This window comes from Psychrobacillus sp. NEAU-3TGS (assembly GCF_029955155.1).
Lineage (GTDB): Bacteria > Bacillota > Bacilli > Bacillales_A > Planococcaceae > Psychrobacillus.
Genome location: NZ_JAPNOZ010000009.1, coordinates 72944 through 130614, shown reverse-complemented (window position 1 = coordinate 130614; position 57671 = coordinate 72944). Strand labels below are relative to the sequence as shown.

At 37.1% G+C, this 57671-nt stretch carries 56 protein-coding genes, 4 pseudogenes, 2 riboswitches and 1 other annotated feature (1 of these 63 cut by a window edge); of the genes and pseudogenes, 23 read left to right on the top strand and 37 right to left on the bottom strand.

The features are described from left to right. On the top strand, window positions 1-173 hold the end of the coding sequence (locus OR571_RS08465; protein WP_282242384.1) for a metal-dependent hydrolase. 808 nt of this gene lie to the left of the window's left edge; the window shows 173 of its 981 coding nt (coding positions 809-981); its start codon lies off the left edge, out of view; its stop codon occupies window positions 171-173. A gap of 40 nt (window positions 174-213) precedes the next feature. On the opposite strand, the gene OR571_RS08460 is transcribed toward OR571_RS08465, so the two are convergent. The 3 genes from OR571_RS08460 to recX are packed head-to-tail and all read right to left on the bottom strand — an operon-like array spanning window position 214 to window position 1616. Then, the gene (locus OR571_RS08460) at window positions 214-480 is read right to left on the bottom strand and encodes a YfhJ family protein (RefSeq protein ID WP_282242383.1); all 267 of its coding nucleotides are present in this window, start codon (window positions 478-480) and stop codon (window positions 214-216) included. Window position 481: 1 nt separating this feature from the next. Next, window positions 482-811, bottom strand: coding sequence for a YfhH family protein (locus OR571_RS08455; protein WP_282242382.1), 330 nt, complete (start codon window positions 809-811; stop codon window positions 482-484). Then, window positions 804-1616 carry a recombination regulator RecX gene (gene recX, locus OR571_RS08450; RefSeq protein WP_282242381.1) on the bottom strand — a complete coding sequence of 271 codons (813 nt, stop codon included), beginning with the start codon at window positions 1614-1616 and terminating at the stop codon, window positions 804-806. The genes OR571_RS08455 and recX overlap by 8 nt, the downstream gene beginning before the upstream one ends. 103 nt (window positions 1617-1719) lie before the next feature. Between recX and OR571_RS08445 the strand changes: the two genes are divergently transcribed. From OR571_RS08445 to rlmD, 3 genes are all read left to right on the top strand, one after another. After that, window positions 1720-2616, top strand: coding sequence for a TIGR01777 family oxidoreductase (locus OR571_RS08445; protein ID WP_282242380.1), 897 nt, complete (start codon window positions 1720-1722; stop codon window positions 2614-2616). Between the two features lie 51 nt (window positions 2617-2667). Beyond that, complete coding sequence (locus OR571_RS08440) at window positions 2668-3474, top strand: polysaccharide deacetylase family protein (RefSeq protein WP_282242379.1); 807 nt, start codon at window positions 2668-2670, stop codon at window positions 3472-3474. 109 nt (window positions 3475-3583) lie between these two features. After that, window positions 3584-4969, top strand: a complete 1386-nt coding sequence (gene rlmD / locus OR571_RS08435) for a 23S rRNA (uracil(1939)-C(5))-methyltransferase RlmD (RefSeq protein ID WP_282242378.1) — start codon at window positions 3584-3586, stop codon at window positions 4967-4969. 104 nt (window positions 4970-5073) lie between these two features. On the opposite strand, the gene OR571_RS08430 is transcribed toward rlmD, so the two are convergent. Next, window positions 5074-6771, bottom strand: a complete 1698-nt coding sequence (locus OR571_RS08430; RefSeq protein ID WP_282242377.1) for a M3 family oligoendopeptidase — start codon at window positions 6769-6771, stop codon at window positions 5074-5076. A gap of 198 nt (window positions 6772-6969) precedes the next feature. On the opposite strand from OR571_RS08430, the gene OR571_RS08425 reads away from it, so the two are divergent. From OR571_RS08425 to OR571_RS08410, 4 genes are all read left to right on the top strand, one after another. Continuing rightward, window positions 6970-7299, top strand: a complete 330-nt coding sequence (locus OR571_RS08425; protein WP_282242401.1) for a DUF3889 domain-containing protein — start codon at window positions 6970-6972, stop codon at window positions 7297-7299. A gap of 148 nt (window positions 7300-7447) precedes the next feature. After that, entirely contained in the window at window positions 7448-7705 is a 258-nt protein-coding gene (locus tag OR571_RS08420) for a hypothetical protein (protein WP_282242376.1), read from the top strand. Window positions 7706-8123: 418 nt separating this feature from the next. After that, on the top strand, window positions 8124-8549 hold the full coding sequence (locus tag OR571_RS08415) for an SRPBCC family protein (protein ID WP_282242375.1): 426 nt from the start codon (window positions 8124-8126) through the stop codon (window positions 8547-8549). 142 nt (window positions 8550-8691) lie between these two features. Then, window positions 8692-9831: a zinc-dependent alcohol dehydrogenase gene (locus OR571_RS08410; RefSeq protein ID WP_282242374.1), complete on the top strand. Its 1140-nt coding sequence runs from the start codon at window positions 8692-8694 to the stop codon at window positions 9829-9831. Between the two features lie 74 nt (window positions 9832-9905). Here OR571_RS08410 and OR571_RS08405 read toward each other — a convergent pair whose 3' ends face one another. After that, window positions 9906-10352: a hypothetical protein gene (locus OR571_RS08405; protein WP_282242373.1), complete on the bottom strand. Its 447-nt coding sequence runs from the start codon at window positions 10350-10352 to the stop codon at window positions 9906-9908. Between the two features lie 163 nt (window positions 10353-10515). Beyond that, window positions 10516-11706 carry an MFS transporter gene (locus OR571_RS08400; RefSeq protein ID WP_282242372.1) on the bottom strand — a complete coding sequence of 397 codons (1191 nt, stop codon included), beginning with the start codon at window positions 11704-11706 and terminating at the stop codon, window positions 10516-10518. 484 nt (window positions 11707-12190) lie between these two features. On the opposite strand from OR571_RS08400, the gene OR571_RS08395 reads away from it, so the two are divergent. From OR571_RS08395 to OR571_RS08385, 3 genes are all read left to right on the top strand, one after another. Further along, the gene (locus OR571_RS08395; protein WP_282242371.1) at window positions 12191-12379 is read left to right on the top strand and encodes an SE1561 family protein; all 189 of its coding nucleotides are present in this window, start codon (window positions 12191-12193) and stop codon (window positions 12377-12379) included. Window positions 12380-12595: 216 nt separating this feature from the next. Further along, a complete protein-coding gene (locus OR571_RS08390) occupies window positions 12596-14125 on the top strand; it encodes a fumarate hydratase (RefSeq protein WP_282242370.1) in 1530 nt (509 codons plus the stop codon). 145 nt (window positions 14126-14270) lie between these two features. Beyond that, complete coding sequence (locus OR571_RS08385; protein WP_282242369.1) at window positions 14271-16169, top strand: heavy metal translocating P-type ATPase; 1899 nt, start codon at window positions 14271-14273, stop codon at window positions 16167-16169. A 779-nt stretch (window positions 16170-16948) separates the two neighbouring features. Here the strand turns inward: OR571_RS08385 and OR571_RS08380 are convergent. Both OR571_RS08380 and OR571_RS08375 read right to left on the bottom strand, forming a co-directional pair. After that, complete coding sequence (locus OR571_RS08380) at window positions 16949-17917, bottom strand: YihY/virulence factor BrkB family protein (protein WP_282242368.1); 969 nt, start codon at window positions 17915-17917, stop codon at window positions 16949-16951. Between the two features lie 24 nt (window positions 17918-17941). Next, entirely contained in the window at window positions 17942-18316 is a 375-nt protein-coding gene (locus OR571_RS08375) for a YtxH domain-containing protein (protein ID WP_282242367.1), read from the bottom strand. 149 nt (window positions 18317-18465) lie between these two features. On the opposite strand from OR571_RS08375, the gene OR571_RS08370 reads away from it, so the two are divergent. After that, window positions 18466-18687: a DUF1128 domain-containing protein gene (locus OR571_RS08370; protein WP_282242366.1), complete on the top strand. Its 222-nt coding sequence runs from the start codon at window positions 18466-18468 to the stop codon at window positions 18685-18687. A 55-nt stretch (window positions 18688-18742) separates the two neighbouring features. Here OR571_RS08370 and OR571_RS08365 read toward each other — a convergent pair whose 3' ends face one another. From OR571_RS08365 to motA, 4 genes are all read right to left on the bottom strand, one after another. After that, entirely contained in the window at window positions 18743-19651 is a 909-nt protein-coding gene (locus tag OR571_RS08365; RefSeq protein ID WP_282242365.1) for a pseudouridine-5'-phosphate glycosidase, read from the bottom strand. Next, window positions 19648-20748, bottom strand: a complete 1101-nt coding sequence (locus OR571_RS08360; RefSeq protein WP_282242364.1) for a PfkB family carbohydrate kinase — start codon at window positions 20746-20748, stop codon at window positions 19648-19650. The genes OR571_RS08365 and OR571_RS08360 overlap by 4 nt, the downstream gene beginning before the upstream one ends. Window positions 20749-20857: 109 nt before the next feature. Then, window positions 20858-21625: a flagellar motor protein MotB gene (gene motB, locus OR571_RS08355; RefSeq protein WP_282242363.1), complete on the bottom strand. Its 768-nt coding sequence runs from the start codon at window positions 21623-21625 to the stop codon at window positions 20858-20860. Continuing rightward, entirely contained in the window at window positions 21609-22412 is an 804-nt protein-coding gene (gene motA, locus OR571_RS08350; protein ID WP_142540213.1) for a flagellar motor stator protein MotA, read from the bottom strand. Before motA ends, motB begins: the two co-directional genes overlap by 17 nt. A gap of 193 nt (window positions 22413-22605) precedes the next feature. Between motA and OR571_RS08345 the strand changes: the two genes are divergently transcribed. The 4 genes from OR571_RS08345 to OR571_RS08330 all read left to right on the top strand — a co-directional run bounded on the left by OR571_RS08345 (window position 22606) and on the right by OR571_RS08330 (window position 26123). Further along, on the top strand, window positions 22606-23838 hold the full coding sequence (locus OR571_RS08345) for an aminopeptidase (protein WP_282242362.1): 1233 nt from the start codon (window positions 22606-22608) through the stop codon (window positions 23836-23838). A gap of 90 nt (window positions 23839-23928) precedes the next feature. Then, window positions 23929-24063, top strand: coding sequence for a hypothetical protein (locus tag OR571_RS08340; RefSeq protein ID WP_268238284.1), 135 nt, complete (start codon window positions 23929-23931; stop codon window positions 24061-24063). A 406-nt stretch (window positions 24064-24469) separates the two neighbouring features. Beyond that, window positions 24470-25477 (top strand): rod-share determining protein MreBH, encoded by a 1008-nt coding sequence (gene mreBH, locus OR571_RS08335; RefSeq protein ID WP_282242361.1) that lies wholly within the window; start codon window positions 24470-24472, stop codon window positions 25475-25477. 76 nt (window positions 25478-25553) lie between these two features. Next, complete coding sequence (locus tag OR571_RS08330) at window positions 25554-26123, top strand: beta-class carbonic anhydrase (protein ID WP_282242360.1); 570 nt, start codon at window positions 25554-25556, stop codon at window positions 26121-26123. A 180-nt stretch (window positions 26124-26303) separates the two neighbouring features. On the opposite strand, the gene OR571_RS08325 is transcribed toward OR571_RS08330, so the two are convergent. Together OR571_RS08325 and OR571_RS08320 are read right to left on the bottom strand one after the other, a co-directional pair. Beyond that, window positions 26304-26849 carry a GNAT family N-acetyltransferase gene (locus OR571_RS08325; RefSeq protein ID WP_282242359.1) on the bottom strand — a complete coding sequence of 182 codons (546 nt, stop codon included), beginning with the start codon at window positions 26847-26849 and terminating at the stop codon, window positions 26304-26306. 7 nt (window positions 26850-26856) lie between these two features. Beyond that, the gene (locus OR571_RS08320) at window positions 26857-28659 is read right to left on the bottom strand and encodes a M3 family oligoendopeptidase (RefSeq protein ID WP_282242358.1); all 1803 of its coding nucleotides are present in this window, start codon (window positions 28657-28659) and stop codon (window positions 26857-26859) included. A 157-nt stretch (window positions 28660-28816) separates the two neighbouring features. On the opposite strand from OR571_RS08320, the gene OR571_RS08315 reads away from it, so the two are divergent. Next, window positions 28817-29545 carry a tryptophan-rich sensory protein gene (locus OR571_RS08315; protein ID WP_282242357.1) on the top strand — a complete coding sequence of 243 codons (729 nt, stop codon included), beginning with the start codon at window positions 28817-28819 and terminating at the stop codon, window positions 29543-29545. Window positions 29546-29568: 23 nt separating this feature from the next. Here OR571_RS08315 and map read toward each other — a convergent pair whose 3' ends face one another. Then, window positions 29569-30318 carry a type I methionyl aminopeptidase gene (map, locus tag OR571_RS08310; protein WP_282242356.1) on the bottom strand — a complete coding sequence of 250 codons (750 nt, stop codon included), beginning with the start codon at window positions 30316-30318 and terminating at the stop codon, window positions 29569-29571. A gap of 47 nt (window positions 30319-30365) precedes the next feature. Then, the gene (gene thiT, locus OR571_RS08305) at window positions 30366-30947 is read right to left on the bottom strand and encodes an energy-coupled thiamine transporter ThiT (protein ID WP_282242355.1); all 582 of its coding nucleotides are present in this window, start codon (window positions 30945-30947) and stop codon (window positions 30366-30368) included. A 62-nt stretch (window positions 30948-31009) separates the two neighbouring features. Further along, a riboswitch (TPP riboswitch) is annotated at window positions 31010-31101 on the bottom strand. Window positions 31102-31207: 106 nt separating this feature from the next. Here thiT and OR571_RS08300 point away from each other — a divergent pair. Together OR571_RS08300 and OR571_RS08295 are read left to right on the top strand one after the other, a co-directional pair. Next, window positions 31208-32275 carry a M20 family metallopeptidase gene (locus tag OR571_RS08300; protein WP_282242354.1) on the top strand — a complete coding sequence of 356 codons (1068 nt, stop codon included), beginning with the start codon at window positions 31208-31210 and terminating at the stop codon, window positions 32273-32275. A 50-nt stretch (window positions 32276-32325) separates the two neighbouring features. Next, window positions 32326-32652, top strand: a complete 327-nt coding sequence (locus OR571_RS08295; protein WP_481900373.1) for a magnetosome magnetite crystal formation protein family — start codon at window positions 32326-32328, stop codon at window positions 32650-32652. Window positions 32653-32849: 197 nt separating this feature from the next. On the opposite strand, the gene OR571_RS08290 is transcribed toward OR571_RS08295, so the two are convergent. The 6 genes and pseudogenes from OR571_RS08290 to OR571_RS08265 form a co-directional block, all read right to left on the bottom strand. Continuing rightward, complete coding sequence (locus OR571_RS08290) at window positions 32850-33719, bottom strand: SGNH/GDSL hydrolase family protein (RefSeq protein WP_282242352.1); 870 nt, start codon at window positions 33717-33719, stop codon at window positions 32850-32852. Between the two features lie 15 nt (window positions 33720-33734). Beyond that, complete coding sequence (locus tag OR571_RS08285) at window positions 33735-34964, bottom strand: aminopeptidase (protein ID WP_282242351.1); 1230 nt, start codon at window positions 34962-34964, stop codon at window positions 33735-33737. Window positions 34965-34966: 2 nt separating this feature from the next. Next, complete coding sequence (locus OR571_RS08280; RefSeq protein WP_282242350.1) at window positions 34967-36118, bottom strand: DEAD/DEAH box helicase; 1152 nt, start codon at window positions 36116-36118, stop codon at window positions 34967-34969. A gap of 444 nt (window positions 36119-36562) precedes the next feature. Then, on the bottom strand, window positions 36563-36733 hold the full coding sequence (locus OR571_RS08275; protein ID WP_282242349.1) for a Fur-regulated basic protein FbpA: 171 nt from the start codon (window positions 36731-36733) through the stop codon (window positions 36563-36565). Between the two features lie 58 nt (window positions 36734-36791). Beyond that, window positions 36792-37355, bottom strand: coding sequence for a VanZ family protein (locus OR571_RS08270; RefSeq protein ID WP_282242348.1), 564 nt, complete (start codon window positions 37353-37355; stop codon window positions 36792-36794). Further along, window positions 37356-38085: pseudogene (locus OR571_RS08265) on the bottom strand (AAA family ATPase). 114 nt (window positions 38086-38199) lie between these two features. Between OR571_RS08265 and OR571_RS08260 the strand changes: the two are divergent. Beyond that, window positions 38200-38748, top strand: coding sequence for a DUF3298 and DUF4163 domain-containing protein (locus OR571_RS08260; protein WP_282242347.1), 549 nt, complete (start codon window positions 38200-38202; stop codon window positions 38746-38748). A gap of 62 nt (window positions 38749-38810) precedes the next feature. Next, window positions 38811-39587: an HAD family hydrolase gene (locus OR571_RS08255; RefSeq protein WP_282242346.1), complete on the top strand. Its 777-nt coding sequence runs from the start codon at window positions 38811-38813 to the stop codon at window positions 39585-39587. Between the two features lie 112 nt (window positions 39588-39699). Here the strand turns inward: OR571_RS08255 and serA are convergent. Then, a pseudogene (gene serA / locus OR571_RS08250) lies at window positions 39700-41285 on the bottom strand (phosphoglycerate dehydrogenase). Then, complete coding sequence (locus OR571_RS08245; protein WP_282242345.1) at window positions 41285-42445, bottom strand: pyridoxal-phosphate-dependent aminotransferase family protein; 1161 nt, start codon at window positions 42443-42445, stop codon at window positions 41285-41287. Before OR571_RS08245 ends, serA begins: the two are co-directional and overlap by 1 nt. A 60-nt stretch (window positions 42446-42505) precedes the next feature. Continuing rightward, window positions 42506-42737, bottom strand: a binding site (T-box leader). A 382-nt stretch (window positions 42738-43119) separates the two neighbouring features. On the opposite strand from OR571_RS08245, the gene OR571_RS08240 reads away from it, so the two are divergent. Next, window positions 43120-44484: an aspartate kinase gene (locus OR571_RS08240; protein ID WP_282242344.1), complete on the top strand. Its 1365-nt coding sequence runs from the start codon at window positions 43120-43122 to the stop codon at window positions 44482-44484. Window positions 44485-44611: 127 nt separating this feature from the next. On the opposite strand, the gene OR571_RS08235 is transcribed toward OR571_RS08240, so the two are convergent. From OR571_RS08235 to OR571_RS08175, 13 genes and pseudogenes are all read right to left on the bottom strand, one after another. Beyond that, on the bottom strand, window positions 44612-45184 hold the full coding sequence (locus OR571_RS08235) for a class I SAM-dependent methyltransferase (protein WP_282242343.1): 573 nt from the start codon (window positions 45182-45184) through the stop codon (window positions 44612-44614). Between the two features lie 45 nt (window positions 45185-45229). Beyond that, window positions 45230-46132, bottom strand: a complete 903-nt coding sequence (locus tag OR571_RS08230) for an NAD(P)/FAD-dependent oxidoreductase (RefSeq protein WP_282242342.1) — start codon at window positions 46130-46132, stop codon at window positions 45230-45232. 23 nt (window positions 46133-46155) lie between these two features. Beyond that, window positions 46156-46569 carry an RrF2 family transcriptional regulator gene (locus OR571_RS08225; RefSeq protein ID WP_282242341.1) on the bottom strand — a complete coding sequence of 138 codons (414 nt, stop codon included), beginning with the start codon at window positions 46567-46569 and terminating at the stop codon, window positions 46156-46158. 347 nt (window positions 46570-46916) lie between these two features. Then, window positions 46917-47228 (bottom strand): DUF4830 domain-containing protein, encoded by a 312-nt coding sequence (locus OR571_RS08220; protein WP_282242340.1) that lies wholly within the window; start codon window positions 47226-47228, stop codon window positions 46917-46919. An 86-nt stretch (window positions 47229-47314) separates the two neighbouring features. Next, complete coding sequence (locus OR571_RS08215) at window positions 47315-48391, bottom strand: helix-turn-helix transcriptional regulator (RefSeq protein ID WP_282242339.1); 1077 nt, start codon at window positions 48389-48391, stop codon at window positions 47315-47317. 94 nt (window positions 48392-48485) lie between these two features. Next, window positions 48486-48983 (bottom strand): GNAT family N-acetyltransferase, encoded by a 498-nt coding sequence (locus OR571_RS08210; RefSeq protein ID WP_348775031.1) that lies wholly within the window; start codon window positions 48981-48983, stop codon window positions 48486-48488. Further along, window positions 48981-49462 (bottom strand): annotated as a pseudogene (locus OR571_RS08205) (NUDIX hydrolase); the annotation flags it as partial. The pseudogene OR571_RS08205 and the gene OR571_RS08210, both read right to left, overlap by 3 nt. 390 nt (window positions 49463-49852) lie before the next feature. Then, complete coding sequence (locus OR571_RS08200) at window positions 49853-51130, bottom strand: MDR family MFS transporter (RefSeq protein WP_282242336.1); 1278 nt, start codon at window positions 51128-51130, stop codon at window positions 49853-49855. A gap of 757 nt (window positions 51131-51887) precedes the next feature. Continuing rightward, on the bottom strand, window positions 51888-53156 hold the full coding sequence (locus OR571_RS08195) for a nucleobase:cation symporter-2 family protein (protein WP_282242335.1): 1269 nt from the start codon (window positions 53154-53156) through the stop codon (window positions 51888-51890). Further along, window positions 53153-53740, bottom strand: coding sequence for a xanthine phosphoribosyltransferase (locus OR571_RS08190; RefSeq protein WP_282242334.1), 588 nt, complete (start codon window positions 53738-53740; stop codon window positions 53153-53155). Before OR571_RS08190 ends, OR571_RS08195 begins: the two co-directional genes overlap by 4 nt. Before the next feature lie 148 nt (window positions 53741-53888). Continuing rightward, window positions 53889-53990, bottom strand: a riboswitch (purine riboswitch). 138 nt (window positions 53991-54128) lie between these two features. Continuing rightward, window positions 54129-54422, bottom strand: a complete 294-nt coding sequence (locus tag OR571_RS08185; protein WP_282242333.1) for a hypothetical protein — start codon at window positions 54420-54422, stop codon at window positions 54129-54131. A gap of 30 nt (window positions 54423-54452) precedes the next feature. Further along, window positions 54453-55540, bottom strand: a pseudogene (locus tag OR571_RS08180) (NAD(P)/FAD-dependent oxidoreductase). A 3-nt stretch (window positions 55541-55543) separates the two neighbouring features. Beyond that, window positions 55544-56575, bottom strand: a complete 1032-nt coding sequence (locus tag OR571_RS08175) for a S66 family peptidase (protein ID WP_282242400.1) — start codon at window positions 56573-56575, stop codon at window positions 55544-55546. A 211-nt stretch (window positions 56576-56786) separates the two neighbouring features. Between OR571_RS08175 and ypfJ the strand changes: the two genes are divergently transcribed. Then, on the top strand, window positions 56787-57635 hold the full coding sequence (ypfJ, locus tag OR571_RS08170) for a KPN_02809 family neutral zinc metallopeptidase (RefSeq protein ID WP_282242399.1): 849 nt from the start codon (window positions 56787-56789) through the stop codon (window positions 57633-57635). The last annotated feature ends 36 nt before the right edge of the window (window positions 57636-57671 follow it).

Here is a 57671-nt window from a genome sequence, read left to right as displayed (position 1 = left end):
TCGAGAAGTTATTTGAAGTTCGATTAATCGATCTACGATATAGAAGCAACGATTACTATCCTTTTGTTGCAGTAGCTCATTTAAACGAAGAGCTCGAGATTGTAAATTCCTACACAGGCTGGATTTTTAGCGAAGATAAACTTCGAAAAAAACTCGACTTTATGCCAAATTAAAACTGGAAACGCTAGGATTTTTTAAATCCTAGCGTTTTATTTAATGGAAAAAATCGTCTGTTTCTAGTAAGTGTTTATACTTTTCATTAGATCCAGCAAATTCATGAAGCTGTTGACCGTAACTTTCAATCCATTTTTTAATAACCATTTCCGTGACCGCAGCTCCTTTATATTCGTACCCTGCACGTGCATAAGACGACTCGAAGTCCGACCAAAGCAGTTCTATCCAAGCGCGTGCTTTTGCTGCAGATAGTTGATCATTTTTTTCAAGTAATTGATAGGTTAATGCTTCTATTTTTGTTTGCATATTATTTTCCTTCCTTTAATGGCTCTAACAATGAGATAGGTAATGCTTCCTCATACTTAACGCCACCTAATCGATATCCCCATGCAAATCTTCCTTTTAAATATTCCACCTGAAAGAACACACCTGGATCACTTGTAATTCGGTACAATTCGCCTGGTTTAATCGTTGAAGGATCGATTAAGAAGCTTTGGGCCATTGTTGCTTTTCTTTCATATACTGCATACTCATTTACAATGCCCAATTGTTCTGCTTTTCGGGCTTTCTCTTTTAAATTGGCAATTTCTGTTCTCAGTTCTTGTTCACTCATATCGCTATATTTTTTTTCACTCATCTTGTAGTTCTAGCTCCTTTTTTTCCAAATACTGATCGATTTGCTCAGCAGGGAATCCTTTTTGGTACAACGCTTGTTTAACACGTCTTCTCAAATCATAGCTACTATATTTAGAGGCATATTTTCTCCAAATTTTATCGCCTTGGCTTTCAATAATTTCTACCCACTCTTCATCGTTTTTTTCCAATTCAAAAGAGTCAATTGCTTGGGAGATTATCGTAAAATTGTATCCTTTTCTTTGTAATGCATCCTGTACTTTTTGTTTTATTTGTCTCGGTGTTTTCGAACTGTTTTGATTGATAATTTTCTCGGTTAGCGTTCGTGCGATTGTCAGCTGCTCTTCTTCCGAATAAGCCGATAACACTTCTTCTTGCAGATCTTTTTCAATTCCTTTTTTCTTTAACTCTTGCCGAATAGCAGCAGGACCTTTCTTGCTATTTTTCTTTTGCGTCGCAACTAATGCTTTCGTAAAACTTTCATCATTTAAAAAACTATGCTCATATAGCTTACGGATAGCCTCCAATATGACCGCTTCTCCAAATTCACTTTGGAGTAGTTTTTGTTTTACTTCATGCTCACTTCGCATACGATAGCTTAAAAAGTTAATCGCTTTGTTATAAGCCTTTCTAACTTCATCATCAAAAACCATTTCATCAATCGTAAAGTCTTCGAGAACTTTCCCTTTTGTGAGTTGATACTTGATCAGTACGGCTTCGTCCACACTAAAAGCATACTTTTCATCTAAGTATAAATTATACCGTTCATTATTGTTTTTTTGACGACCTATTTTGGTAATAATCGGCATAAGTATATCTCTCCATTCATCTTTCTACTATTATAACGTATATATTCATAGGTGATAAACGTTTCGCATGCTAAGATGTTGGAAAGAGGAGGTTGGATACAATATGAAAATTGCTATTACTGGTGGTACTGGTTTTGTCGGAAGAGTAGTGACACAGCTTTTAGTTGAAAAAGGACATGAAGTTTATATTTTATCTCGTAGTGTAAATAAACGATCAGATAATGTCACTTATATAAAATGGTTAACAAATGATGCTACTCCTGAAAATGACTTAACAGGAATCGATGCTTTTATCAATCTTGCAGGCGAATCTATTAATAATGGTAGATGGACCTCAGCGCAAAAAAAGAAAATATACAACAGTCGTATGCAAGCAACGGAGGAAGTTCTTCGTATTATTAAAACTTTGAAGCAAAAGCCAAAAGTTCTCATAAATGCAAGTGCAATTGGAATTTATCCAGCCTCTAACGAAAAAATATATACAGAGCAATCACCTGAAATCGGAACAGACTTTTTAGCAAAAACAGTTCATGATTGGGAACAAAAAGCGAAACTCGCAGAAAAATTAGGAGTCCGTGTAGCATATGGGAGATTTGGAATAATACTTGGAAAAGATAATGGTGCTCTTCCACTGATGGCACTCCCGTACAAAATGTTCGTCGGCGGTCCAATTGGCTCTGGGCAAAATTGGATGTCCTGGATTCACGTAAAAGACGTAGCTAATGCACTCCTTTTTACAATCGAGCATGATATTCATGGCCCTTTCAATGTAACAGCACCAGAGCCGAAAAAAATGAAGGAATTTGGAAGAGAATTAGCAGCCGTTTTAAAGCGTCCCCACTATTTCTTCGTTCCAGCATTTGTACTAAAAATGGCTCTTGGAGAGAAAAGTCAGCTTGTCTTAGAAGGTCAACATGTTATGCCGGAAGTATTATTGAAAAATGGATTTAATTTTGAATTTCCTCAATTACCAAATGCTCTAACCGATATTTATCTGTGAATAAATAAATTCCCCTAGCACAATCTACTTGTAAAGGAGGTTGTGTTTTATATGTGGAAATATCATTTATTTGGAATCGTTATTGCAGCTTTTGTACTTAGTATGGGATTTGTGTACCAGCCATTTTCTGCACAAGCACAAGAAATTCATTGGGGATTAAAAAAAGCGACAAAAGAAATACCTGCAGAAGCCGGTGCAGAGTTAGATGCAATGCTTGAAAAACATGGTGCTATTTATAAAGGTTCTCCAGACAAAAAAATCATTTACTTCACTTTCGATAATGGATACGAGAATGGCTATACAGAAAGCATTTTAGATACGCTTAAAAAAGAAAAAATCAAAGCAACTTTCTTTTTAACCGGGCATTATTTAGAGAGTGCCACTCCATTAGTTGAACGTATGATCAAGGAAGGACATCAAATAGGAAATCACTCCTATGGACACCCTAACCTAGCGCGACTCTCTAAAGAAGGAATTCAAAAAGAATTAATACAGTTTGACAAGAAGCTTAGTGAACTTACTTCTCTGGAAAGAACCACCGTTACTCGTCCCCCAGAAGGAATTTTTAACGAAAAAGTATTAGAAGCTGCAAACGAAATCGGCTATCAGCATATTTTTTGGTCCGTTGCGTTTATCGATTGGCATAAAGACCAGAAAAAAGGCGGCAAATATGCATATGATCAGTTAATGTCGCAAATTCATCCTGGTGCAATTATTTTGATGCATACTGTATCTCCAGATAATGCAGAAGGGCTTCCAATGTTTATCACAGAAGCAAGAAAAATGGGATATACATTCGGAACACTCGATGAATTGAACATGAATAATCAGGATATTCCGCTTTCTTTTAATCCTTGACCATCTCCCTTATAATAGAAGGAAGATCATAAGGCGAAGCTTCATTCAGTGACGTTTTTCCACTGAATGCAAGTTTTGCCAAGCGGGATAAAGGACGTGAAGTGAAGTAATGAAAGAACAAGCAGTTATACAAGTAGGACAAGAATTTCCTCTAACGATAAAAAGGCTCGGGATAAATGGAGAAGGTGTCGGATTCTTTAAACGGAATGTTGTTTTCGTAAAAGGTGCACTTCCAGGTGAGGTAATTACAGCACAAGTCACAGAAGCAAAAAACAAATATGCAGAAGCTAAGATCAAGAAAATTCGCCAAGCATCGAAAGACCGAATAACTCCACCTTGTCTCATCTATGACGCATGCGGGGGCTGCCAACTGCAACATATGACGTATGAAAGACAGTTGATAGAAAAAAGGGATTTAGTCATTCAAGCACTCGAACGTTATGTGAAGGATTTAGCACCGCAAATTGAAGTAAAGCAAACGATTGGAATGGAAGATCCATGGAACTACCGCAATAAAAGCCAGTTCCAAGTAAGAAAGCCTGGTAACAAAGTCATCGCTGGCCTGTACGCAGAAAGCTCCAACAAACTAATCGATATTAATAAATGCATTGTTCAGCATCCAGTAACAACACATATTACAAATGAAATTAAAGGTTTTTTACAAAAACTGAACATCCCTATTTACGATGAGAAAAATCCACAAGGAATTGTTCGTACAATTGTCGTTCGTACTGGTATGAAAACCGGACAAATACAAGTAACACTTGTTACAACGAAAAAGAAAATGCCACATAAAGAAGAACTTGTACAGCTTATACGAGCAATCGATTCTAATATTGTGTCCATTAGCCAAAATATTAATGCAGAAAAAACATCTCTTGTTTTCGGAGAAACAACATTTAATCTGTTCGGAAAAGAAACAATCCATGAAAAACTTGGAGAACTTGCATTTGATTTGTCTGCACGTGCCTTTTTCCAGCTGAACCCAGAGCAAACCGACCATTTATACAACGAAATTGAAAATGCTGCTGAATTAACTGGGAAAGAAACTGTCGTGGACGCTTACTGTGGTGTTGGAACAATCGGACTATGGCTTGCAAAAAACGCAAAAGAAGTTAGAGGAATGGATATTATTGAAGAATCTATTCAGGATGCTAAAAGAAATGCGAAAAGAAATGGTTTTAGCAATACAAAATATGTCCATGGTACAGCAAAACAATGGCTGGGGAAATGGAAAAACGAAGGCTTCGTTCCAGATGTACTGACAGTAGATCCACCACGAGCTGGTCTTGATGATGAATTACTAAAAACCATTTTAGACATTAAGCCAAATCGTTTTATTTACACATCTTGCAATCCATCTACATTTGCTAAGGATTTACAACAACTAACTAAAGTGTACGACATTAAATATATCCAACCTGTTGATATGTTTCCGCAAACTTCACACGTAGAGTGTGTCGCGAAGTTAGAACTAAAAAATAAAGTAATTTAGACAGATCTTTTGATCTGTAAAGCAAAAAGCACAACTAGTAATTCTCACTAGTTGTGCCTTTTTGTACGAATAACTTCCTATTGCCTTCCCCTGCACTTACTTCATTAATGAATGTCTTGAATGACTTTTTCTAGAAATTCACCCATTCGCTTAACGGCTGGCTCTGAAAAATCAAAACTGACTCCAGTTTCTCTATAAATAGCTGCGATGGATTGGTTATAGTCCGCACTTGCCCCTTTTTTAAAGGATTCGACAGCTAACTCTGGATCCTTCTGATAATTCTCAAGTAATTGAAGTGCTCCCAGCATTGAGATAGAGTATTCAATATTATAGAAAGGATATTCTATATAGTGAAGAGTACCTGCCCAGCTCATCCCAATTTCTTCCTCTAACCCAGAAGTATCTACAGGGCTCAAGCCATAACGTTTGGAGATTTCAAAGTATTTTTCATCTCGCTCTTTGGCCGTATGCCCTGGATTCGTATACATCCAATGTTGGAAGAGATCCCCTGCCAATGGACCGAATAACATGGTAAATGCCCGTCTCAACTCTTCACGCTGTGCGCTCTTAAATTCTTCTTCTTCCGGATAAAATTGATCCAGCTTATCTAATAAGAGCAATTCCATCCCATGAGAATACAGTTCAGCAATTTCCGCCCGTCCTTGGTATTCTTCAAGAGGACCGTGCTCTGAAAACTCCAGGTATGCATTCACCGCATGGCCCATCTCATGAATTAAAGCAATAAGAGAGAAGAAGGATGGACTAAAGTTGGCAAAAACAAAGGTATCCCCTGATACAGGTAAAGAAGTACAGAAACCACCTGGGCTTTTTCCTTTCCGATCTCCAAGGTCGAGTAACCCATGCTCTCGCATGTAATCAAAACGATCTGCAAAATATGGGTCCGTCTTCGCTAACATCTCAGAAACGCCGTCCATAAGAGTAGATACCTCAGAGTATGGTGGTTTTTTCAAGAGTTTAGCAGTGTTATCCCAAGGACGATAAGTATCCACACCTAGCTTGGACTTAAAAACCTCTGCCAGTCGATTCCAAGCTGGAATAATATGCTTTTCTACATTTTCATGAAAGTCATAACAATCCTGAATGCTATACTCACGGTTTTTGACCACAAACATATAATCACGATAATTTTCAAAACCTGCATTTAAAGCAATTTGATGGCGCAGTTGAACGAGTTCATCCATAATGGCATCCATATCGTGCTTAATTTGTCGATAGGCTAACCCTATTAAGTTATAAGCCTTTTCTCGCACGGCTCTGTCTAGATGATCGAGTTGGGATTGGATAAACGGAAAAGGCTTTTCCTCCCCCTCCCATTCAATTGTTAGTCCACCCATAATTTCACTATACTTGGTACAGAGTTCTTGTTCTTTTACAGCTAAAGGAATATTTTCTTGTCTGAACAGTTTAACTTTGGACTCGCGAACGCGACGCATTAAGCCATAACGGTTTTCATCTAATTGATTTACATAAGGAGACGCACAGAATTTCTCATTCAGTTGTGCTTCATATTTCATTAAAAGTGGTTGGATCACTTGCTGATCGTGTACATACGTTAACTTGACATCCGCATCCTCTGTATTTCTGTAGAAGTCGACTTGATGACCTGTCATCGCCTCCGTAATTTTAATCATTAAATCCTGTTCATCTTTTAACCAATTTTCTAGATCAGAAATGGATTGGATCGGAACCTCAAGTAAACTTTGAAGTTGAGCTTCGACCTCTTCTACATTTTGTAAATCAATTAATTCTTTATAATAATTAAGACCGATATCTTGTGTCATGGATAACTCTCCTTCCATTTTCAATTTTTAAAATCATCCTAATAATTATAATATAGTTTTCTAGTTACCAAATCTAGCTTATTCAAAAGGAACGAAAATTATTTCTATAGGAAAGTTGACAAAATCTGCTTTTAGCATATATATTGAATGATTTTCAGCAAATTACTCATCCTATTAAAAAAGGAGATGAGATTAATGATGCTAAAAACATTGATGGCTGTTGGAATTTTTATTGCAGGCAATACAGCACTAATATATATTCCAACTGTTGTTCCTGCACTTCAAACAACTCCTTCCTATGCTAAATGGGGACAGCTTGCTATAAAAGAGGCACAATCCAAATATCCCGGTGCGAATATTATTGACTACCTGCATGAAGGTAGCGAATCTAAACACGATTCAACAGTTGAAAAGTTCAAGCTTTGGTTAAAAGAGGGTGACCACGAATTCGGTGTTTTTGTGAGAATCGAGTATAGTACTATAACTGAGAAGGTGGTAAATATTGAACTGCAAGAAACTTCGAGATAACCATCTAAATAGATCCATTATATAAAAGGTTGACCTAATAGTTGGTTAACCTTTTTATTGATTCATTCAGTTTTTACATAAGCACTTCTTGATAGGCATATGATTAAGTGAAGTTGGTTATTTTCTTATATCGGAGGTTATTTTGTTCATGACAAATAATGAGAGCATTAATCAAAATAATCAAAATTCCAATAAAGCAATAAGTGCAGCTGAGCTTGCTGTCTTAGGCGAATTAGTATCAACATTCGGCGATGTGATATCTACTATTTCAGCCGTGCTCGCTTTAGAAGAAGAAAGAAAAGAACAAATGGACAATAACAATTTGCAGAAACAGATAGATTATTTAGCCAATGAAGTAAAAAAACTAAAAAAACAAGTGTACAATGAGAAACCAAAACGTTTTTAGATGTTTTTTAGCTTAGCGCAACTTTTTAAGCCATACTCACAACTGTCCATGACCGTTTAAAATATTATTGTGGTTTTCTCCTCCTCTATAATTCTTGACTCACATTAAGTAACCCCTTTATTTAAAAAAGTTGTTTTCGAGGGTTAGTTTGTTGTTCTCCTCAATTTCTAAACTTTAATCATTTAGAAACTATAATTTATATGGTTTTTAGCTCGGCGAACACTCCGAGAAATTTAATACTAGAAGGCTAAATCACAACGTATGCTGTTAACTATCAATAACTTTTAGGAGCATTGGACTTGCTAAAGAAATCTGGTAGACCTTTTTTGGTTTTCGCTGTATAAGTTGAGAGGCACTATGCTACTATATGACTATCAACACAAAATATAATAAAATCTATAAAGTAAGGTGGATAAAAATGGCAAGCGAACTCAATTCAAAAGTTACAGTGGAAGCAATAGTACATGCACCAGTAGATAAGGTTTGGAATCATTGGACGAAGCCAGAGCATATAACTAAATGGAATAGTGCTTCAGATGATTGGCATACACCATCTGCTGAAAATGACTTACAAGTCGGAGGTAAATTTTCTTCCCGAATGGAAGCGAAAGACGGAAGTTTTGGATTTGATTTTGGCGGTGTGTATGATGAAGTTAAATCAAATGAGTTCATCGCTTATACATTAGGCGATGGAAGACAAGTTGAAATATCTTTTATCACTCAAGATAACAACACGAAAATTATAGAAATATTTGATGCAGAATCAGAAAATCCCATCGAAATGCAGCAGCAAGGTTGGCAAGCAATATTAAACAATTTTAAAAAGTATACAGAACAACAATAAGAATAAGGGCAATCAAGACTTTCATCGTCTTGACTGCCCTTATTTATATTTTTATATATAATAATAACTAATTTAAATGAATATTAGTTTTTTATATAAAATGGTAAAGAATAAGGAGAAAGCAATTTGAGGAGGAGATTTTTTGAAGGCAGTAACATACCAGGGAGCTAAAGATGTTGAGGTTAAAGAAGTACCGGATGCAAAGCTAGAAAAAAAAGATGATATAGTCGTTAAAATTACTTCAACGGCCATTTGTGGATCTGATCTTCATATTTATAGAGGCGCCATTCCTACTCACAAAGACTACGTCATCGGTCATGAGCCGATGGGTATCGTCGAAGAGGTTGGACCGGATGTAACAAAAGTGAAAAAAGGAGATCGTGTGGTGATTCCATTTAACGTATCCTGCGGGGAGTGTTTTTATTGTCAAAACGATTTGGAGAGTCAGTGTGACAATTCCAATGACAATCCAGCAGTGGATTCGGGAGGGTATCTTGGATTTACAGAGCGATACGGCAATTATCCAGGTGGACAAGCCGAATATTTAAGAGTTCCATATGGAAACTTCATGCCTTTTGTCATTCCTGAATCTTGTGAATTAGAAGATGAGTCGTTACTATTTATATCAGACGTTCTCCCGACTGCCTATTGGAGTATCGAAAACTCTGGTATGAAATCTGGAGATACTGTTGCGGTGCTTGGATCAGGTCCTATCGGATTAATGGTCCAAAAATTTGCATGGATGAAAGGTGCTAAGCGAGTTATTGCGGTAGATCATCTTCCTTATCGTCTTAATCACGCGGTCAAAATGAATAAAGTAGAAGCGTATAATTTTGATGAGTTCGATAATATGGGAAGTCATATTAAGGAAATCACAAACGGTGGAGTCGATGTGGTCATCGATTGTGTAGGGATGGATGGAAAAATGAATCTCATGGAAAAGGTTGAGCAAAAACTGAAGCTTCAAGGCGGGACATTGAGTGCCATTGATATTGGCTTAAACGCAGTTCGTAAGTTTGGAACTATCCAACTAACGGGTGTTTACGGTTCATTGTACAATATGTTCCCTCTCGGTAATATCTTTGAACGCAATGTAACACTTAAAATGGGACAAGCACCCGTTATCCACTATATGCCGAAGCTATTTGATATGATCAACCAAGGTGAGTTCGATCCAAGAGAAATTATTACACATAGCGTTCCTTTAAGTAAAGCTAGTGATGCCTATCGAATTTTCCATGATCATGAGGAAGAAAGTATTAAGTTCATCTTAAAACCGTAAGTAAAATATTGAATTCTAAACTAGGAAAGCGTTGAATACCAGACGTTCATTTCAAACTGGTATTCAACGTTTAATCATTCATGACTAGCTCCATTGGAGGTTTTACTAAATAATCCACTCATCAGCGTTATTCCTGTTACTATGGCAGGAATTCCATAGGTATTTATCTTCATCAACCATTGTGGGAAAGGTACTGAAAAATTATTAGAGTCTTGTGCGATGCTTTGTACGAATGTAATAGCAACTGGAAGATAAATAGAAATGACAAAAAAAGGTATAGTCAAACAAATGAAAAACGACCAGTTCCATTTAAATGTCCACTCTTTGATAAAAAGTATAGAAAGATAGATTCCTAATAATAAATTAGCAATAAATTGGAACCAAACAATAGGAAGCATTTGAAATGTAGTTGCCACATGATTTTTCACCTGAAACTCTAGCCTATAAGTAATCATCAATAAAACAATTAACCCAATAGTCCATATTAATTTCCAAACATATGGAGACCAATTTTTACGCAAGATATTTCCTCCTTTCCATATAATTTCCTTACAAATATCATATACATATTCACATGCATTTGCACCCCTACTTATTTCACTTTTCAGAATACAATAAAAAATCACTACAAATTGTTCTCTCCTTTTAAGAGACCCAAATCTGTAGTGCTTTATTTATTGCATACTAAGTTGTTTCCTGCAGCTTTCGATTCTTTTGCGGATTGGCAAAAAAGATAATACACGCTAGTGTTCCAAGGAGAACCGCAACTAATACTAAAAAGCTAACTCCTTCGAAAACTTGGATAAACAGACCACCTAAAAATGGACCAGAAAGACTTCCAATACTAAAAGAAATTCCACACATCAAATTACCAGTTGGGAGAAGTGCCTTTGGCGTTAAATCTGCCATATAAGAAATGCCAAGTGAAAATGTGGATCCAACAAACATACCCGCTATGAAAAAGAGGGTACCTATTATTAAAGAGGAGTTTTCGAAAAAGCTGGCTATTCCAAAGGTCAATGATCCTAGACCTATCATAACCATCAGTACTTTTCGTCTTCCTATTTTGTCGCTTAATACACCAAGCGGTAATTGCGAGACAACTCCTCCTATTGAAAAGGCTGCCAATATGTACGATAAGCTAGTTACCTCTATAGAATTACGTAGTGCATAAACCGGGTAAATGGCATTAAGTGATGATTCTAAAAAACCATAGCTAAATGGTGGTATAAATGCCACCCAAGCAACTGCTAAGGCTGCACCAAAACGTTTCCACGTTCCTCCTTCATGAGCAGAAGCACCTTTAATAATCTCTGGTTTTTCATTTTTCACAAAGAAAATAAGTACCCATGCACCTAAACAAAGAATGCTGGAAATAATAAACGGCAGTCCTTCGAAAATTTCTACTAGTTGGACAAACAAAGGGCCAACAGCAAACCCGACTCCAAAAGAAAGACCATAAATAGCAATATTTCGTCCTAAACGATGCTGAGGTGAAAAGCTCGTAATCCACGTCTGTGTAGAAAAATGAAGGGCATTATCGCCAATCCCTATAAATAATCGCAAGACAAACCAAAAAGCGACACTTTTCCATAAAGGAAAAAGTAATAAGGAAACAATAACGATTAAACCACCTGCGATAATAATCGGCTTATAACCAAATTTACGTAGAGGCGGTTCAATAAATGGGGATATCAATAATGTTCCAACGTAAAGACCAGTTGCACTTAACCCATTTATCATCGGGCTTACTCCGTCTTGCTCAAATATAACCGATATAAGTGGCAATAACATTCCTTGTGAAAAACCTGATATAGATACAATTGCTACAAGTATCCAAAACCTTTTTCTTTCAATTGCTGTAAACTGTTGCATACATTACCTCATTAATATATTTAAATTATTCTATTCAGTAGTGTATCAGACAACAGCCATACTTCCTATAAAGAATTTGTTATAACTCACTTCGTTTACTTAATTTCTTCCTTTATTCTGTCAAATACTATATGAATTCAGTTGTTTCAATCAACAACAAAAGGCTCAGTCTATATCCACTTAAGATTGACTGAGCCTTTTACATATAACTAATATCCTCTTGAGTAATCATAACTGCATTTTCAGCGTATTTGCCGGTGAAATGTCTGAATCCCCTCCTTCTTATTGAATGAATGGTTTCTCGACTATTCACTACGCCCTCCCTTCTATGTATGGGTTGTAAAGATTATAACATTAAAATTAAATAATGTAAATATTCAAAATTAATAAATTACAAATTTGACACCTTCGTCCTATCTTTTCTTTTCATTTTGTTTTATTCTTATCATATAAAGTGAAACTTCAACCAGAAAGGTGTTTTTCTGTGGGTAAACAAATTTCAAATCCAGAACAACAAGTATCTTATTTAAAAGATCGACTACAAATGTTTTTAGAAGTATTAGACACAATTGAGCCTGAGTCAACTGAAATAGAAGATATCGACCGTCTAATTCAAATGATGGATGATTTAGAGTTGAAAATGGAACAGTTTAAAAATACAAAATTTGAATAACTGGAAAGAAGCTTGGAATGCACTATTTCTAAGCTTCTTTTTTATGGAATGAAAAGGATACGCTCGGTTACATGAACCTTTTGCTCGTTCACCATTCCTTATTCACACGTACGCTTGTCATAATTGAATCCCAAGCGAACTGCCCTTTTGTAAATAGAAATATAATAGTATACTAAAAAGTGTTTGGAACTCATACATAAAAGGAGCGTTTACACCATGCAATTGGAGCAATTGGAAAAAAGTATTTATGATTTAATTACTGAAACATCTACAAATTTACCAAAAGACGTTCGACGGGCTATAAAAAAAGCAAAGGCAGCAGAAAATGCTGGTACACGAGCTGCAATGAGTTTAGATACTATTACAAATAATATTCAAATGGCAGATGACAATGTTTCACCTATTTGCCAAGACACCGGTCTTCCGACATTCAAGATTAAAACACCGATTGGCGTAAACCAATTGGAGATAAAAGCAGCGATTAAACGTGCGATTGTAAGCGCTACAAAGGATGCAAAGCTTCGTCCAAACTCCGTAGACTCCCTAACAGGAGCAAACAGTGGGGACAATCTTGGAGAAGGCGTTCCTGTTATTAAATTCGAACAATGGGAAAAAGATTATATAGAAATGAAGCTCATCCTAAAAGGTGGTGGCTGTGAAAACAAAAATATTCAATATAGCCTACCTACTGAATTAGAAGGTTTAGGCCGTGCTGGACGTGATTTAGATGGAATTCGTAAATGTATTTTACATTCTGTATACCAGGCTCAAGGACAAGGATGCTCTGCAGGTTTTATTGGCGTAGGGATTGGTGGAGATCGATCTTCTGGATATGATCTTGCAAAAGAACAATTATTTCGTCACGTAGAAGATACAAATCCAAATCCAGACCTTGCTAGTTTAGAAGCGTATATTGTAGAAAAGGCAAATACATTAGGAATCGGAACAATGGGATTCGGCGGCGAAGCAACTTTACTTGGTTGTAAAATTGGGGTTATGCACCGTATTCCGGCAAGTTTCTACGTATCTGTTGCGTATAACTGTTGGGCATACCGTCGTATGGCGATTAATATCCACCCAACTACTGGCAAAATTATCGAATGGCACTACCAAGACGGAGAAAAGATTGAATTTAAAGAAGAAACAACAGAAGAAGCACCTAAAAAAGTAGTGGAACTTCAAGCTCCTATTACAGAGGAACAAATTCGTTCTCTTCAAGTTGGAGATGTCGTGTCTATTACTGGACGTATGTATACTGGTCGCGATGCAATTCACCATCATTTAATGAGCCATGATGCACCAGTGGATCTAGATGGGCATATTATTTACCACTGCGGTCCTGTGATGCAAAAAGATGAAGAAGGTAAATGGCATGTTCGTGCAGCTGGTCCAACAACATCTATCCGAGAAGAGCCATACCAAGGCGATATTATGAAAAAGTTTGGTATTCGCGCAGTAGTCGGTAAAGGCGGCATGGGTCCGAAAACACTTGCTGCTTTAGCAGAACATGGTGGGGTTTACTTGAACGCTATCGGCGGAGCAGCTCAGTATTATGCTGACTGTATTAAAGATGTTGAAGGCGTTGATTTAATGGAATTTGGTATTCCAGAAGCGATGTGGCATTTACGTGTAGAGAACTTCACTGCCATAGTAACGATGGACTCTCATGGGAACAGCCTTCATGCAGATGTAGATAAATCTTCCTTAGAAAAATTAGCGAACTATAAAGAACCAGTTTATAATTAATCTAATCTGTTGACGATTTACTCCCCTTACATTATAATGATTATAAATTAGTAACGAATATAAAATGGATTTCTACTCAGAAATCCATTTTTGCTATTTTATACACTCAAATAAGAGTGAAACTCATTATCAAGGAGGGTATTAAATGTCCACTATTCATGAATTTATACAAAGAAAACCACTCACTCAAATAATAATTCCCCATGTAGAATTAGTAGCTGCCCTGTTTTCAGGAATACTTATTTTAATTGCTTGGTTAGCTGGAAACGAAACATTTTCTATCATTCTTTATATACTGGCATTTGTAATCGGCGGATTTGCTAAAGCAAAAGAGGGTATTGAAGCAACGATACGGGACAAAGAACTGAACGTCGAAATGCTCATGATTCTAGCCGCTATTGGTTCCTCAATTATTGGCTACTGGACAGAGGGAGCTATTTTAATATTCATCTTTGCAGTAAGTGGTGCCTTAGAAACTTATACAATGAATAAAAGTAATAAAGAAATTTCCTCTTTAATGGAGCTCCAACCCGAAGAAGCATGGAAGCTTAAAAGTGACGGCACAACGACTCGCGTTTCTATTAAAGAACTTACATTAGGGGATCATTTAGTTGTAAAACCGGGAGAACGGATTCCAGCTGATGGAATCGTTCTGCGTGGAGCAACGTCCATTGATGAAGCAGCAATTAGTGGTGAATCAATCCCTGTATCAAAGCATGTAAACGATGAATTATTCGCTGGTACAGTCAATATTAGTGGCGCAATTACAATGGAAATGACAAAAGCAAACGAAGATTCCCTTTTCCAAAAAATTATTCAGTTAGTACAATCCGCTCAAGACGAAAAATCACCTGCTCAGCAATTTATCGAAAAATTTGAAGGTACTTACGTTAAAGTGGTGCTCATTGTAGTAGGTTGTATGCTATTTCTTCCACACTTTTTGCTCGATTGGGATTGGAACACTACTTTCTACCGAGCAATGGTTTTATTGGTCGTTGCATCCCCCTGCGCACTAGTTGCTTCTATCATGCCAGCAACACTTTCGGCTATTTCAAATGGAGCAAAAAATGGTATTTTGTTTAAGGGTGGCGTTCACTTAGAAAACGTCAGTGAAATGAAAGCTATCGCACTCGATAAAACCGGTACTTTAACACAAGGTAAACCAATCGTGACTGATTTCCTCACTCGGGAAGATCTAGATTTTAATGAGACACTAACTACTTTAGCAACGATTGAAGCGCAGTCCAATCATCCTTTAGCGCAAGCTATTACAGCCTATGCAAAAAAGAATGGGATTGAACAACTGCCTTCTCTTCCAATTGAAGATAAACCTGGATTCGGCTTACAAGCCAATATAAACGGTCAAACGATAACCGTTGGAAAACCTCAATTCGTCAATAAAGAAGATGCACTCGCATTCCATCATGGCATAGCAGAAAAATTAGCAGCAGAAGGAAAAACCGTGATCTTTATGCGCGATGAAAAAGGAATTGCAGCTGCTGTTGCATTAAAAGATACGGTACGAGAGGAAGCAAAAGAAGCGATAAAACTCCTCCACTCTTTAGGCATTAAAACAGTTATGCTTACAGGAGATAACGAAACAACAGCAAAAGCAATCTCCAAAGAGGCGGGTATCGATCAATATTATGCGGAATGTCTTCCAGAAACAAAAGTCGAACAGATGAAAGTTTTATTGAAAGAGTATAAATTCGTAGGAATGGTCGGAGATGGGATAAATGACGCGCCTGCTCTTGCGACTGCAACGACAGGATTCGCAATGGGTGAAGGAACAGATGTAGCACTTGAAACAGCTGATGTTGTACTAATGAAAAATGATTTATCTAAGATTGGTTATGCGGTGAAAATGTCACGTAAAATGCAACGAATCGTGAAACAAAATATTGTATTTTCTCTTTCCGTTATAGCTGTACTCATCATTTCCAACTTCCTACAAGTAGTAGATTTACCATTAGGTGTTATCGGTCACGAAGGAAGTACAATCTTAGTAATTTTAAATGGGTTAAGAATGTTGAATAGAAACTAAAAAAGCGCTAAAGCGTCTGTCTCTGGCTCAAGATGATAATGGGAATTACCAAACATAATTGGGAAACTGTGCGGTAAATTAAATTGCTCTATTAGTGTCCGTTATGATTTTCACTGCAGTCGTACGCTTTCCGCCGGGTGTGCGATGAGCCATTCCCTCCGCTTAGGGCGTCGTTGGAATGGCTCATTTTGCTCTCTCATCCGGCAGGAGTCGACGCCTGAAGCGAAAATCAATGGTAATTGTTTACTTATCAGAATCCCCCATTACCACTAAATAGTTGAGTGAGACAATATCCACTATGAAACACGACAAAGCTTATTTCGAAAACGACAAAGCTACCACTGAACGCGACAAAGTTAGCAAGTGGAAGCCTTATGGAAAATAATCACCGTTAGTGCTCTATTATTATTGCCTTCTCACTCCAAGCTAACTTGTTTTAGGAAAATTGGTTGCTCTCAGGGGTCATTTGGTTGCTGTAAGACTGCAACTTGTTGCTCTTAACATTCGTTTGATTGCACTTAGACTAGAGTTGGTTGCTTTCGAGACTTTTTGATTGCCCTTTGCCATTTATTGGATATACTTATTCTGCCACTACATTATTGGAGGGATTTAGTGTGGTGGGGCGAGACTCCTGCGGGAAAGCGAGGCAGATGAGACCCTGCAGTCGCTCGCCCGCGGAAAGGGAAGCGCCACCCGCCGTGCTAAATCCAAGCGGTCACTTTCTTCCACTCACTACGTCGTTACTTCCCTATATCATGAACAAAATAAAAGCAGAGGGATTAATCTTTTCCCTCTGCTTTTTCTATTGCTATTTTTCTTTCCTGCGTAACGGCATTTATTTGACCGCCAACTAATAGCATGATTCCGGATATATATAGCCACAACATAAGCACGATGATTCCACCGATACTGCCGTAGGTGGAAGAATAATTCCCAAAATTGCTAACATAGTATGAGAAACCTAGTGATACGATGATCCAGCCTACAGTTGCAAATATTGCTCCTGGAAATACACTACGTAAAAACAGCTTTTGGTTTGGGACAATCCAATATAATGCAGTTAGAACAATGAGCATAATGATTGGAGTAATGGCCCACCTTAGACTATTCCAAAGTTTTACAAAACCGTCTTCAAAGCCAAAATAAGAAAATAATATAGTACCTATCTGTTGTCCAAACACTGGTAAGACTAGCATTACGGCAAACAATACTATCATAATTAAAGTAAAGACAACCGATAAACCACGTACGATAAAAAATGGTCTTGTTTCGTCTAAATTATAGGATCTATTTAATGACTTAACAATTGCATTCATACCATTGGAAGCTGACCAAATGGTACCTATTATCCCGATGGACAACAATCCACCGTTTCGAGTCAGCAAAATGTCTGAAACAGTATCCTCAATGAGAAGATATACATCCTGTGGAGCGTAATTTTCTAGAAAACGAAATACTTGTGCTTCGTCTAAATTTAAATAAGGTAATAGGGTAACAATAAAAATAAGTAAGGGAAATAAGGATAATAAAAAGAAATAAGCAAGTTGAGCCGCCAATCCTGTTATATCTGTTTTTTGGATATGTACGATTAAATGTTTGAAGTATCCTTTCCATGTTGTTAAGTCTTGGGACTCTTCTATCTTTTTATCCTTCTTTTTCATATTAAGAAACTTTAATTTATTAAACCAATTATCAGAGGAGGAAGAATGCGCCTTCAAATTATGCTCTTGTTCTTTTTCGGGGTCCATTCTATCCCCTCCTTTCATTAAAATTTATTGCTTCACGATAAATTCTTCTGATTCAGGGTCCACAATGGATTTATATTCCTCTTTCGATTGGGCAAATGCTTCCTTCGTATCCGTTAGTAACGTTTTGACTTGAGGAGTCATTTCTTTTACTTCATTTACTTTTTGCGATATGTAAGTCGCATCCGAATTAATTTGTTCATAAAATGATTTCCATTTCGTTACTTGTTCCTCGAGAGTCGCTTTCAGCTCTTGTCTATTTGTACTGTAGTATTTTATTTGGCGTCCCAGACTATTCGTTTTTTGGACAACTGCATTTCTTGTCTTATTATCTAACATCGTTAATGCACCACCAATAAGTGCACCACATACAACGCCTTTTACAAATTTACTCTCACTCATCTCATTACCTCCGTTATATAAGTTAATATAAATTAATTATACCCCCGACTCGGAGGAATAAAACAAAGTATTTTATAATCTTCTTGACTCATCCTCTCGCTTCCCATTAACATTGGAAATAAGAATGTAGGAAAGGCAGGATAACAAAGATGAATTTATCAGAACCTTCTGCGGAGAATGTAGCATACATGATTGAAACGATAAAAGAAAAACTTCGTATGGTAAACGTAGATGCAATGAAATCAGAACATTTTAATGCATCTCAATATGAAGATTTAGTCTATTTATATGAAATGGTGAAAAAAAGAGATTCTTTTAGCCCAAGTGAAATGCAAGCGATCGCCGCTGAACTTGGAAGTTTACGTAAATAAAAAATTCCTTCCCAATAAAACGTTGGGAAGGATTTTTTTGTGTGACTTGGTTAATTTATTTATTTAATTCAACTGCGATTTGAGCTCCGACTCTTGCATTGTTATACACAAGCTCAATATTCGATTCTAATGATTTACCTTCTGTTAACTCTTTTACTTTGCCAAGTAAGAAAGGTGTTACATCTTTCCCTTTAATGCTGTTTTCCTCTGCTTCTTTTAACGCTGTGTGGATGATGTCATTGATATAAGCTTCATCTAATGAGAATTCTGCTGGGATTGGGTTTGCAATAATTGCTCCTCCGTTTAATCCTAGTTCCCATTTCACTTTAAGCATATCCGCTACTTCGTTTGGTTCGTTTAAACGGAAGTTAGCAGCAAATGGGCTTGTTGCTGTATAGAATGCCGGGAATGCATCTGTTCCAAAACCTACTACTGGCACTCCTTTTGTTTCTAGATATTCTAAAGTTAAACCGATATCTAAAATAGATTTTGCACCAGCACATACAACTGCTACATTTGTAGAAGCAAGTTCTTCTAAGTCAGCAGAAATATCCATAGTCGTTTCAGCGCCTCTATGTACGCCACCAATTCCACCTGTTACAAACATTTTGATCCCTGCAAGTTCCGCACAAATCATCGTAGTTGCAACTGTTGTAGCGCCAATTTCTTTAGAAGCTACTACATATGCAAGATCCCTTCTTGATGTTTTTCTTACATTTTTACTTGTAGCAAGTGTTTCAAGATCTTCATTTGAAAGACCGATTTTAATCTCGCCATCCATAATAGCAATTGTTGCTGGAACTGCGCCATTATCACGAATAATTTGTTCTACTTTTTTAGCCATTTCTACGTTTTGTGGATAAGGCATACCATGTGAAATGATTGTTGATTCTAATGCTACGATTGGTTTCCCTGCTGCCATCCCTTGTTCTACTTCTTGTGAATATGTTAAATATTGTTTCATAATTTATATTCCTCCATTTCATTTTTTAAACCGATTTTTGTAAGTTCTGTACGAACCGTTTCAGCAGACTGAAGCGTTTTATTGGCGTTGACCATCCCCGTTTGTACCGCTTCGGTTATCTCTACGCCTTCTAACCACGCATGTAATGTTCCAGCTACAAATGCGTCTCCTGCTCCAGTTACATCTACAATGTCGTCTGCATGTATTGCTGGGGCTATAGTTGTTTCAATTTGCTGACCAGCAAATACAACACCTTTACTACCACCTGTTACAACCACTTGTTTTATCCCTTTTTCTACGAATAGCTCTGCTGCTTTTTTCCATGAGAAATCATCTTCTATTGTCATGTGGAAATAAGTTTCTGCCTCATCTTTATTTGTTATTAACCATTCAATTCCATCTAAAGACTCCGGCATTCTGTTCATCTTCGGAGAAGAAACCGGAATAATAGCGAGTGGTATTTTATAGCCTATTGATATGGTTTGTACATATTCAATGACATCTTTTGGACAATTCATATCAATGATTAGCAGCTGAGCTTTCGTTAAATGTGTCTCCTGTTTCTTTAAATACTCTACTGTGAATTGATCGTAAATGTCCATGTTTGCTAAAGCAAACAACATCTCTCCATGTGTGTCTAGAATTGCAGAGTAAGTCCCTGTTTGATAATTTGATAATTTTTCAACGGAAAATAAATTCATCCAAGGGCTTGAAGCTTTCTCAATGGATTCATATTCCATGTCATTGCCTACTACAGTAAGCATGCGTACACTATGACCTAATCTCCCTAAATTTTCCGCAATATTCCTTGCAACTCCACCGATACTCTGTAAGCTCGTCGTTGGATTGGACGTTCCCATTTGCAAGTCGCTTTTCACTATATATTTTCTGTCTACATTCGCTCCGCCAATACAAATAATTTCTTTGTTTTCGGGTAAAATATAGGCTCTTCCAGTGATCTTTCCAGTTTTAATAAGACCAGAAATAATATTAGCAACAGCAGGTCTAGACATTTGTAATTCATTTGCAATTTCTAACTGAGAAGCGTATGGATTCTTTTTAAGATAGTTCAAAATCTTAACTTCTTTTGAGTCCAATTCATTTCCTCCTTTCCTGCGATAATGAACTTTTGTTTTAATTATAAACTTTTGTTTGAAAAAGTCAAAAGAAAACTGACAACAAAAAATTAGTTGTCAGTTAGTAGTATTACTGTGGAGAGTCATTTAATGTACCGTCTTCTAATACACGTGGTTGAATAAGTACTTCGACTCTTCTATTTTGAGCACGACCTTCCGCAGTATCATTGGAAGCTACAGGTCTGAATTCACCATATCCCTTCGCACTAAAATATAGAGGGTCGATCGTATTATTTTCTACTAAAATTTTCAAAAAGTTAACAGAACGCATAACACTTAGTTCCCAGTTAGATGAAAATTCACTGCTTGATATTGGAATATTATCTGTATGTCCAGTAATAACAACGTTTCTAGGCGGATCAAATATAAGAAGATCCGATATATCTTCCGCGATTTGTCGATACTCTGGCTTTACTTCTGCTTGTCCCATCTCAAATAATATATTATCTCGAATAGTAACGAGCAAACCTTCATTTGTTAACTTTGTAGCAAATTGCTTTTCTAGTGCATTCACTGCAATATATTCATCGACGCTATCTTGAATACCAGCTAAGGCTTGTTGGTCTTCTATATAGGCAGAGCTTTCCTCTGACTCATTTGTTTGATTTGGCACTACTGGTACATCTAAAGGAGACGGATTGTCCATAAAGCCTGTCCCACCATCGAATATTTGATCAAATACTTGTGACATCTTCTCCAATTTTTGTTGATCTACTGTGCTTGCAGCAAAGAGTACGATGAACAAGGCTAATAATAATGTTAGAATATCGGCATATGGAATAAGCCAAGATTCGTCCATATGCTCTTCCTCTTTATGCTTTTTACGCTTCCTTGCCAAGGCCATCCTCCCCGCTTCCACCTAAAATTTTCTTGCGGTCCGCCATCGACAAATAAGAAGCTAATTTTTGTTCAATAACACGAGGGGAATCTCCTTCCAATACGGAAAGAATACCTTCTAACATCATCGTCTTTTGACGAACCTCTTGTTTGGACTTTCGCTTTAATTTATTTGCAAATGGGTGCCAAATTACATAACCTGTGAAAATCCCCAAAAGCGTTGCAACGAACGCCGCCGAAATGGCATGACCTAATTTTTCAATATCATTCATATCCTTTAAGGCAGCGATAAGACCGATAACCGCACCCAGTACTCCAAGTGTCGGTGCATAAGTTCCTGCTTGTGAGAATATTGAAGCCCCTCCAGCATGGCGATCTTCTAATGCGTCAATTTCTTCGGATAATACATCTCGAATATAATCCGCATTTTGACCGTCAATGGCTAATGTTAAACCGTTTTTCAAAAAGGGATCCGTAACCTCAGTAGACTTACTTTCTAAAGCAAGCAACCCTTCTCTACGAGCTAAATCCGCCCAACTAGAGAACATCTTAATAATTTCTGCATCTGACTCTAATTTATCATCTTTAAAGAGTACCCCAAAAAGTTTAGGAACTCGTTTTAATTCACTCATCGGAAATGCGATAACAACTGCTGCAACAGTCCCAAAAATAATGATGAAAATAGCAGCTGGATTTAAAAGTGCGTCCGGTGTAACTCCTTTAAAAAACATCCCTACTAATAAGGAAACTATAGCAATTATAAGACCAAAAACCGTAGATTTATCCAATCTCGTAACCTCCACATTCTATTTCTTTACTTTATTTCGGCAAAATTGTCGAAGTTTGAATATAAAACTTTCTTTTTCATTGATATAAACCTATTAATAGTGAACAATTTTCTACTTTTTTAACTCCAATGTATATTGTCATAGCATTCAAAAAACTGATACTATGAATTATGTATAGAAAGGGTGAAGGAAAATGTCTTTGTTCAATCAAAAACTAGAAAAATATGCTGCTTTAGCAGTAGAGGTTGGGGTAAATATTCAACCAGGTCAGAAGTTATACATTGCGGCTTCAATCTATAGTGTAGAGCTTGTCCGATTAATTACGAAAAAAGCTTATGAAGTTGGAGCAGCTCAAGTATTTGTAGACTTCTCAGATGATGAGATTACACGCTTACGTTACGAGTTAGCTCCAAAGGATTCTTTCGACTATTATCCTTCTTGGAAGGTACAAGAACGAGAACTATTAGCTGAAGAAGGCGCTGCATTTATGAGCATTATGAGCCAAAGCCCAGATCTATTAAAGGGAGTGGACACAGCTAAAATTGCAGCTTTCCAAAAAGCTACAGGGCAAGCATTAAGTAAGTATCGTCAGTACGTACAATCAGATAAAATCAGTTGGACAGTAATCGCCTCCCCGTCAAAAGATTGGGCTAGTAAAGTATTCCCAGAGCTAGCTGAAGAAGAACAAGTACCAGCCCTATGGGAGGCTATTTTCAAAGCAGTTCGTGCGGATTTAGAAGACCCAGTCGAAGCATGGAAAGAACATGATACGCTTTTACATGCAAAAGTAGATTACTTAAATAATAAAAACTATCAAAAACTCCATTATACTGCTCCTGGAACAGATTTAGTTATCGAACTTCCAAAAGGACATCTATGGTGTGGGGCAAGTAGCGTAAACGAAAAAGGCGCAAACTTCATGGCAAATATGCCAACAGAAGAAGTATTTACAGTTCCTTTAAAAACAGGTGTAGAAGGATATGTTGCAAGCAGTAAGCCATTAAGCTATGGCGGGAATATTATTGATAATTTTACAGTCACTTTTGAAAAAGGTCGTATTGTAAAAGTAGAAGCAGAAGAAGGTCAAGAAGTGTTGGAAAATCTTGTTGCTACTGACGAAGGCTCTCACTATTTAGGAGAAGTAGCGCTTGTACCGCACGATTCACCAATTTCTAACTCTAATTTACTATTTTATAACACATTATTTGATGAGAATGCTTCTAACCATTTGGCTATGGGAAGTGCATACGCTTTCTGTATCGAGGGTGGGAAGAAAATGAGTCGTGAAGAGCTCGCGGAAAATGGATTGAATGAGAGTATCACACATGTAGACTTTATGATTGGTTCAGACAAGATGGACATAGACGGCATAAAAGAAGATGGATCTACAGAACCTATTTTCCGCAATGGTAACTGGGCGTTCTAGTTAGACGTATTGGCTTCTAAATATTTCTTCTTACTTTTTCACGTCAACTAAGCTATAATGATAGTATCATAACTAGTGAGGTGTTTAACAATGGGCTTATTCACAGTTACCGTTCTTGGTTTTGCAGTATGTATAGGAATCTCAGGATATGCAATTATTCATTACTTCGCTAAAGGCATGAACACACACGATGCAATCCAAGTAGATCCAAAACCTTCTAAATAATACAAACAACCGCATTTTATGCGGTTGTTTTTTTGTTTCTTATTATTAAGTAAGAATAGGTAGTGCAACAAGATTATCGAGAACTATCCTATATTACAAATCCAAAATTGGATACTTCCTCATTTTTAACTAAATTAGATGTCATTACGTCTCTTTTTCCTTTCATTTTCGTAACAATAGTGTTTCAAATTTATGACTAAGTAGTACTATTATATCAATATAACAAAACCTTTTAATCTTATATAACCATTTCCTAATGAAATATACGTAAACTTCCAACATATAACATATGGCAAACCTATAATTATCTATTATACTTACTAAGTATCTAGAATGCGACGCATGCCCCTGAAGGCTTGCATAGGCACTTACACTTATAATGTACGATTGGATTGGAGGAACAAAAATGTTTTCAAACGCACATATTGGAATAGATTTAGGAACAGCAAATACATTAGTTTATACAAAAAACAAAGGCTTAATCATAGATGAACCAACTATTGTAGCAATTAATACAAAGACAAAAGAAATAGTAGCTTTCGGTGAAGAAGCAAAAAAAATGGTAGGTAAAACACCTATTTCCATCGAAGTAGTTCGCCCGTTAAAAGATGGTGTCATCGCGGACTTTGATACTACGACTCAGCTACTAAAATTAATTATGCAAAAGGCTAGTAAAAAGTTAGGCACTGCACTAAGAAAACCGACTGTCATTGTTTGTACTCCTTCTGGCGCAACTTCGGTAGAGCGTAGAGCAATTCAAGATGCTGTACGTCAAAGCGGTGCAAAAGAAGTACAACTTATGGAAGAACCTGTAGCTGCAGCAATCGGGGCTGGTCTTCCTGTAAACGAACCTGTTGCGAGTATGATTGTTGATATTGGTGGAGGTACGACGGAAGTTGGTATTATATCGTTTGGTGGCGTAGTAGCTTCTAACACAGTTAAATCAGCAGGTGATCGAATGGATGAAGCGATTATCCATTTTGTTCGAAAAGAATATAATGTCATCATTGGAGAACCAACTGCTGAAAATATTAAGAAAACAATTGGTCATGCATTAGTCCCACATACTGTGGAACAGATGGATGTGCGCGGAAGAGATCTTGTGACTGGTTTGCCTAAAACAATTCATCTTTCTTCTACACAAATTCAAGGAGTTTTAAAGGAATCTCTTGAAATTATTTTAGAAGTAGTCCGTGCAACGCTTGAAATTATCCCACCTGAACTTTCAGGAGATATCGTAGATCATGGAGTAGTACTTACAGGTGGCGGTGCCCTATTAAAAGATATGAAAGAATGGCTTTCAAGTGTTATTGAAGTTCCTGTTCATCTTGCACCTGAACCGCTACAATCAGTAGCCATTGGAACAGGAAAATCTTACTTCATGTCTGAGCGCAAACAAAAAGTAGCAAAATAGATTCGAGACAAATTCCAAGCAATCCCTTTTAATTTCATATAAAATAAAAGAATATTATTATCAAAGGGGTAAGAATATGTCACAGTTAAATGAAATTTTAGCTTTCAATAAATCTTTTGTAGAAAACGAACTATACACACCCTATGTAACGACGAAATTTCCAGATAAACGAATGGTCATTTTAACATGTATGGATACCAGACTTACAGAAATGCTTTACAAATCAATGAACATTAAAAATGGTGATGTCAAAATAGTAAAGAGTGCCGGCGCCGTTATTAATCATCCGTTTGGCGGTATTATGAGAAGCTTGATTGTCGCTGTTTATGAACTTCAAGCGGATGAAATTTTTGTCGTTGGCCATCATGATTGTGGTATGAGTGCAATTCAACCAGATAAATTAGTAGAAAAAATGATTGAAAGAGGCGTAGATTCACAAACTTTCGATGTATTAAAATACTCTGGTGTTAATATGGATAAATGGTTAGAAGGCTTTTCTGACGTGGAAGAAAGTGTTTTACATAGTGTGGAATTGATCAGAAACCATCCGCTCATTCTACCAAGCATTCCTGTGCATGGTCTGATTATTGACCCTACTACTGGACGTTTAGACTTAGTTACAGATGGTTCAATCGACAAGAATTAAATTATTTCCCGGGAAATCGACAGAACAAAAGCGCAAGCGCCTATGTCTGCCCCACGGGGAATCGCTAGTAGAAAGTAATCCCCAAGTCATAATTTTATAATTTCTAAAAGCAATTAAAAAGCCGGTTGTTCAGAAATGAAACAACCGGCTTTTTATTTTTCTATAAAGACTCTTCCCCTTTCAATGCTCTTCACTAAGTGAAGCGTACATATAATGATCTTCCCATTTACCGTTAATAAACAAAAGCTTTCGTAGCAATCCTTCGCGCAAAAACTCATTTTTTTCTAACACTCTAATAGAACCAACATTTCTAGGAGATACATATGCCTCTATGCGATTTAAATGGACATGTTCAAATCCAAAAGATTTGACGATATGTACTGCCTCCGATGCTATCCCTTTCCCAACAAATTGTTCATCAATAGAATAACCAATTAGTCCACTTGAAAAGGGCATTCTTTTTAAGCTATATAATGAGATATGACCTATCATTCTATCCGTATGATGTTCGAAGATGCCAAAACCAAATTCTCTTTTTTCTTGCATCAACAGCAGGGATTCTCTAATTTTCTCTCTTTGAACGGTAGTAGTGTAATAGTCGTCTCGGTGCAGAGGTTCATAAACGGACCAATAATATTTGTTTCGATAGACAAGATCTGCTAAACTCGGTGCATCTTTTATACTTAACGTCTGTAGATAACAAGTATCCCCTTCTAAGTAAACCAAACTTTTTTCACCCTTTTGCATTAGTAAATTGAATAAATTCGTTCACATCTTGAATACAAAGGTTGATACCTTTAATCCAAAACCCTTCTTTCGTAATATCTTCTCCTAAATGCTTCATTGCTAAATCTTCCACTGTCATCACTGCCGTATCTTGAAGTAGAGAAATGTATTTCTCTTCGAAGCTAGATCCTTCTGTAATAGCTTTTGCATAGATACTTAAAGAAAATAGATACCCAAACGTATATGGGAAGTTATAAAAAGGTACATCTGTAATATAGAAATGTAATTTAGAAGCCCAGAAATGTGGATGAGTTGTTTCTAGCGCATCGCCATATGCTTCTTTCTGAGCGGCTTCCATCAAATCATTTAATCTTGTTGCAGAGACCATTCCCTTTTTACGTTCTTCATAGAATCTAGTTTCAAATAAATAGCGAGCATGGATATTCATAAAAAATGCTACACTACGTTGAATCTTATCTTCTAAAAGAGCGATTTTTTCTTCGTCTGTTTTCGCTTCTTTTACTGCAGCATCTGCAACAATCATTTCAGCGAATGTGGAAGCCGTCTCCGCTACTCCCATTGCATACTGACGATTCATCCAATGTACCGGTCTTAAAGCATATGAGTGAAAAGCATGTCCTAATTCATGAGCAAGCGTCGAAACATTGGACATAGATCCACTATACGTCATAAAAATACGTGACTCTTCTGAGACAGGCATCCCCGTACAAAAACCTCCTGGTCGTTTGTTCGGACGATCTTCCGCTTCTATCCATCCTTTTTCAAAAGCATTTCTAGAAAACGCTGCTAGTTTAGGTCCAAACTCTTTGAAATGCTTCAAGATAAATGCTGCGCCTTGTTGAAAGTCCATTTTTTCAGTAGAAGCGCTAACTGGTGCATCCAGGTCATACCAATGCATTCTTTTTTCGCCTAGCATAGCCGATTTTCTCTGTAAATATTCAACAAAAGGTGCTTTGTTTTTGGAAATAGCTCCCCACATTGCATCCAGTGTTTCTTGTTTCATGCGATTGATTTGCAACGGTTCTTGTAAAACGGAATCCCAGCCTCTTTTTTCATATACAGCAAGTCTAAAGCCAGCTATATGGTTTAGCGTTTTTGCAAAAAAGTCTTCTTTCTCTGTCCAAGCAGTTTCTAACGCATTAAATGATTCTTTACGAATAGCAGCGTCCTCGTGTGAGCTTAAATTATTCGCTTGTCCAACAGATAACACTTTTTCCACTCCATCTAATGTTAACTTGATGCGAATATCACCTACAGACATATCGTATAGTTGACCCCAAGCATGATATCCATCAACGCTTAGATTTGTGATCATATCTTCTTCTTTTTCAGATAGCATTAGCTTTGCTTCGTTTCTCCATTCGTTTAATACAAATGCAAATGTTGAAAGTTCGTTTGTTTGAAGCAAATCTTGCCATACTGTCTCTTCTGTTTGTCCAATCTTTTGCTGGATGGTAAGCATGGAGGAGGATAGTTTAGCATATAGCATTCCTACTTCCCCTTCTAATAATGCCGCTTGTTTATCTGTTGTGTCTTGAGCTTGGAAGCAACCGATTACTGCCCCAGCTTCTGATAAATTCACTGCAATATCCTTCAACTTGTCAATTGTATGTACAATTTTGTTTACATCTTGGAGGGATGATGGTGTATAAAAGCCTTTCAGTTCCTCTTCAAAGGCTACCAATTTATTTTTCACTTCATCCAAATGCTTTCTAAGTGCCGTTGAATTACTTCCCCCTACAAAAAAAGTATCTAAATCCCATACAACTGAATAATTTTCTTCAATCATTTTAAATTTCCCCCTAAAGTGACAGTTTATTTAGAAATCTAGTATACCATGTTTTGAGCTACTCGATTATCCGGTTTTCGTCACATAATATTCATAATTGTAATTTGTCGAACGATTATTTCAAAGGTATACTTACTATAGAGAAGGAGGAGATCGAATGGTCAAAATAATCCTTTTGATTTTAAGCTTAATATCTACTATCACTGTACATATACTAGCAAATACGCTTCCTATAAACGGTCAAACAACTATAAGTATTTTAAATAGACTTCCCATATTTTTTACACCTGCTCACTATGTATTTTTCATTTGGTTCATCATCTATATATTATTGGCATGTTGGATTTGGAATAGTATTAAAGAGTATTCGGCTACGCGTCAACTCCCATTAAAACGAGTTCTACTCTTCGCCTTTACTTCTATTTTTCAAATAGCGTGGATTCTTTTTTGGCATTTTGAGCTGTTTCATTACGCATTAATTTCAATGTTTGCTTTACTTGGAACCTTATTTTCACTTTATATAACTTATCCAGTTCTACAACGAAATTGGATGAGTAGATTGCCTATTTCTATTTATTTTGGTTGGACTTTTATCATGACGTTTATCAACCTAGATTACCTTTTAACTTACTATGAATTCAGTGGTTTAGGAATTACAAAGTCATTATGGACAGTTATTTTCTTAACTATTGCCACAGCTATTGCCCTTCATTTCCGATATCATTTCGAAGATCAAGCGATAGTAATCGTTTTTATCTGGACTTTTTTAGGACTAGCCTGTCGTCATCTGTTTAACGAATTACTCATATCTACTGCTTCCATTTTTTTAAGCAGTGTGCTTATTGTAGGTATATTTTTCATCAAAAAAACGCCACCGAAGGAATGATTTCGGTTGGCGTTTTCCTTATTTTAATCTAATTTTGTTAACAAAATCGGTCCTTCTTTTGTAACTACAATTGTATGCTCGATTTGAGCTACTAATGATTTATCAGGTGTGATGAACGTCCACCCATCCCCAGATTCTACAATATGTTCTGCTTTTTCAGAGATAAACGGCTCTACCGCAAGTACCATACCTTCTTTTAAAATCGTTGGATCCCAAGCATCATAATAATTTAGTACATGCTGTGGTGCTTCATGAAGTGACTTTCCAATTCCATGTCCCGTTAAGTTCATAATTACATGTAAACCATTTTCCTTTGCTTCTCTAGCCACAGCTTTTCCGATTTGGTTTAGACGAGCACCTGTCTTTACTTTTAACATTGCACGGTTGAAAGCACTCTCTGCTACTGTACATAGTTTTTCTTTTTCTGAATAGCCTTCTCCCACAACGAATGAAATACCAGTGTCAGCAAAATATCCATCGCATGAGCCAGACACGTCAATATTGACCATGTCGCCTTCTTGAATGACACGTGATCCCGGAATTCCATGGGCAACTTCCTCATTTACACTAATGCAAGTATATCCCGGAAAATCATATTCACCTTTTGGTCCTGAAATGGCACCCGTTTCTGCAAACATTTTGCCTGCTATTTCGTCTAATTCCTTGGTTGTAACACCAGGTTTTGTTGCAGCCTGCATCGCATCACGTATTTCTGCTACAATGCGACCGATTTTTTTTAACGCTTCTAACTCTTCATTTGTTTGTACAATCATCTATATAAGATCCCTTCTCCATTAACTGTACAATAATCATATCATATTTATACTTTATTCGGCAGTAAAAGGCGTGGTGCTTTTACAAACATAACAGTACAAATAAATGCAGCGACTAAAAATACTGGGATCATATAAGTAGAGTTATAAATAATAGAGTATAAAATCGGATTTTGATCCCCAGCAAATTCGCTAAAAAATAGAAATCCAGATGTTACATGTGCTAAATAACGAAGGAATGCCGCGATAAACGTTCCAGCAATAACGGCTATAGCCATTTTCTTTGTGTCCTTGTTTTCCAACGCTCTTATAAATGCTGGTCTAAAGAAACCAGCGAATCCCGCCACCATAAACGCGATAAAATAATCGATCGCTACTTGTAAAACAACAATTTCAAAAGACAGCGGTGCTGGGTAAAAACGTCCAGTTACTACTTGCAACAAACCGATTAAAAATCCAGTAATAAGACCTGCTACAACTCCACGTCTGAAAGCAATTAAAATAACTGGTACTAGCACAAAAGTTACGGATCCACCCTGTGGCATGCCAAATCCAATCAGGTCTAATACATATCCTAAAGCTGCAAATATAGCTATTTCCACTAATAATAATACACGTTGATTTCTCATTGTACTCCCCTTTTTTCCCACAAAAAAACGACGCCCGGGATAGACCCAGACATCGCGCGATTGTCAGTTTCCATCCACATCCCTACGCAAGCTTGAACTTACAGGTTCGAAGGGTACAATCTCAGCCGCATAAGCGACGCCCCTTGTGGTTATGAATTATTTAGTTCGAGTTCATTGTAGCAGTGTAAAATAAGGAATGCAACCCCTCTTCCTTCATTGGTATACTTATAGAAATAATTGATAACGGAGGAGTTAATAAAATGATAGAGTTATTGAAAGATTTAATCCGTATTAAAAGTGATGATTTAGAAGGAGCGAACGAAGCTCTTTTATATTGTAAAACTTGGTTAGAAAAACGTGAGATTACACCAACAATATATGAACATGACGGTAAACTTATGCTGGTTGCAGAAATAGGTAGTGGAGATGATTGTATTATATGGAACGGACACGTCGATGTTGTCCCTGGGGAGCTAGAACAATTTATTCCTTATATTGAGGGTGACCTGTTATTTGGAAGAGGAGCTGCGGATATGAAAGCTGGCGTGGCTGCGATGATGCAAGCTTTCTACGAGCTTTCATTGGTTCCTCACAAGCTAACCCAAAAAGTGCAATTGCATATTGTAACAGACGAAGAAACAACGGGAGATATATCAAAGTATCTTGTCGATCATGGATTTAACGGAGATTTCGTCATTTGTGGTGAACCGACTCAATTACATATTGGATTGCAAGCGAAAGGAATTGTCCAACTAGATATCATTCTAAAAGGAAAATCAAGTCATGGAAGTCGTCCATGGGAAGGGATTAATGCGATTGAGCAAGCGTTCCTATTCGATCAGGAAATGCGTAAACTTTCTTTTTTAATAGCTAGTAATACATTTTATGATTATCCATCTTTAAACTTGGCAAAAATACATGCAGGTGAAAGATACAATGTAGTCCCGGACGAATGTATTATGTCCTATGATATTCGTTTTGTTCCCGGCCAACATGCAGAAGACATTATAAAGGAAATAAAATATATGACTAGCAGTCTCTACCCAAATAGCGAGGTCATAATTCATTCTACTGCACCTGCCGTTACGACAGAAGAAAACAATAAATATGTAAAAAAACTACAACAAGTAACTTCTACTTTATCCGCTCGCCCAACTAAGTTATTTGGTCAACATGGCTCTGCTGATACTCGATTTTATGCGGAAAAAGGTGCAGGGGCAATTGAGTTTGGACCAAGTGGTGCTGATTGGCATGGAGAAAAAGAATATGTTTTGATCTCATCTGTGGAGCGATTTAAAGAAATTTTAATTTCATTTATTTTGGCATAAATTGTTGTTTTCATAAGGAAAGGAGGTCCTGATAAGTGGTTAATAATAAAATGTTAAGTGCATTATCCTATTTTAGTGTATTATTTGCGCCATTCATTGTACCGATTATTGTCTTTTTTGTTTCACAGGATAAAGAAGTAAAACATCATGCAAAAAAGTCACTTCTTTCTCATATCATACCAGTTGTCCTTATGATTATTATATTTATTAGTATATTTGCAACTACGATCCCCTCCTCTACTTCGATGGTCATAATGTTTGAAAAACCATCCTTTTGGGCAACATTTGGGCCGTTGTTATTTATCATAATCTATATAATAGTTTATTTAATTGTTTTAATCTGGAATATTATACAAGGCATTAGAGTGTTAAGATAATGTTTATGATACGCTTATAATGGGAATATAGACAGCATAGAGAAAACCCAGGGAGAGATAATGATGAAAGTAAAAGCGCTCGTAAAAACTGCAATTAAATTAGCTCCAATCGTCTTACCGATTGTAAAAAAGGCAATACAAGCAAAAAAAACAACGAAATAATCAAAAGACTGTCTCCTTTTTCGGGAGACAGCTTTTTAAATGTATGGTTTTAATGTTGTTAATGATAGATAATTTTCGAAGCCTTCTATTCTGGAAACTGGTGATGTTACGGTTTCTTTTTGACTCTTTATAATTTCTTCAAATGAGAGAGGATTCGGATTTGGTAACTCGTTTGGTCGTACATGTAAGTTTTTATTATAATGTGCAAAGAACGCATTTCCCATTATCCGGTACCCTTCCATCGAAGGATGTACATCAGCCGGATTTGGAATAAGTTCTTTTGCTTGGGGTGCAAATGCTTCTTCTACGGATATATATATTGCACCATTACTTTCTGCTTGTGTTTTTAATATGGAATTCAATGTACTAAGTTCTTGTTGAACACCTTGCTTTTGCGATTCATGTACATGCGGATAAGCAAAATAATACCCTATTACATAAACTTTTGCTTTTGGAGCGGCTTTTTTTACTTCTTTTATAATTTCAACGATATTTTTTCGTACATTATTTAAGGCAAAATCAGCTGGAATTTGTTGATAGGAAAGTGACCCATTTGCTGGGTTTGCTTGCACCAGTCTTAGTAAATCATTTGCTCCTGCAGAAATTGTTACGAGCGTTGCATTTTTTAGTAATTCTTTTGCTTCCTCTGATTGCACGGTGGACAGGATGTCAGCCGTCGTATAGCCCGGGAAAGCGAGCCCTTTCGAATAAAAAGCAAGCTGACGTGAACGTTTCAATTCCTGCGCTATTAAATCTGCATAGCCAGCATCAATTTCCCTATTTGGCGTTTGCCCGGCCGCCAATGAATCACCTATCGCAATATACACTTCCGGACTTTTTGCTTCAACAGACGCAGCCGAAAAAGGAAGCAATAAAAAAACGATTATAACAAACCATTTCTTCATGCTTTGTTCCACTCCTTAAAATGCCCAAGTACCTTTATGGAAAATAGGCTCTATTGTTCCATCCTCTAATTCACCCATAATATCCATATCTGCGCTACCAATCATAAAATCTTCATGGACGATGGATGTATTAAGACCGATTTGTTCTAGCGCTTCATGGGATAAACCGCGAGCTCCCTCTACACATGTTGGATATGCCTCGCCAATCGCAAAATGATTCGATGCATTTTCATCGAATAATGTGTTGAAGAACAATACATTTGAAGCAGAAATAGGAGATTCATGCGGAACTAATGCAATTTCCCCTAAATACTTAGCTCCTTTATCAGTTTGTGTTAGTTCTTGTAAAAGTTCATTGCCAATTAATGCCTCTATTTTAGTAATGGCACCATTTTCAAATGTCAACGTAAAGTCGTCTACAATATTTCCTTGATATACGAGTGGTTTCTTATTTTTTACATACCCATTTACACCAGTTTTTAGTGGTGCTGTATACACTTCTTCTGTTGGAATATTCGCAATATAAGGAATACCTTGTGCATTTTTACTAGCCCCTGTTAGCCAAATATGATCTTTTGGCAACTCCACTTGAATGTCTGTTCCTTCCGCTTTATAATGGAGCTTTTTAAAACGTTTTACATTTAAAAGTGCAGCACGACTTTCCAAATTGTTAATATGCTCTTTCCATTTTTGGACCGCGGTACCTTCTCCAACTCTCACCACTTTGAAAATAAGATCCCATAGCGCTTCCATTTGGCGTTCCGATTCTAGCTCTGGAAATACTTTAGCAGCCCATTTTTCAGAAGGAATTGCAACAATCGACCAAGTAATCACATCATTCATCACTGCTTTTCGATAGTTTTCTAATGCTTTACCAGACGCCTTTTGAAAATTGGAAATTCGGTCAATTGACACTCCCTCCAACAAATCTGGATTGTCCGCATCTATCCATAATAATGCACCATTTTTTTCAATTAACTCGTCTCGCTGCATTGCTAACCATTTTGGATATTCATGAAATGCTTCGTCGGGAGCTAAATCATAAAATGCTCGTGCATTTACTTCATCGGTATAGTTTACATCTACTCGTTTTGCACCGGCTTCATACGCTTTTTTTACGATAAGCCTTGTAAATTCGATTGTATCTGTGGTTGTACCAATTAATAATGGCTGCCCCTCTTGAATATTTAAGCCAACTTTGACAACTAGCTCCGCGTATTCTTCTAGCTTTTGTTGGAAATTCATCTTTATTTCCCCTTTTTCTCTACAGTTTTAGAGTTTCCTTCTATTAATGCACCACGATGCCAGATTTTTTGAACCGGTTTGCTCGGTAGCTCTTTTGTCCATTTCTTATATGTTTTTTCATCTGAATAAGTTAATAAAGTTAATACTTCTCCATCTTTTCCTGCTCGACCTGTACGTCCAGAACGATGTAAATATTGTTCGATCGAATGCGGAACATCTACATGAATGACATGGGTTAAACCTGAAATATCGAGTCCACGTGCAGCCACATCTGTAGCTATTAAAATGCTTACTTTTCCATTTTTAAAATCATCCAATGCTTTTTTACGTTCTTCTTTTTTCATCTCCGAGTGAAGGGAAACAATTGGAGCATCCATATACAATAATTTAGAATCCTTCATGAGCAATTGGTCTAAGCTATTAACAAACGCGAGTCCTTTCATCCCTTTTATGTGTGAGAGTCTTCTTAAAAGATCTGTTTTATCCCTTGTCTCTGTTTTAACGAAACTATGGATTACTTCACCCTTCGCGGGAATCTCTTCTGCTGATACTTTAATACGTACTGGGTTATCCATCATTCTATCTGCTACTAACTCAATCTCATCTGTAATTGTTGCAGAAGTAACAACGAGTTGGCTTTCTACTGTTGCATCGATTAATCCTTTTACAGTAGTACGGTGTTCTCTGCTTAATAATTGGTCGCCCTCATCTAATACGATTGTTTTAATTTCGTGCATCTTTAATTTTTTCGTCTTTACAAGTTCTTGCAATCGTCCAGGTGTTCCTACGACAATCGTTGGCTTCTTTTTCAGTGTGTCTATTTGTCTTTGGATATTAGCTCCACCGATTAATTGCGCAACAGTTATGTCGGTACCTGTAATCCACTCACGAAAAACTTCAATAATTTGCATGCCAAGCTCTTGAGAAGGGACGATTACTAATGCTTGCACCTGCTTCTTCGTCGGGTCTACTTTCTCTAAAAGCGGAATAACATAAGCTAATGTTTTTCCTGTTCCTGTTGGAGATTCTGCTACTATATCTGAACCATCCAACATATGCGGGATTAGTTTGGTTTGTATTGGCATCTCAAATGCGAAATTTGCTTTCGCCCATTTTTCTTGTAATGTTTCATTTAAATTTTGTAAAAAAGTCAAGTTTTATTCCACCTCATCTATGTTTGATTCAAGTGTACCACACTTTTATTATCGGCAATTAGTGATTCGGAATTGAAAGAATTCACTAAAAAAGTATACGTGTGCTTTAAGTGTATTTAGTTTACCAATGTTATTTAAATGAGAGAGTTTCTAAGCATAGGATGTCCTATAGTAAAGTAATCGCTTTTTATGATTAGAGAGTGATGTCAATATATAAATACGCATTTGCACAACGTTTGCCAAAAACGAGTCACAGTCATCGTCGGCTCACTCCAAGTAAACTTGCTGTTTTAGGAATTGGTTACTTTCGTGCTGAATTGGTTTCTATCCGATTAGAAGTGATTGCTTTCACTGACTTATTAATTGCTCTAAGCTATCTTGTGGATTCTAATATTAAGAAACGTTATATAAAATCAATAGTTAAGCATAAAAAAAGCGCCTTATTTATAGGCACTTTTTACTTTCTTCTTCTGCTATATATTCTTTCATTAATTCATAATAATTTAGTTGGTATAATTGTCTTCCATCGATTTTAAATATTCCTTTGTTCACTAGATCCTCAATTATATTATCACGTTTTTCTTCCATTTTTGATTCTTTCATTTGCATGTTCATAGTTGTCTCCTTGCATAGTTAATACAATGTATGTTTACCCAAATTAGAGGATAATAAACTACTTTTTAAAAGCTTTCGTGATAACTGGAAAACGTTTATGGATGAACAAATAACATAGATACCCTAAAAACGCACCTAGTGTATTCAGCCAAAGATCGTCCACATCGCTGCTTCTACTTTGAGGAATTTGCATAATTTCAATAAAAAGCGATACGCACAATCCCATGATTACTGTATTTGGAAAATATACCATCCTTCTATAAAGTAACGGTAACAAAAAACCGATCGGCACAAAAAGAATAATATTTCCAAGAAAGTTAATATAAAAAGGTTGCCAAAATCCTAAATACACAATCGCATTATATGTTTCTTTTACAACCCGAAACAGCTGTAAGTTCACGCCTGTTCCATAGACTTGCTCCGCTCCTGACTTCGGAAGGATGGTTTGAGAAAATAGTCCGATGAGAACACATATAAACAGAAGAAACCCGATTTCATGCAAGCTTTCCTTTACATTAAATCCTCTTTTCTTCCAGCGAGCGATACGCCAAATAATCACAAGTGGGAGAGCTATACAAATAAAAAAGAACATATCGTCCAAATAAGCCATAATGACACTCATCTATTCACCTGCTAACAATTCCTCTAAAAATTTTCCACGATGATCTAAAAAATACTTGGTTATTTGGTAATGGCCCGTCATTTCATATTCTACTTCTTCAATTTCGCCATGATCAAAACTAAGAATGGTAGCATTAGGATAACCTAAAATAATCGGGGAATGCGTGGCGATGATAAATTGACAATCTTCTTCTTCCACAAGATCATGCATAATACGCAAAAAAGACAGCTGCCTTTGTGGAGACAAAGCTGCTTCTGGCTCGTCCAATAAGTAAATAGCACGTCCATTGAAGCGGTTTAAAAATAACGAAAGAAACGATTCCCCATGTGATTGCTCATGTAAAGACTTCCCTCCATAGCTATCTAAAACGCCGGGCGTTCTCTTTCTAGCTCATCAATATGGGAAGCGAATTGATAAAATGATTCTGCACGTAGGAAAAACCATTTGTCACTTTAGGCATCCACGACAAACGAATATATTCTCCTAATGCACTTTCCGAAGCATCTACCTGAAATAAATTATTTCTGCTTCCACCCGCAGTATTAAATTCACAATTATCCGCAATTGCTTCTAGTAATGTAGATTTCCCAGTACCATTTTCGCCAACCAAGAAAGTTACACTGCTTGTTAGCTCAATTTCTGTTAAATTTTTTATCGTTGGTATCGTAAACGGATACTGATCCTTCATATTTGCTTCTCTATGTAATATTGAGATTTTATTTAAAAACATATGTATCCTCCCCTACTCATACTATCTATTAATAACTCCGAAAGGCTGTGAACCTTGAATCTACCCGTTCGCATTGAAACAAAGCGTATTTTTAAACATTCACCTTCCGTAAATGTGTACTATCCTATTGTAACTAACTTACACTATCCGCATATAGAAAAAAAGATTAATGCAGATATTATTACACTTCTTAACAAAATATTGATCGAGCAAGGCTTTTACACAGAAGGCGTACAAGAGATTACTGGATATTATGAGATAAAAAATAATCAGCGGGGCATTTTAAGCATATTATTGATTGTTTACACTTTTTCTGGCGGTGCTCATGGTTTAACCGTCTGCAAATCGTTAACTTTTGATGTTACTACTGGGAAAATGTATACATTACAAGAGTTATATAAACCGAATAGCGATTATGTCAAAACCTTATCTGCCATTATCAATAAAAAAATTATTGAATGGGATGTGCCACTTCTCGGAGAATTTAAGGAAATACGAAAAGACCAAGATTATTATATTGCAGACCATTGTTTAGTCATCTATTTTCAATTATACGAGATTACGCCATATGTATATAATTTTCCGTTTTTCCCTATTGTCATTAAAGATATTGAAAGTCTCGTTCCAGTAAATAGTCCACTTGAAAAAATGCTCTACTTCTAGTGACACTTCCCCTTTACTAAGTTAAAGTATTAAGTAAGATATTAAAGGGGGAAAATTCAGAAATGAAAGCTATTTTTTTCGATTTAGATGATACTTTATTATGGGATAAGAAAAGCGTGGAAACCGCATTTCAAAAAACATGCGCATATGCGGCTTCAAAAGTAAACGTCGATGCAGCATCACTAGAACTTGCCGTTCGTGAAGAAGCAAGTGCCCTATATGATACATATGAAACACGTCCTTTTACACAAATGATTGGTATAAATCCTTTTGAAGGGCTATGGGGAACTTTCGATGACCCGAGCGAGGATTTCCAAAAGATGAAAGCGATCATCCCCGAATTTCAAAAACAAGCATGGACTAGAGGATTAAAAAAATTAGGTATTGATGATGAAGCATTTGGAATGGAGCTTGCTGAATACTTTCCTAACATGCGAAAAGAAAGTCCATTTATATATGAAGAAACCTTTGAAGTGCTCGACCAATTAAAAGATAAATACACTCTTCTGTTAATGACAAACGGATCGCCTAGCCTACAATATACGAAATTAGAAATCTCACCAGAAATTGCTCCATACTTCGACCATATTCTTATTTCCGGAGCATTCGGAAGAGGAAAACCAGACCCATCGATATTTGAACATGCGCTAGATTTAGTCGGAATTACAGCAGATGAAGCACTGATGGTTGGGGATAATTTGATGACGGATATACTTGGCTCTTCCAAAGTCGGTATGCGATCAGTTTGGATTAACAGAGAAAACAAACCGGCAAGTGAGGAAGTAGAGCCTACTTATACGATTGAGAACTTACGTGAGCTATTTGCAATTCTTGAATAGAGCCCCAAAAAAGAGCTTGTCTCATAGTCGCTAAATAGACTTGGGAGACAAGCTCTTTCTTTTCATTTAATGATTTTCCAACTAAACACCGAATTATTCCAACTAAATTAAATTACAAATCAATCGGTGTCGCATCATAAATATCTACTAAGCCCTTCAGCTGCTCGACGCCTGTCTCTTCTACGTGCTTATCAATGGATAGCATCATAATTGCATCCCCACCAACTTCAGAACGTCCAACTTGCATCCCTGCAATATTAATACCTTCTGCAGCAAGTAACGTTCCTACACGGCCGATAGCACCTGGTTGGTCTTTATGGCGAATGAATAATAAATAACCTTCTGGCACAACATCTACAACAAAATCATCCACACGTACAATTCGAGCTCCTAGGCCGTTTAAAAGAGTACCAGATACTTTACGAGTTTCCTTGTCAGTTTTTACTTCTACTGTGATTAAGCTCATAAAACCTTTAGACTTCGTTGTTTTATGTTCGTTCACAACAATTCCAATCCGATCAGCAAGGAATTTAGCATTTACATCATTGACTGATTCGCCTAGCTTACTTTTCAGTAATCCTTTCACTGCATTTCTAGTCAGTGGACCTACCGTCATATTAGCTAGCTCACCAGAGTAGTAAATATTTAATTCTTCCGCCACTCCGTCTGCTAAGTCACTTAAAATGATCCAAGTTTTTCAACTAGATTAAAGTATGGTTCAATTTTGGTCATAATATCTTTTGGTACAGATGGAAGGTTTACTGGATTTTTCACCACTCCACCTTGTAAAAAGCTCACAACATCGTAAGAAACATCTACTGCAACAATTTCTTGTGCTTCAACTGTACTTGCACCTAAGTGCGGTGTTGCAATTACCTGTGGAAGTGTCAGTAACTTGTGATCTAAAAACGGCTCTTCTTCGAACACATCTAATGCTGCTCCAGCCACTTTTCCTTCTACAATTGCATTGTACAACGCATCTTCATCGATAATGCCCCCACGTGCACAGTTAATGATTTGTACGCCGTCTTTCATTTTTTCAAATGCTTCTTTATTTATTAAATGACGTGTTTCCTTCAGAAGTGGTGTATGCACTGTGATAAAATCAGCAGCTCTGATTACTTCATCGATTGTTCCAAATTGTACGCCCAGTTTTTCAGCTTTTTCAGGTGTTAAAAATGGATCATAGGCTATCACATTCATTCGTTGACCTTTTGCACGTGTTGCAACTTCTGCTCCTATTCTTCCTAGTCCTACTACACCTAAGGTTTTGTTTTTAAGCTCTACACCGATAAACGCTTTGCGATCCCATTTTTGATTTTTCAATGCATGAAAGGCTTGTGGAATATTGCGAGCCAGTGACATAAGCATAGCTACTGTATGCTCAGCAGCCGAGTTCGTATTACCATCTGGTGCATTTACAACGATAATTCCACGTTCTGTCGCTGCAGGTAAATCAATATTGTCTACCCCCACCCCAGCACGACCAATAATTTTTAGTCTCGTACCTTTTTCAATAATTTCACGGGTAACTTGGGTCTGGCTACGAACGAGTAATGCATCAAACTCTCCTATTCGTTCTCCAAGTTCCTCTGGTGATAAATTCGTTTCTATTACTATATTAAAACCTTCAGCTTGTCTTAAAGGATAAATCCCATCTTCGCTTAGTGGATCACTAATTAAAATATTAAATGCCATTATTTATTCTCCCCTTCATTTAAATAGACTAGTTGTGCTGCCGCTGTCGCTTTTCCAAGTTCGATATCTTTTCCGATTTTCTTTAAAGCTACTTCCACTGCACTAATAATTTGAAGTACATCTGCTGGAGAGCAATAGCCCATATGACCGATTCGGAAAATCTTGCCGGTTAAGTGCTGTTGACCACCTGCAATAGAAATCGCAAATTCCTGCTTTAATATTTTTCGGAATTCCTCTGCATCAAAATCCTCGGGTTGTACAGCAGTTACTGTTGGTGAAGCATCCTCATCTGTTGTTAATAAAGGAATATCAATTGCTTTAAATGCAGCACGAGTCATTTTCTTCAGCAACTCATGTCTTGCATATACCTTTTCTAATCCTTCCGCTTCTATTAAATTCAATACTTGCTCTAAACCAAACAATAGTGAAAGTGCAGGTGTGAAAGGTGTTGTATCTTTTAATAAATTGTCTCTATATTTTTTTAGATTTAAATAAAAACGTGGTTGCTCATTTTCTTCAATGATTGTCCAAGCTCGCTCACTTGCCGCTACAAACGTCAACCCTGCCGGTAACATAAATGCCTTTTGAGAACCAGTTACCATCACGTCGATTCCCCACTCATCCATTCTTGTTTCTACTCCACCTACACAAGAAACACCATCTACCACTATTAGAACTTCTGATACTTCACGAACTGTTTTAGCTAGAAGGTCAATTGGGTTTAATACTCCGGTAGAAGTTTCACAATATGTAGAAAACACAACTTTCACTTCCGGATGTTCGACTAAAAATGCTTTCACTTCTTCTGGGTTCAATGCTTTGCCCCATTCAACATCTAATACATGTGTTTTTATATTGTACGCTTGGCAAATTTTTGTGAAGCGATCGCCGAATGCACCAGTCACCACAACAAGTACTTCCTCACCTGGCTTTACTACATTGACTACTGCAGTTTCTAGTCCAGCTGTCCCACTTCCCGCAATAATCGCAACTTCTTGTTCTGTCCCAAAAACACGTTTTAATCCCGGAGCGATATTTTTTAACATTTGAGATGTTTCTTTTCCTCTATGACCAATCATTGTTTGATTCATCGCTCGTTGAACACTCGGTGGAATTGGACTCGGTCCTGGAATTCGTAAAATGGTTTGATCTTGTAACATATTCATTCTCCTCCCTATTTTGAAAAACAAAAAAGCCCTTCGCTCCCTACACATATATATGTAAGGGGCGAAGAGCTTGTAAAAACTCACGCGGTACCACCCAAATTTACTGCAGAAAAACTGCAGCCTCAAAAGAAATATGCTTAACGCGCTATTAGACGGATGAACCTACTAAATCGTTCAGCTCACCAATTCAAGAGTGGAACTCTATAAACGAAATCACTGATTTGCACCACCCATCAGCTCTCTTTAGACTTCAAATTATAAAACTTGTCTCTATCCAAATTGTTAATGTGTTATTGAATTTAAATCCATATTATCAGAGTAATTTTTATTGTCAATATAGTAAAAATATTTGAAAGCGTTATCATTTAAAAATCTTTTAAAAAAACATTGATTTAACGCCTTTTTTTACAGATGAAAAATATTTTTCAAATTTTTATAATTCGTATTTAAGTGTTGCATATACTAACATATCAACCGATAATAATGAATAACTATTAATACACGAACTTAAAATATAAAATATAATAATTCGTTCGTATTAAGAAGAATCTACAGGCAATAATTTCAACAAATATATTGACTGAAATCATTATAATTTGTACACTGTATAAAATCATTTGTTTTTTCTAGAAATACATTCATATATTAAAAAGTAAGGATTTGATAAAATGAAAGTGAGTAAGTTTGGTGGAACATCTGTTGCAAATGCAGAACAGATAAAAAAAGTAGCCGCAATCGTGAAAGCAGATCCATCTCGTAAATTCGTAGTCGTGTCAGCACCCGGAAAACGATTCGACGCCGATAAAAAAGTAACTGATTTATTGATTGAGTTAGCAAATGCAGCAATACATAATGAAAATGTCGAGGAAAAACTGCAAAATGTAGTTAATCGCTATAGAGAAATTGCAGAAGGGCTTGACCTAGAACAAACAATTTGCGATGTGATTGAAAAGGACTTACGCATTCGTACCCTTGAAAGTAAATCTAATGCCGAGCTATTTGTAGATAATATAAAAGCAAGTGGAGAAGATAATAATGCAAAGCTTATTTCTTCGTACTTTACAAGCATTGGTATGCCAGCACAATACGTTAATCCGAAAACAGCAGGGTTAGTCGTGAACGATTTACCAGAACGTGCCCAGGCTCTACCTGAAGCGTATGAAAACTTAAATGCACTACGTAACAGTTCGGAAATCACCGTTTTCCCTGGATTTTTTGGATATACAAAAGAGGGGGTTCTTCGCACATTTGAACGTGGTGGTTCTGATATAACTGGATCTATCGTAGCAGCAGCAGTTCAAGCGGAATTATACGAAAACTTTACGGACGTCGACTCTGTTTTTTGTGCAAATCCTAGGGTTGTTAATAGCCCGGCAGAAATTGAAGAAATAACATACCGTGAAATGCGAGAGCTTTCTTATGCAGGTTTCTCCGTTTTTCATGATGAAGCATTAATGCCTGTTTACAAAACTGGCATTCCCGTTTGTATCAAAAATACAAATAACCCTTCTGCTCCAGGTACAAAAATTGTAGCTGAGCGAAAAGCTAACCGTCGTCCTGTTACTGGAATCAGTGCAGATAATGGGTTTTCTATTTTATATGTGAGCAAATATTTGATGAACCGAGAAATTGGTTTCGGTCGTAAACTACTTCAAATTTTAGAAGAAGAGAATATTTCCTATGAGCATACACCATCAGGCTTAGACGATATCTCTATTATTATGCGAAGTCATCAACTGACACCCGAAAAAGAAGTGCGTATCATAGATCGAGTCATAAACGAGCTTCATGCAGAAGACGTACATTTCCGTCATGATTTTTCGATGATTGTAATTGTTGGAGAAGGTATGAACAACAGCACAGGGCTTGCAGCACGTGCGGCCACAGCTATTTCTAGAACCGGTGCCAATATCGAAATGATTAACCAAGGATCCTCTGAAGTCAGCCTTGCATTCGGTGTTCACAGAAGCAATGAGAACAAAATATTACGCGAGCTGTACAGCGAATTCTTTGCACCTGTAACAGTCGGATAACTAAAAACCTCCAAGAAGATTGGCTCTTCTTGATTTTTAGGTTGCCCTTCTCAATGGTGCTATGGTAAGAATCAATTAAATACTTTAGAGACATTTAATATCCTTAATTGAATAAAAAATTAATTGGTTAATCTGTCTTTTGTGCAACAAGCATATATAGAGATTCAGCCGGGAAAAACTTCTCCGTTATCTGGAATCCTGCTTCTTTCATTTCCCGCTCCATTTTTTCCAAGGTAATTCTCGGAGCTTTCTCGGATTTTCCTTTTGGTTCAAGTTCGAGACAGATTAGATAGCCTTCTTTTTTCAGTACATTTTTCATTTGCTGTAACAACGGGGCAATTGGCTGAATTTCATGCAGTACCAGAGAAGCAATGATTACATCGCTAGAGCCATCAGGTAAAGGCAGTGCCTCCATACTTCCCTCTACCGGGACAATATTCGTAAGCTGTTCCTCTAGGGCTTTCTCATTTATTATTTCGAGCATCGCAGCGTCGATATCCAGAGCGTATACGTTACCCTTAATCTTTTTCGCCGCTGGGATGGAAAAATAACCGGTTCCAGCGCCAAAATCCAATATACTATCCGTTTCTTTTAGGGGAATTCTGTTCAACAACTGTTCCGGGGAAAATTCTTTTCTTCGTTCGGGACTTTCTAAGTACGATACTTTTCCTTTATTGTGCTTACCATGCATGTGATGCATATATATCCTCCTTTTTTAAGCAGCTGTTTAGGCATGCTGTTACGCCTAGTTAAATTTTTCCTCAATCAGAGCTGCGTTCACAGCCATTGCAGCCATACTACCTTCCCCCGCTGCAATAATTAATTGAGAGGGACCAGCAATTCGCGTGTCTCCGCAAGCAAAAACTCCCTCTGTCTTCGTGCGTTGCCAGCTGTCCGTTTCAATGCCGCCATGCTCGTTTAATACATATTCCAGTGAGGATTCAAAAGAAGCGGCCTGTTTCCATTCTGCAGCGATAAATCCACCTTCACGAAGCACTGCTGTGTCATCTTCCAACTGTATTTTTTCCAGCATCCCTTCTTCGCCAATGAAAGCGGCAATCTTCTTTTCATTAATACTGATGCCTCTGCTTTTGAGTAATTCTTGTTCTTCCAGCGAAAGGACCTTACTGCCGTTGGTAAAAATAATTAAATCGTTCGTCCAGTTGGACACCAATTTCGCCATATGGAACGCCCTTTGATCCTCTGCAATCACTGCCAGTGGTCGATCTCTTAATTCCCAGCCATCACAGAAAGGACAGCTGAATAGGCTCTTGCCATAGAACTCTCTCACCCCTTGAATATCCGGAAGGACTTCCTTAAAGCCAGTTGCGAGAATGATCTTTTTAGCGCTGTAAACTTCCCCATTATCTGTCTCAACCTGAAACAAGTTGTTTTCTTTATTTATACGATGCACTCGTTGCTTTTCGATACTCACGTCTGGGTACTTGCTTAGTTCTTCCTGGGCGATCCTTTTGAGTTCCTGCGGATGTATACCATCCCTTGTGATAAACCCGTGGGACTCAGAAGTCACTATATTTCTCGGTTTGTTGTCATCGAACAGGATAGTTTTACGTCTTGATCTTCCAAGTACTAAAGTAGCATTCAGTCCAGCCGGACCTCCTCCAATCACAGCGCAATCTAATATCATCTGGTTCACTCCTTTAATAAAATTTAACTTTTTTCTTCTTTCTGTTTGGATTGTGCCTCTTTAGCAATATCGATCAAAAGCTTGGATTCGAGTTCAGCTTTCATATTTTCCTCTACCTGCCTCATAACGTTTTCAATCAAGCAGCCTTCATGATGAATGGAGCAATCGAATATGCTAGTATCTCCTTCAATCGCATTAATTACATCCAAAAAAGATATTTCCTGTTTTGTTCTGGAGATTTTATAGCCTCCCTTTGCGCCCGGCGTCGACTCGATCAAACCGGCTTTCGCAAGTTTAGTTAATATCTTAGAAAGGTACGTCGGGGAAAGCTTCTGCATTTCCGCTAATTCCTTCACTCCCACCGAGCTCCCCCCAGGCTGTAGTATCAAATGAATCATCGTATGTAGGGCGTAGTTTGTAGCGTTTGAATACCTCATACTTTACCTCCTTATTCCAAAGTGGATATTAAAGATTCTTGATATCCGTAATAGTAATATTGATGAGTTTATCACTGGAAGTGAAGGAAGTCAACTTGTAGGTTCATTAGTTCACGACCACGTTCTAGCGTTTTCTAATGATCCTTTCTTATTATTGATCGCCATTGTACTACATAAAAAAAAGAGACACCATAAATGAATAAATGATGACTCTTCTTGTTTTTTTCAGGGGATAAAATTCAGTCCAATATTTGCGAAACGTTTCAAGGCGGACGCGCATTGTTCGGGAGCGGTTGCGCAACATTCTCCCGAACAATAATTCTTTTGTTAACTAGTATCGACTTTTATTACTTAATCATTTGTTCATTGATTAGACGTTCTTTTTCGTCCAGATTAAATATGCCAGGATCCCAATTTGGAAGAACTCCATACCCCCCAATAACTTCTCCCTCGACTTCGAATACCACTGCTTTCAAACGTTTTCCTTCAGCATCTTCTTCTCTTAAATCATAGGAATGCTGTGTAACTTCTTCTCCTAAATGCTCACTTAAAAATGTAATTTCACTTGCTTCATAATTACGAAGCATTTCATCAGGAATATCTAGTATACAAGTTTCCACTTCTAGTAAATCATTAATTTCCCATCCCTTGTTTGACAAATATATTTCGTGTTGTTCATTAAGGTTTTCGTGACTGCAAGCTGAAACAAATAATATACCAATAACTATTAATAGTATTCTCATTTTCATCTATTTTTATTAATTAGCTCTATATATTGTAAATCACCGTAACCTATGGTTGGGAAACGTTCAAATAATCGATTGATCATTTCTTTTGTTGATAGAGCTTTATTTTTATTAATATATTTTACCACTGGATTATCTTCGTTTAGCATATCTAAATATATGTTTATTGCTTGATACAAAACCGGCATGACTTCATGAGAGGGTTTAGCATGGTTGACCAACACCTCTTTATATACTGAATGATAAGGACCTAATTTAAGTTCAGTTTGATTAACTTTAAATTCATCCTCTCTGAAACTATTTAGAAACACTTTCCCTTCATAACCTGACTGTTCAAGATAGGCAAGTATAGTCAATAGGTTCATTTGACAAAACATGTCTTCACCAAACCATAATACGATACATTTATACTCTTTATTAAAAAGATTGGCTAAGGGAGCGATAACCTTTTCCATATATCTCTCCACTGGTTCATGATGACCTACAGCTCGAATAAGTATAAATTCTTTATCAAATGTTTGGTCCGTAGTCTCATTTACACACATCGCTTCATTAAACGGTGCGTAATCAGATTCACCCATCAATCTGTTATTGTTAAATTCCTCATACATAACCTGACCATTTAAGATATGTAATACATCTTTGTCAAACAACTCACTTCTATCATGACGTAGCTTTTCCACCTCGATTTTTTTAGAAATGTTCATTTTATTCCACTCCCCGTTTTTATTAATATTGAGTTTAACAATTGACTGAACTGGAAATTTGTTGAGTTGATATTCTCTCGGATTGATACCAAAAATATTTTTAAATGCTCTACTATACGCTTCATGTGAAGAATAACCATAATCAAAAGCAATATCGATTATTTTCTTATTGTTTGCCAAGTCTTCTGTAGATAAATACAATCTTCTAAGAAGAATATAGCGTCTAATACTTATACCTGTTATTTGATGAAATTTAAATGAACAATAATAAGGGGAGTATCCCATATAATTTGAAAGTTCATCTAAGGAAAACTTATTTTTAAAATTTGTTTCAATCCAATCAATCATAAGCTGTATTTGTTCATTCATTTGTCTCACTCCTACATTAAATAATATAAGGAATTCGTTTATATTTCTTGATACTTCTTGTGTTTATTACGTCATGAATTTCCAGTGCCATTTTTCAAAGACATGGCATATGATTCAATCGCGTAGTTTTCACGTAATGAACGATTGTCATTTTATCATTTACTTTCCACTTCTCATCTGTTTGTACATAACCCATCTTTTCATACAAATAGCAATTTCTTTTTTCCTCTTGTATCGTATCCAATTCCCAACGATTCGCTTCTGGGTGTAAACCTTCAAGCCGCATCATCACTTGTTGGGCGATACCTTTGCCTTGAAATTCATCTAAAATATTGATCATATGAAATCGCATGACCCCTGGTGATTTCGGATATACATGTACACTTCCGACAAGCAAATTTTCTAGCGTTATTTTAAAGTAATCCCCAGTTTTTAAACGCTCTTTAAAACGCTCAAACGTTTGGTTTACCGGGGTTGTTTCATGATCTTCGTATTTTTCATAAAGCGGTTCAAACACTTTTCTTTGTATTTCGAACAACTTTTCCGCATCCTCTACAGTTGCTTTTCTGAGTGAAATCTTGGATTCAATCATGGTAAATAAAGTATCCAAAATATGATAGGGAATAAATTCACCAGTTTGGACTAATTCTCGAATTTCTTCCATCGTAGCCCATTTTGCATCTGCAACTTCTTCGTATTGAAGGCTTAAATCCTCGATGTTTATGTCTTGGATCACAAGAAATGATCATCAAATCCTCTTTCAAATTTAATCGTAAACAAAATCTCGGAAGTGGACATCTCTATATCGATCCCAAGTTCTTCCTTTACTTCACGGATTGCGGCCATTTCACTTGTTTCTTCTGCAAGTGCTGATCCAGCAGCTGAACAGTCCCACATGTTAGCCCAACCTTTTTTCCAAGGCTGTCGTCGCTGGATTAAAAACTGACCGCTCGCATTCATTATCCAAACATGAATGACTTGATGAAAATCTCCTTCTTGCATCTCTTCTCCGCGAATATGGGTTCTCTTTGTTTTCTCACGATTTTCATTATAAATATCCCAAACTTCCATTTTCCCACCTACCCCTATATTGATTCGATCATTATATCATTTAAATCCTTTTTGTTTGACACCATCATTTATTTATGTGATAATGCGATATGTTGACATTTTTGGTACGACATAAATTTAGAAATATGGCATTCTGCTTTATGTGTTTTTGATAATACTTATTCACACTGGCGCGACTATAGGGTCGCAAGGACGTAAAAGAAGGTAGGGTTTACGTTGCTTAGGTTAGAAAGCAAACCAGTGGAACAATTTACCGCGGCATTGAAAGGGAACTCTTTCATGTAGATTATTCCCCGAACTTTTTCGGGATGAAATTTAAAATTCAAAAGTTATGTTATACCTATACAAAACCAAGGGGTACTCTTTTACTTAGAGTACCCCTTGTCCAATTTACGCAGCTATTTCATTTCGTCTCTTGTCATATTCCTTGAACATCACCAAATAAATAAATCCACTACCTATCGCTAAAACCGCTAGAATAACAAATGTCCATGTGAAGCCGATCCAGGTTACAAGCGGAAACACCAATGGTGCAATTGTTCTTCCTATCGTATAACGCAAACTTGCAGCAGCAAAGTATTGTCCCCTCATATCCGCCGGCGCTAACTTTGACACGAAGCTTTCTTGCAATCCAACCGTCGCTAGCTCCCCCAACGTAAATATCGCCATTGCAATTAGGAACACCCAAAAGTTTGCAGTCATCGGGAAAATGAGCATAGCAATCATATATAAGAATGACGAAAGAAAAAACACCCATTTCTCCGGATATTTAGTCATCCACCTTGATACAAAAACCGTTAGCAACACAACCAATAATCCGTTTTCGGATAATAAAATACCGAAAGAGCCTTCACCAGTTACTGCCCATTCCCTACCAAAGAAATTTCCTAATACTTGTTTATCAATAACCTCTTTCATATAAACAGGTATCAGCAGGTCTAACTGCATAAACGTTTGCCCAAGTAATATTCCCGCAATTACATAAAGGAGAAACACTCTATCCCGCACAATTAATCCATATGCCTTCACTTGATCGACCACTACTCGGATCCAACCATTTCCGCCTTTTGCAACTAGCTGATTCTTCATCTCTTCTGGCAATGTCTCCTCGGTTAATAATCGAAGAGCCAAACCAACTAAACAGAATATAATACCTGCCGTCAGCAATAATGCAAAGCGATATTGGAAAAATAATACTGCTCCTACAATTGGACCAATCACAACTGAAATATTGATGGATGTATAAAACACCGAAAAGACAGTACTTCTATCACTCTCCGGCACAACATCTGCCACAATCGCCTGACTCGCTGGATGATAAAATGAACCAGCTACTCCAGCAATTGTGAAGGCTACAAAGCTAAGCATCGGAGAATCTAGCCATGGTGAGTTAGCAAACGCAAAAAGGATAAATGCTGCCCCTTCCACCGTAGCTGAGAAGAATAACATCGTTCTTCTACCAAAACGATCTGCACAATAGCCTCCGATTAAATTTGCTGCAACCGAAAAGACTTGCGAGATTACAAGCAAAATTCCAGCCATACTAGTTCCGAATTCATCTGCAAAATATATAGCAAGAAACGGAAACACCATCCAAAAACTTAAGTTACTAAAAAACTCGCCGAATAATCGGACTTTTAAAGGCCTATCCCAATCTCTTATTCTCATAACTTTTTCCTCATATCTAATAGATTATACTATCCTATCATAATGTTTCGGTTTTCGAAACAGCAAAACAGGTTTTTACATATGTTTTACAAACAAAAACTCTCCTTAAACAATTTTCCCCTTCAAGATAGATGAGCTAATACTTTTGTATTGCATAATATAGGGAAACCGCGCGGTAAGATACTAAAATGTCCGCAATGATTTCCGCTCCCGGCGGACGCTTTCCGTGGGGCGAGCGGTGAGCTAATCCCACAGGAGTCGTCGCCTTACACTCCAATCAATAGAACCTACTAATAATCACTATAAAGTAAGTCTTATTCCATTAATCTTAGGTTTTTCCTATAGAAAAACAATATAGTACTAGATTTAGTGCATCATTTCTTAGTAATGAGCAGACTCTACTGGATTGTAGCGAAAGGGCGGCGACTCCAGCCGGAATAGCTTGAGCTGAAGACCCTGGACTGAGCGTAGAGAAGGAAGCGGCTGAAGTCAAGCCGGCGGAAAGCGTTCACCCTGTAGCGGAAATCCCATCGGACACTTGATTCAACTCACTACCGCGCAGTTTCCCTATAATGCGCATTAAGGAGCTTCTAATTAGGCATTATATGCGTTATATTTCCTTATTAGAGATTAGTCTAATAATTTGCGGACTCTAAATTTAAATAGAAGCTTTTCCACTACATTCGTCGAGGAGTTTAACACTAGCAGTCTATAAAAAACGCGAAGGTGTAGAAACCTTCGCGCTGTACTGTTTATATTATTTTTTATAAGGAATCATATTAAAGATAATATTGAGCACAATTGCTGTTATACTACCAGCTACAATTCCGTTACTCGTTAAGATTTGGAAGCTATCTGGAAGCGAAATAAATAGGTCTGGAACTACTGTTACCCCAAGTCCCATACCGATGGAACAAGCGATAATCATCGAGTTATCCCCTGATCCAGATACTACTTTGCTCAGCATTTTTACACCTTGTGCCACTACCATTCCAAACATCGCAATCATTGCGCCACCTAACACAGAGTTAGGAATAATTGTCGTAAGCGCAGCTATTTTAGGGATGAACCCTAGTGCTATTAACATACCGCCTGTTATATAAATAATATTTTTCGTTTTAACACCCGACATTTGCATCAAGCCAACGTTTTGCGAAAAAGTGGTATACGGGAATGAATTGAAAATACCACCTAATAATACAGCAATACCCTCAGCACGATAGCCTTTTGTTAAATCTTTTTTCTCTATTTTTTTATCGAGAATATCACCAAGTGCAAAGTAAACCCCCGTTGACTCGACTAAAGACACCATTGCTACTAATATCATCGTTAATATTGGTGACCACTCAAAAGTTGGTGTACCAAAGTAGAATGGCTGAACCATATGAAAATAATGAGCTTCTACAACTGGTGTGAAATCCACTTTCCCCATAAACATCGCAGCAATTGTTCCAAGAATTATACCAAGCAAAATAGAAATTGCTCTAATAAAACCAGTCGAAAAACGGTAAAGTAAGACGATGAAAAGTAATGTACCAAACGCTAAAGAAATATTGGAAACAGATCCAAAATCGCTAGCACCTTGGCCTCCCCCCATATTATTAATCGCTACAGGAATAAGGGTAATCCCAATAATTGTTACAACCGAACCAGTTACTACCGGCGGGAAGAACTTCACAAGATAACTAAATACACCGCTAACTAAGATAACAAATATACCTGATACAATAATTGCCCCATAAATAGCGGAAACACCATATTCCCCACCGATCGCAATCATCGGACCTACTGCTGTAAATGTACACCCTAATACAACAGGTAGACCAATACCAAAAAAACGATTGCTCATCACTTGTAAAATCGTTGCAACACCACACATTAAAATATCAATGGCAACTAAATATGTTAACTGCTCCGAATTAAGTCCAATTGCACCACCTACAATAAGTGGAACGAGTACTGCCCCTGCATACATAGCAAGAACATGTTGCAAACCAAGTGCAGTGTTTCTTAACGCATTGTTCATACAGTTGCAGTCTCCTCAAAGAAAGTGACTTGTCCATTCTCTAGAGACTTAATATTCGCAAGAGACTCTACTCGAACTCCTTTTTCACGGATAAGGCTACCGCCAGTTTGGAAACCTTTTTCAATGACTATACCGACTCCCGCATTTCGGGCATTTGCCTGCTCTAAAATTTCCATTAGTCCAAGAGCGGCTTGTCCATTTGCAAGGAAATCGTCAATGATTAACACTACATCATCACTATTGATAAAATCTTTGGATACTGAAATATCATTTGTTTCATTTTTTGTAAATGAATATACTTTCGAAGTATATAAGTTTCCTGACAGAGTGAGAGATTTACGTTTGCGAGCAAAAACTACTGGAACTCCTAGTGTTAAACCTGCAAACATAGAAGGTGCAATACCCGAAGATTCGATTGTTAAAATTTTTGTAATCCCCGCATCCTTAAAACGTGCAGCAAATTCTTCTCCAATCGCTTGCATTAGTACTGGATCAATTTGGTGATTTAAAAATGTATCTACTTTTAACACTTGTTCAGATAGCACTTTACCTTCTTGAACAATTTTTTCTTTTAATAATTTCATAAGTATTTGATCCCTTCGTTTTCATTTTTTTTCAAACAAAAAAGCCCGATGATACTGCGCCAAACCATAAGTGGAGTGGAACAATGTCATTCGAGCTTATAAATTCGAATAAAAATAAAAGAAATCATGACAGAGAGGTCATAAATTCGATTATTTCATTGCCACTCATAGTCAGCTTATTTACGGTAAGCCGGTAGAAACTTGCAGGCCATATTCCTGCGATTATACGAGTTAATACTATTTGAATATTTTTCATTATAGCACGACAATGATCTAATTCAATGAATATAAAATAAGTTCAATGATTCACAAAATTCAGTGGAAATTTAACAAAACGATTACAAATTCATTACAAGAATATAAAGGCGGCCTGTACCTATAAAAGTAGCTATGTTTTATTCTCTGTTTTTAATAATTTGAATGCATGTATGAAAGGTGTAGGATTATCTTGAATCTTATAAGAAAATACTCCTTGGTTTGTGTGTAAGTATAGGATACCTCCACCAAAAGAGAAAGATTTATGTGATATATCATGAACATGTCGAAGTTCAAAACGATGTCGGGCTGTAATGATTCCTTCTATACTTAGCTGGAGTTCGTATTGAATTTCAATTTGTTGCATTTGATAGTAAAAATCTATTTTCCGTTCAATTTCAATATAAACAATTGAATACTCGTTCAAGCATACACCTCCTAGCTTTTCCATCTTCATTTAATTTGGAGCGTACATAGATAAATCTAGCACAGTTTTATGCCCTAACGCTAATCTAGCAAGCTCTGCGCCGACAAATGGTCCTGCAGTCAATCCGGAAGCACCTAAACCATTTGCAAAAAAGATGGAATCAAATCCAGGTACATTTCCGATTACCGGTAGAAACTCAGGTGTAAATGGTCTGAATCCTATTCTGACTTCCTCTATTTGCGCAGTTTCCAATGTTTTGGCAATACTAGTAGCATTCTCTAATAATAGAGTTTTTCCTTCTTCTGTTATATGATGATCAAATTCTGTAACCTCTTCATACGTAGAACCAGCCACTACTTTCCCCTCGTCAAATGCTAACAAATATTGATTTGTCGGTGGCAAAACGACTGGCCATTTCCCTGTACCTTTATCTTCTATATCAAAATGCATAATTTGTGCTTTTTGAAAGCTTACTTTCATGTCTTTCCCTAATTTAGATGGAATCTCATTTCCCCAGGCTCCAGCAGTCAAGATAATCTTATCCGCTATTAATTGCTTTCCATTCACGAATACACCACCATCCAAAAGCTGTGCATCTCCATCTATTATTTCCGCCCCTAGCTTTTTAGCTGCACGTATCAAGGCATCTCGCATGGCCCGCCCATCCACTCTAGCAGCCCCTTCGACGTATAAGGAAAAAAAGTCTTCTGAAATAAGTGGAAATAGGGATTTTGTTTCATCTGGTGAAAGAATTTTCAACTCTCCAATTTCAGGTGCTTCTTCTCTTTTTTCTAGTGCCCGATCAAGCATCTTTTGAAGCTTTTTCGCATCGTTTTGTAATGCAACTGCACCTACTTGCTTATATCCAGTGGAAGTTTCCCCTAATTTCTCAAGTTCACTTACAAGCTGTTTATAATATTTAGCACCATTTCGAACAAGCCCATACCATTTTTTATTTCTTCTTTGGGAAATCCAGGGGCAAATAATTCCTGCAGCTGCCGCAGATGCTTGACCGAGATCTCGTCTATCAATTAGCGTAACTTTTACATTCTGTTTTGCCAATGATACGCCGTAGAGGCACCTAAAATCCCGCCCCCTATTACAATAAAAGAGGGCATTTGTTACTCCACTCCACTTTCTAAAATAGAAAAAGTTACCTTCTCACTATCAATTTCTGCCAAAGCTCCATAAGGTAAGACAAATTTTGGCTCTGTATGACCAAAATTTAAATTGTAGAGAATCGACAAATTCGTTAAATCCAATTCTTTCATTATTTTTAATATGGATTCTTTATACTCTTCATAGTACTTTTCTTTCAAAGGCTTTCCAAAAATAATACCTTTTGCCTTTTGTAAAATTCCTTGTGCGCCATAGTTCCGTAACCAATATTCGATATAAGTGGGTTCTGGCATCTCTTCTGACGTTTCAAAAAACAAAATACTATCTTTCCAATAAGCGTCATTTGGCCAAAGAGCTGTCCCTTTTGCAAATTCTAACACTTCAATACATCCCCCGATTAATGTTCCTTGTACTACTCCATTGCCTTGTAGTAATTCATAGCCACTGTTAGGATACATGTTTCGTTTTGTGTTTTTGTTTTCCACAACCCATTCTAAGCGATCACTTGTCCACTCAGCTGCCGGTTTAACTTCTCCGATCACTTCATTTGTAAATAAGGTCTTTTTTAAAGCTTCCACTGTGTATTCATGCATTTCCACATTTTCCGCGAAGTCCATTAAAATAGCTGGACCGTAAAAAGAAGAAATTCCTGCTTTGTGACAAAACAGATGTGTCACAGTAGTATCTGAGTATCCAATGAATACTTTCGGATTTGAACGGATAATATCAAAATCTATATATGGCAGTAAACGAATGCTTTCACTCCCGCCAATATTTGAAATAATCCCTTTTATCGTTGGATCTTTAAATGCATTCATCAAGTCCTCTGCCCGAGCCTTTGGATTTTCATATAAATAATCAGCGCCCTTTAAACTGTTCGGCATTGAAACAACTTCTAAACCAAACACTTTTTCCAAACGTTCCACTCCTTGTTCATATCTCCATTTTAAATCAGGTTCTCCTGCTCCACCCCATGATAAACTAATCGTAGCCACTTTATCTCCCGGTTGAAGCATTTTTGGTTTTATCAGCATCATAAACAATTCCCACCCTTTTTATCCCAGTTTTTCAGATCGTAATACTCCAAACAATTTTTGTAATAATCATCAGCGAGGAATGAAGATCCCCACTGATGAAAGTTTCACTTTATCCTCATTATAGCGGAAAGATTCCATTTATTATTGTCTAAACTTAAAGAAATTGGGTATAAGATAATTATATTAGCTTTGAATGGAAGTGAACGAGATGAAATGGCAAGGCAGAAAAGGAAGTTCTAATGTAGAAGATCGACGTGGAAAAGGCGGCGGAAAAGCAATCGCTGGTGTTGGAGGCGGTCTTGGACTCATTATTGTGCTTATCGTAACCTTGCTTGGTGGGAATCCAGAAGATTTAATCGGTAATTTAGGCGTTACTGATCAATCTAACTCTGCCCCTTATGTTGAAACAGCACAAGAAAAAGAACTAGCGGAATTTGTTTCTGTTGTACTCGCAGATACGGAAACCGTTTGGACTGAAATATTCCAAGAAAACGGCTTACAATATACAGAACCAACCCTTGTACTATATACAGATAGTGTAAATTCAGCGTGTGGTACTGCTGGTGCATCTGTTGGTCCCTTTTATTGTCCAGGAGATCAAAAATTATATATCGATTTGAGCTTTTATCAAGAATTACAGGATAAATTCCATGCACCAGGGGATTTTGCCATGGCTTATGTTATTGCACATGAAGTAGGTCATCATGTACAAACTTTGCTCGGAACTTCTGATCAAGTAATGCCACTTCGTCAAAGGTTAAGCGAAGAGGAATTCAATAAATACCTAGTCAGATTTGAACTTCAAGCAGACTATTATTCAGGTGTATGGGCAAAACATGCAGCGGGAATGGATTTGTTAGAAGAAGGGGATTTAGACGAAGCACTAACTGCAGCTAGCGCAGTCGGAGATGATACGTTACAAAAACAAGCAATGGGATACGTCGTTCCAGAAAGTTTTACACACGGTACATCTGAACAACGTAAAGCCTGGTTTTACAAAGGCTATGAAAATGGAACGATACAAGGCGGAGATACCTTTAAAATTAAAACTCCTTAAAGCAGATCCAGGTGGTCTGCTTTTTTTCATTGACCC

Excerpts from the sequence above, each read along its gene's own strand:
- OR571_RS08425 (WP_282242401.1), top strand. The coding sequence starts at position 6,970 with ATGCTAAAAACATTGATGGCTGTTGGAATTTTTATTGCAGGCAATACA.
- map (WP_282242356.1), bottom strand. The coding sequence starts at position 30,318 with ATGATTGTACAAACAAATGAAGAGTTAGAAGCGTTAAAAAAAATCGGT.
- OR571_RS08240 (WP_282242344.1), top strand. The coding sequence starts at position 43,120 with ATGAAAGTGAGTAAGTTTGGTGGAACATCTGTTGCAAATGCAGAACAG.
- OR571_RS08235 (WP_282242343.1), bottom strand. The coding sequence starts at position 45,184 with ATGCATCACATGCATGGTAAGCACAATAAAGGAAAAGTATCGTACTTA.
- recX (WP_282242381.1), bottom strand. The coding sequence starts at position 1,616 with ATGCCGATTATTACCAAAATAGGTCGTCAAAAAAACAATAATGAACGG.
- OR571_RS08190 (WP_282242334.1), bottom strand. The coding sequence starts at position 53,740 with ATGAAATTATTAAAAGAAAAAATTGTTCAAGAAGGTAAAGTGCTATCT.
- rlmD (WP_282242378.1), top strand. The coding sequence starts at position 3,584 with ATGAAAGAACAAGCAGTTATACAAGTAGGACAAGAATTTCCTCTAACG.
- OR571_RS08320 (WP_282242358.1), bottom strand. The coding sequence starts at position 28,659 with ATGATTGAAGAAAATTATTCAGTTGTATGGGATTTAGATACTTTTTTT.
- OR571_RS08460 (WP_282242383.1), bottom strand. The coding sequence starts at position 480 with ATGCAAACAAAAATAGAAGCATTAACCTATCAATTACTTGAAAAAAAT.
- OR571_RS08345 (WP_282242362.1), top strand. The coding sequence starts at position 22,606 with ATGTCTTTGTTCAATCAAAAACTAGAAAAATATGCTGCTTTAGCAGTA.
- OR571_RS08400 (WP_282242372.1), bottom strand. The coding sequence starts at position 11,706 with ATGCAACAGTTTACAGCAATTGAAAGAAAAAGGTTTTGGATACTTGTA.
- OR571_RS08175 (WP_282242400.1), bottom strand. The coding sequence starts at position 56,575 with ATGCTGATAAAACCAAAAATGCTTCAACCGGGAGATAAAGTGGCTACG.
- OR571_RS08365 (WP_282242365.1), bottom strand. The coding sequence starts at position 19,651 with ATGAAACAATATTTAACATATTCACAAGAAGTAGAACAAGGGATGGCA.
- OR571_RS08330 (WP_282242360.1), top strand. The coding sequence starts at position 25,554 with ATGTCACAGTTAAATGAAATTTTAGCTTTCAATAAATCTTTTGTAGAA.
- OR571_RS08340 (WP_268238284.1), top strand. The coding sequence starts at position 23,929 with ATGGGCTTATTCACAGTTACCGTTCTTGGTTTTGCAGTATGTATAGGA.
- OR571_RS08430 (WP_282242377.1), bottom strand. The coding sequence starts at position 6,771 with ATGACACAAGATATCGGTCTTAATTATTATAAAGAATTAATTGATTTA.
- OR571_RS08285 (WP_282242351.1), bottom strand. The coding sequence starts at position 34,964 with ATGAATTTCCAACAAAAGCTAGAAGAATACGCGGAGCTAGTTGTCAAA.
- OR571_RS08270 (WP_282242348.1), bottom strand. The coding sequence starts at position 37,355 with ATGAGTGTCATTATGGCTTATTTGGACGATATGTTCTTTTTTATTTGT.
- OR571_RS08380 (WP_282242368.1), bottom strand. The coding sequence starts at position 17,917 with ATGGACCCCGAAAAAGAACAAGAGCATAATTTGAAGGCGCATTCTTCC.
- OR571_RS08225 (WP_282242341.1), bottom strand. The coding sequence starts at position 46,569 with ATGAGGTATTCAAACGCTACAAACTACGCCCTACATACGATGATTCAT.
- OR571_RS08255 (WP_282242346.1), top strand. The coding sequence starts at position 38,811 with ATGAAAGCTATTTTTTTCGATTTAGATGATACTTTATTATGGGATAAG.
- OR571_RS08290 (WP_282242352.1), bottom strand. The coding sequence starts at position 33,719 with ATGAAGAAATGGTTTGTTATAATCGTTTTTTTATTGCTTCCTTTTTCG.
- ypfJ (WP_282242399.1), top strand. The coding sequence starts at position 56,787 with ATGAAATGGCAAGGCAGAAAAGGAAGTTCTAATGTAGAAGATCGACGT.
- OR571_RS08215 (WP_282242339.1), bottom strand. The coding sequence starts at position 48,391 with ATGAATGAACAAATACAGCTTATGATTGATTGGATTGAAACAAATTTT.
- OR571_RS08300 (WP_282242354.1), top strand. The coding sequence starts at position 31,208 with ATGATAGAGTTATTGAAAGATTTAATCCGTATTAAAAGTGATGATTTA.
- OR571_RS08390 (WP_282242370.1), top strand. The coding sequence starts at position 12,596 with ATGCAATTGGAGCAATTGGAAAAAAGTATTTATGATTTAATTACTGAA.
- OR571_RS08195 (WP_282242335.1), bottom strand. The coding sequence starts at position 53,156 with ATGAACAATGCGTTAAGAAACACTGCACTTGGTTTGCAACATGTTCTT.
- OR571_RS08295 (WP_481900373.1), top strand. The coding sequence starts at position 32,326 with ATGTTAAGTGCATTATCCTATTTTAGTGTATTATTTGCGCCATTCATT.
- OR571_RS08385 (WP_282242369.1), top strand. The coding sequence starts at position 14,271 with ATGTCCACTATTCATGAATTTATACAAAGAAAACCACTCACTCAAATA.
- OR571_RS08315 (WP_282242357.1), top strand. The coding sequence starts at position 28,817 with ATGGTCAAAATAATCCTTTTGATTTTAAGCTTAATATCTACTATCACT.
- OR571_RS08420 (WP_282242376.1), top strand. The coding sequence starts at position 7,448 with ATGACAAATAATGAGAGCATTAATCAAAATAATCAAAATTCCAATAAA.
- OR571_RS08375 (WP_282242367.1), bottom strand. The coding sequence starts at position 18,316 with ATGAGTGAGAGTAAATTTGTAAAAGGCGTTGTATGTGGTGCACTTATT.
- OR571_RS08370 (WP_282242366.1), top strand. The coding sequence starts at position 18,466 with ATGAATTTATCAGAACCTTCTGCGGAGAATGTAGCATACATGATTGAA.
- mreBH (WP_282242361.1), top strand. The coding sequence starts at position 24,470 with ATGTTTTCAAACGCACATATTGGAATAGATTTAGGAACAGCAAATACA.
- thiT (WP_282242355.1), bottom strand. The coding sequence starts at position 30,947 with ATGAGAAATCAACGTGTATTATTATTAGTGGAAATAGCTATATTTGCA.
- OR571_RS08200 (WP_282242336.1), bottom strand. The coding sequence starts at position 51,130 with ATGAGAATAAGAGATTGGGATAGGCCTTTAAAAGTCCGATTATTCGGC.
- OR571_RS08415 (WP_282242375.1), top strand. The coding sequence starts at position 8,124 with ATGGCAAGCGAACTCAATTCAAAAGTTACAGTGGAAGCAATAGTACAT.
- OR571_RS08275 (WP_282242349.1), bottom strand. The coding sequence starts at position 36,733 with ATGAACATGCAAATGAAAGAATCAAAAATGGAAGAAAAACGTGATAAT.
- OR571_RS08210 (WP_348775031.1), bottom strand. The coding sequence starts at position 48,983 with ATGATTGAATCCAAGATTTCACTCAGAAAAGCAACTGTAGAGGATGCG.
- OR571_RS08455 (WP_282242382.1), bottom strand. The coding sequence starts at position 811 with ATGAGTGAAAAAAAATATAGCGATATGAGTGAACAAGAACTGAGAACA.
- OR571_RS08445 (WP_282242380.1), top strand. The coding sequence starts at position 1,720 with ATGAAAATTGCTATTACTGGTGGTACTGGTTTTGTCGGAAGAGTAGTG.
- OR571_RS08440 (WP_282242379.1), top strand. The coding sequence starts at position 2,668 with ATGTGGAAATATCATTTATTTGGAATCGTTATTGCAGCTTTTGTACTT.
- OR571_RS08230 (WP_282242342.1), bottom strand. The coding sequence starts at position 46,132 with ATGATATTAGATTGCGCTGTGATTGGAGGAGGTCCGGCTGGACTGAAT.
- OR571_RS08245 (WP_282242345.1), bottom strand. The coding sequence starts at position 42,445 with ATGTTACAAGATCAAACCATTTTACGAATTCCAGGACCGAGTCCAATT.